Origin of the sequence: Pseudomonas sp. 28 E 9, assembly GCF_900004785.1 — a bacterium.
Classification (GTDB): Bacteria; Pseudomonadota; Gammaproteobacteria; order Pseudomonadales; family Pseudomonadaceae; genus Aquipseudomonas; species Aquipseudomonas orientalis_A.
On record NZ_CVTK01000050.1, the window covers coordinates 345,385 to 401,806 of the forward strand.

Genomic DNA, 56,422 nt, shown 5'->3' on the forward strand with positions numbered 1-56,422 from the left:
ATTCAAGCCTGCGTTCGGCCAGCGTGGTTTAACGGGGCGCCTAGGATCAAAAGCAGATCAAGATCAAGAGCGGCTCGCTTCGCATCGTGGTTACAGTTGGGCGCTACAGAGTTGTGTGGATATCTATGCCCCGATAGCGGTGGGTCAGCAGCACATAAGTGACTGACACACCGCCATCGGGGGCAAGCCCCCTCCCACAGTAGATTTTGGTGTGGCTTATTTTTTCAGCAGGGCCGAACACGCCGCTTTGTAGGCCTCATGCTGATACTTGTTCAGCGTCGCGGGCAGGTCAAAGTTGTGCTTCTTGTTCTGCGCATTGATGGTTTGCGGTGACAAAAGCGTCACCTCCACCCCGTCCAGTAACTGAAACACTCCTTCAATCTTGAACGTCGTCGGGCCGCCGGCGAACTCACCTTTTTTGCTGCGCTTTTTGATCGCAATGCGGGTGATGGCGTTTGCCTGCACGAACGCCTTCACCTGCGCGGCGAAGGCTTTGACGTTGGCGGCCTCATCATCGTCTTCAAGGGCGATTTTCTTGGTGGCCAGGGCGACGTGGGTCAGCGCCTGGTTGTCCAGTGAAGCGAGGGCGATGATGGCTTCGCTGCCTTTGATTTCGATGCCGCAGATAGTCATATGAGTACTCAGGGATGTCAGGCGGAAAGTGACATTATGATGTTTATTTAATTCGCTGGCATGGGGTCGTCTGGAACCAGGCTGACGAGTTTGTACTGGCGACCGATTTTTATTTTTCCAGGTTCCGGCTCAAGCGTCAGGTCGTAGGTGATGTGCGTTACCAGTAGAAACTTCACGCCGCTTTTATCGTTCATAAAGCCTTTCGTACGACGAACCGTATCGGGGTTGTAATCGAGCTCCATTCCTTTCAGGTAGCGCGTTGTCAAGATATAAGATAGAGGCAGCGAATGATCCAGGAGCGTTAGCTTTTTATCATGAAGAGAAATAGTGGTCTCTGAGGGCACTGTCAATGCGTGACCTTCGCTGAGCGCGTCCTGCTGGAAAGTGCTGCAGTACTGTAATTCCAAGTTAGTGGCGTGTCGCGAACTGGCGCTGCCAACATACAGCAATGTTCGGTGGGCATGGGTATTGTCAAGTTGAAGTTGCAGCTGTTCAAAATCAAGCGCTTTGAAGCGACTGTATTGCGTATAGAAACGCTTGGCTTCAAGAAAAGCAACTCCCTCTTTTTCGGTGCCGTTTGGAAAAGTGAATTTTACAAGTATGGCAATATCTCCATACTTGGTTTCAAAATTCTTTCCGGCAAATTTATAAAGGTCCCATGCGACGTTTTGAGGGGCGGGAGATGTGATCGTTACTTTTTTCAACTTCTTGGTAAAACTTTTCAGTATTTTGTAGGTGATGATGTCTTCGTCCCACCACCTGTCGAGGTCGGAGGTTACTGCTTTATTTATTAGGAAGTCTATTTTTTCCAGCCATTCTGACGGCGTAAGTTTCATGCAAAGTCCATTAAAAAAATAGTCAGGTAGTAGCGTTGAAAAGGTGTGCTTATTCCTGCCCAATCGACTCCAAAAACTCCGACCGCTCGTCACTCATCCGCGCCAGGCAGTCGTTGTGCGCAATGGCATAGGCCTTGGTCCCGGTGACCGCCGGGAAAGTGTCCACCGCACAATCGGCGTCGCGCAGTTTTTCCCATTTTTGCTGGGCGTCCTTCAGACGGGCGGTAATGTCCGCCAGTTTGGTCTTGTCGCTGCCATAGGTCGAACCCATGCGTTCCAGCAGCCCCTGATAGTTGTCCTTGAGCAATTGTTCGGCGGTGGTTTTGTTGTAGGTGGCGCATTCCAGGGTTTGCTGGTCGTTTTCGATGCCGTCGCACGGCGTGCTATCGGTGTCTTCGGCCGCGTGGACGCCGGTTGCGATGAGTGCCAAAGCCAGGAAAATCGATTTCATTGCGCCGTCTCATATCAGGTGATGCGGGAATTCTGGCTCAAGCGTAAGACAAAGAACAGCCGCCAGTCAGACCTCTCTTAACAGCCTTTGTCGTGGATTGACGCTTTCGGCAATTCCCCTGTCGTTTTTGCACCCGGCTCTGTCGGCCCCTGGGCATATGCTGGCCCCAAAGCGCCGGCAGACGATTCGGCGCATGAATCGCCAAAATAAGGGGACGCCTGATGAGCCCAGCCGAGTTGCACGCCGACAGCATCGTTATCGACGGGCTGATTATTGCCAAGTGGAACCGCGACCTGTTCGAGGATATGCGCAAAGGTGGCCTTACCGCCGCCAACTGCACGGTGTCGGTGTGGGAAGGGTTCCAGGCCACCATCAACAATATCGTGGCCAGCCAGACCCTGATCCGCGAGAACAGCGACCTGGTGATCCCGGTGAAAACCACCGCGGACATCCGTAAGGCCAAGGAACACGGCAAGACCGGCATCATCTTCGGTTTCCAGAACGCCCATGCCTTCGAAGACCAGCTCGGCTATGTCGAGATCTTCAAGCAGCTCGGCGTTGGCGTGGTACAGATGTGCTACAACACCCAGAACCTGGTGGGCACCGGCTGCTACGAGCGTGATGGCGGCCTGTCGGGTTTCGGGCGTGAGATTGTCGGCGAGATGAACCGCGTGGGCATCATGTGCGACCTGTCCCACGTCGGTTCCAAGACCAGCGAAGAGGTCATCCTCGAATCGAAAAAGCCGGTGTGCTACTCCCATTGCCTGCCGTCCGGGCTTAAAGAGCACCCGCGCAACAAGTCCGATGAAGAACTCAAGTTCATCGCCGACCACGGCGGTTTTGTCGGCGTGACCATGTTCGCGCCGTTCCTGGCCAAGGGCATCGACTCGACCATCGACGACTACGCCGAAGCCATCGAATACACCATGAATATCGTTGGCGAAGACGCCATCGGTATCGGCACCGACTTCACCCAGGGCCATGGCCAGGATTTCTTTGAAATGCTGACCCATGACAAGGGCTATGCCCGTCGCCTGACCAGCTTCGGCAAGATCATCAACCCGCTGGGCATCCGCACCGTGGGCGAGTTCCCCAACCTGACCGAGACCCTGCTCAAGCGCGGCCACCCCGAGCGCGTGGTACGCAAGATCATGGGCGAGAACTGGGTCAACGTCTTGAAGGACGTCTGGGGCGAATAAGCCAGACACCTATCGGCAACACCACCACGAATTTTTCTGGAGTTAAGTTTCCATGGCCAAGATTGCCCCGCAATTGCCTATCGAAGTCGACAGCGAAACCGGTGTCTGGACCTCCGACGCCCTGCCCATGCTGTACGTGCCGCGCCATTTCTTCGTCAACAACCACATGGGTATCGAAGAAGTACTGGGCGCCGACGCCTACGCCGAAATCCTCTACAAGGCCGGCTACAAATCCGCCTGGCACTGGTGTGAAAAAGAAGCCGAATGCCACGGCCTGGAAGGCGTCGCGGTGTTCGAGCATTACATGAAGCGCCTGTCGCAACGCGGCTGGGGCCTGTTCAAGATCCAGGACATCGACCTGGATAAAGGCACCGCCAGCGTCAAGCTTGAGCACTCGGCGTTCGTCTACGTGTACGGCAAGGTCGGGCGCAAAGTGGACTACATGTTCACCGGCTGGTTTGCCGGCGCCATGGACCAGATCCTGCAAGCGCGCGGCAGCAAAATCCGCACTGTGGCCGAACAAGTCTACGGAGGCTCCGAAGAGGGCCACGATGATGGCCTGTTCACCGTAAAACCGTTGTAAGCCGAGGACCGTGCCATGGCTTTCGAAGCAATGTTTGCGCCGATCCAGATCGGCAAACTGACCATCCGCAACCGCGTGCTCAGTACCGCCCACGCCGAGGTGTATGCCACCGACGGCGGCATGACCACCGACCGCTATGTGAAGTATTACGAAGAGAAAGCCAAGGGCGGTATCGGCCTGGCGATCTGCGGCGGCTCGTCGGTGGTGGCCATCGACAGCCCCCAGGAATGGTGGAGTTCGGTGAACCTGTCCACCGACCGCATCATCCCGCACTTCCAGAACCTGGCCGACGCCATGCACAAGCATGGCGCCAAGATCATGATCCAGATTACCCACATGGGCCGTCGTTCGCGTTGGGACGGCTTCAACTGGCCGACCCTGATGTCGCCGTCCGGCGTACGTGAGCCGGTGCACCGCGCCACCTGCAAGACCATCGAGCCGGAAGAGATCTGGCGCGTGATCGGCAACTACGCCCAGGCTGCGCGTCGGGCCAAGGCCGGTGGCCTGGACGGGGTGGAGCTGTCCGCTGTGCACCAGCACATGATCGACCAGTTCTGGAGCCCGCGGGTCAACAAGCGCACCGACGAATGGGGCGGCAGCTTCGAGGGCCGCATGAAGTTCGGCCTGGAAGTGCTCAAGGCCGTACGTGCCGAAGTGGGTGACGACTTCTGTGTGGGCATACGCCTGTGCGGTGACGAGTTCCACCCGGACGGCTTGTCCCACGAAGACATGAAGCAGATCGCCAAGTATTACGACGACACCGGCATGCTCGACTTCATCGGCGTGGTGGGCTCGGGGTGCGATACGCACAACACCCTGGCCAACGTGATCCCGAACATGAGTTACCCGCCGGAGCCGTTCCTGCACCTGGCAGCCGGTATCAAGGAAGTGGTCAAGGTCCCGGTGCTGCACGCGCAGAACATCAAGGACCCGAACCAGGCCACGCGCATCCTCGAAGGCGGCTATGTCGACATGGTCGGCATGACCCGTGCGCACATCGCCGACCCGCACCTGATCGCCAAGATCAAGATGGGCCAGATCGACCAGATCAAACAGTGCGTCGGCGCCAACTATTGCATCGACCGCCAGTACCAGGGCCTGGACGTGCTGTGCATCCAGAACGCCGCGACCTCCCGTGAATACATGGGCGTGCCGCATATCATCGAGAAGTCCGCCGGGCCCAAGCGCAAGGTGGTCGTGGTGGGCGCAGGTCCTGCCGGTATGGAGGCTGCACGTGTCGCCGCCGAACGTGGCCACGACGTAACCCTGCTGGAGAAGAAAGAGTTTATCGGCGGGCAGATCACCACGGCATCGAAAGCGCCGCAGCGTGACCAGATTGCCGGTATCACGCGCTGGTATCAGTTGGAGCTGGCACGCTTGAAAGTCGACCTGCGCCTGGGTGTGGCGGCGGATGCCGACACCATCCTCGACCTGCGCCCGGACGTGGTGGTGCTGGCCGTCGGTGGGCATCCCTTCATCGAGCAGAACGAACACTGGGGCGCTGCCGAAGGGTTGGTGGTGAGCAGTTGGGACGTGCTCGACGGCAAAGTCGCACCCGGCAAGAACGTACTGGTGTACGACACCATCTGCGAATTCACCGGCATGTCGGTGGCGGATTTCCTTGCGGACAAAGGCTGCCAGGTCGAGATCGTCACCGACGATATCAAGCCGGGCGTGGCCATCGGCGGTACGTCGTTCCCGACTTACTACCGCAGCATGTACCCCAAGGAAGTGATCATGACCGGCGACATGATGCTGGAAAAGGTCTACCGCGAAGGCGACAAACTGGTGGCGGTGCTGGAGAACGAATACACCGGGGCCCAGGAGGAGCGGGTGGTGGACCAGGTGGTGATCGAAAACGGCGTGCGCCCGGACGAGGAAATTTACTACGCCCTCAAGCCAGGCTCGCGCAACAAGGGCCAGATGGACGTCGAAGCCCTGTTCGCGATCAAGCCGCAGCCGTGCCTGAGCGAGACGGGTGAAGGGTACTTGCTGTTCCGCATCGGTGACTGTGTGGCCCAGCGTAATACCCACGCTGCGATCTACGACGCCCTGCGCCTGTGCAAAGACTTTTGATGAGGTGAACGCGGTCAAATGTGGGAGGGGGCTTGCCCCCGATAGCGGTGGTTCAGCGACAGCTGTATCAACTGACACTCCGCCATCGGGGGCAAGCCCCCTCCCACATTCAAGGCCAGTTTCACAGTAGGCCTGTGTGGTCTTTGGGAGCTTCACCATGTTGAACACCTTGCTGCCTATTCTCCTGTTTGCCGCCCTGGGCCTCGCGGTCCTCGGTGCCTTGCGCCGGGCAAACATGTGGCGCCGTGGCCGCGCCTCCAAGGTCGACCTGCTTGGCGGCCTCTTGGCGATGCCCAAGCGCTACATGGTCGACCTGCACCACGTGGTCGCCCGCGACAAATACATCGCCAATACCCACGTCGCTACGGCGCTGGGTTTTGTGCTGTCGGCGTTGCTGGCGATCCTGGTGCATGGGTTCGGCCTGCAAAACCGTATCCTCGGTTACGCCTTGCTGCTGGCCTCGACCTTGATGTTTGTCGGCGCCATCTTCATGTACCTGCGCCGCCGCAATCCGCCTGCCCGCCTGTCCAAAGGCCCGTGGATGCGCCTGCCGAAAAGCCTGATGGCATTTTCGGTGAGTTTCTTCCTGGTGACCCTGCCGGTGGCCGGCATTCTGCCCGCCGACTTCGGTGGCTGGCTGCTCGCTGCGCTGCTCGGCGTGGGCGTGCTGTGGGGCGTGTCCGAAATGTTCTTCGGCATGACCTGGGGCGGCCCGATGAAACATGCTTTCGCCGGCGCCCTGCACCTGGCCTGGCACCGCCGCGCCGAACGCTTTGGTGGCGGCCGTTCCACCGGTTTGAAACCGCTGGATCTGAGCGACAAGACCGCGCCACTGGGTGTGGAAAAACCCAGGGATTTTACCTGGAACCAATTGCTCGGCTTCGACGCCTGTGTGCAGTGCGGCAAGTGCGAAGCGGCGTGCCCGGCGTTCGCGGCCGGGCAGCCGTTGAATCCGAAAAAACTCATCCAGGACATGGTGGTCGGCCTGGCCGGTGGCACCGATGCCAAGTTCGCCGGCAGCCCGTACCCGGGCAAACCGATTGGTGAACACGCCGGCAACCCGCACCAGCCGATCGTCAACGGCCTGGTGGACGCCGAGACCCTGTGGTCGTGCACCACCTGCCGCGCCTGTGTGGAAGAGTGCCCGATGATGATCGAACACGTCGACGCCATCGTCGACATGCGTCGCCACCTCACCCTGGAAAAGGGCGCCACGCCGAACAAGGGCGCCGAAGTCCTGGAAAACCTGATCGCCACCGACAACCCCGGCGGCTTCGCCCCGGGCGGTCGCCTGAACTGGGCGGCGGACCTGAACCTGCCGCTGCTCAGCGACAAGAGCAGCTGCGACGTGCTGTTCTGGGTCGGTGACGGTGCCTTCGACATGCGTAACCAGCGCACCCTGCGCGCGTTCGTCAAGGTGCTCAAGGCGGCCGGTGTGGACTTCGCGGTACTCGGTCTTGAAGAGCGCGACAGCGGCGACGTGGCGCGGCGCCTGGGCGATGAAGCGACGTTCCAACTGCTCGCCTCGCGCAATATCCAGACCCTGGCCAGGTACAGTTTCAAACGCATCGTCACCTGCGACCCGCACAGTTTCCACGTGCTGAAAAACGAGTACGGCGCCTTCAACGGCAACTACCTCGTGCAGCACCACAGCACCTTCATGGCCGAGTTGATCGGCGACGGCGCGCTGAACCTGGGCCAGCACAAAGGCACCAGCGTGACCTACCACGACCCGTGCTACCTGGGTCGCTATAACGGCGAATACGAGGCGCCGCGCCAAGTGCTGCGCGCGCTGGGTATCGAGGTCAAGGAGATGCAACGTTCGGGCTTCCGTTCGCGCTGCTGCGGCGGCGGCGGCGGAGCACCGATCACGGACATTCCCGGCAAGCAGCGTATCCCGGATATGCGCATGGACGACATCCGCGAAACCGGCGCCGAGCTGGTGGCCGTGGGTTGCCCGCAGTGCACCGCAATGCTCGAAGGCGTGGTCGAACCGCGCCCGCTGATCAAGGACATCGCCGAACTGGTGGCCGACGCGCTGCTTGAAGACGCCGTGCCTGCCAAGGCGCCCCCCAAACGTGAACCTGCGGAGGTGCACTGATGAGCGACATTATCCGCCGCGACCCACGGGCCGAATGGATCGCCCGCAATCGCCTGCACCCGCTGCATGCGGCGATGCAGCCGGTGCAACAGAGCTGGATGGGGCCTAACGGCGTCATTCGCAAGAATGTGCACGGTGTGGGGTTTATCGGCCCCAACGGCATCAAGCGCATCGACCGCAGCGGCGCGCAACAGGGCGGTGCGGCCAAGCGTACGGCGGCGGTGCAAGTGCAACTGCCGCTGCATCAGGTTGCGGCGCCGGCGTTCTACATCAACGTGGTGCCCGATATGGTCGGCGGCCGATTGAGCAGCCACGACCGCGATGTGCTCGGCCTGGCCCGACAACTGGCCGGCAGTGACGGCGCGGTACTGGCGGTGGTGTTTGGTGAACACAAGGAAAATGCATTTGCCACCGCCGGCGTAGACCGCCTGCTGGTACTGGATGGTCATGAATTCGACGGTTATTCACCGGAGCAACGCGTCCAGGGCCTGCGGGCTGTGGATAACCAGTTCAACCCGCGTCACTGGTTGCTGCCCGACAGCCGCAGCGGTGGCGGTGAACTGGGCCGCCGTTTCGCCGCCAGCCTCAAGGAACGCCCGGCTACGCGGGTGTGGCAGATCAAAGGCGAGTCGTGTATCGGTCGCGCCGGCGCGGGCCAGGAAGATTTGGCGCGGCCGCTGCCGCGCCTGATTCTCGCCGCCGTCGAATGCGCCGATCCGGTCAGCGAGACGCGCCATGAAGTGTTGCCCGTGGAGTTATCCACAACCCTGGCACGCAGCCTGCCGCGTATCGAAGACCTTGGCGCGGTGGCAGTGGACCCGGCGGCGATTCCGATGGCCGAAGCCGAATTCATTTTCTCCGGCGGTAACGGCGTGAAGGATTGGGCGCTGTTCCATCAGACCGCCGCCGCCCTGGGCGCCACCGAAGGCGCTTCACGGGTTGCGGTGGACGATGGCTTCATGGCGCGCGATCGCCAGGTCGGCGCCAGCGGCACCTGGGTCACGGCGCGGGTTTACGTGGCCGTGGGTATTTCCGGGGCGATCCAGCACCTGCAAGGCATCGGTGCCTGCGACAAGGTGGTGGCGATCAACCTCGACCCCGGCTGCGACATGATCAAGCGTGCCGACCTGTCGGTGATCGGCGAAAGCGCCGCGATTCTGCACGCCTTGATCGCTGCGGTCGAGGCCTACCGCAACGGCGCCAAGCGCAATGCAGCCTAGGGACATGACCATGACAACCAATGTAATCAGCCTGGTATCCATCGGCGCCCATCCCACTTCCGGGCGCCCGCGCCGTGCCGAACAGGATGCGCGTGCCGTCGAGCTTGGCCTGCAAATGGCTGGGGATAAGTTGCAGGTGCTGCACGCCGGCGACATCAGCGAGCCGACCTTGCGCAGCTACCTGGGCATGGGGTTGGCCCAGATGCATGTGCTGGAACAGCCGGCCGGTGCCGATGCGTTGCCGGTGTTGAGCGACTATCTGCGCGACGCCGGCGCCCAGGTGGTGCTCACCGGCAGCCAGGCGGAAACCGGTGAGGGCTCGGGCATGCTGCCGTTCCTGTTGGCCGAGCAACTGGGTTGGCCGCTGATTGTGGGGCTGGCTCAAGTCGAGTCCATCGACGCCGGCGTGGCCCATGTGCTGCAGGCGTTGCCACGCGGCCAGCGACGGCGCCTGAAGGTGCGCCTGCCGTTTCTGGCGACGGTGGATAACGCCGCCCCCAAGCCGCGCCAGAGTGCCTACGGCCCCGCGCAGCGTGGCGAGCTTGCCGCCCACGACGTCGAGATTGAACAGGATGAGTTATTCACAGACGCGCTGCTGCAACCGGCCAAGCCCCGGCCCAAGCGCCTGAAGGTGATCAAGGCCAAGAGCGGCGCTGATCGCATGAAGGCCGCGACGGCCAAGGCCAGCGGAGGCGGTGGGCAAGTGCTCAAGGGCGTGAGTGCTGAAGAGGGCGCGCAGGCCATACTCAAATTGCTCATAGAAGAAGGCGTCGTACGCTGATCCGCTGTAGGAGCGAGCTTGCTCGCGAAAAACGTTAACGATAACGCAGCGTGTCCGGTTTTAACGCGGCGCTCTCTGGTTCTTCGCGAGCAAGCTCGCTCTACAAATGTTTACTCACAATCGCTGTTGATGCGCCTGTGGATAACCTGTTCGCGGTTGTCTACACCCCCAGTGCATCATGCCCTGCAGCCCTCTGTATGAAAAATAACCAGCCTAACTGGCGGTTTTTCCTGAGGTTTTTCCCGTATCGACGCACAGACTTGCCCCCAAAGTCTGTTGGCGCTTCTGTGGATAAGATGTTCGCTGTCGGCTGGGGGCCTTATAGATAAAGGCTTTGCTCGATGCGATCAAAATATGATCAATTGTCGTGTTTACCCTGCTAAACACCCCTGAATCCCCCGAGATATGCAGCTTTGGGGTGGTTTTCCACAGTGTGGGCAAAGTTGCCCCCAAAGTCTGTTGGTGCTTCTGTGGATAAGGTGTTCGCGTACCGCTGCAGGGCACGTAGCCCGTGGCTTTCAATGGATTGATCAAAAAACGATCAGGCGTGTGTTAAATCCATGAATATGAATAAGTCACGGATTTTCCTGGTTTAATTTTGAAGGCAGCCGGCAGTTGCCCACAATTGCTGTGGGTGGCTTTGTGGATAAGTTGTTGGGTAACCGCTGAAGCGCCCAGCCGCAGCGGGCTAGACTATTGTTGCTCAAATTTTGAACAGCTCAGACTCTTAATGTGGGAGGGGCTTGTCCCCGATAGCGGTGCATCAGCCCATGAAGTTGCCGGCTGAACCACTGCAATCGGGGGCAAGCCCCTCCCACATTTGATCCACGGTGTGTCAGTTACTCGTGCGCGGCCACGCCCTTGAGGTAAGGCGCAGGCGCTGCCCCCAGGTTGTTGAGCATGCGCTCGCTGTACCAATCCACAAAATTCACCACACCGAATTCATAGGTCTTGGAGTACGGCCCCGGCTGGTAAGCGGTGGAGTTGATGCCGCGCTGGTTCTCTTCGGCCAAGCGCCGATCCTGGTCGTTGGTGGCGTCCCACACCTGGCGCATGCGCTCCACGTCATAGTCCACGCCTTCCACGGCGTCCTTGTGCACGATCCACTTGGTGGTGACCATGGTTTCCTGGGCGCTGATCGGCCACACGGTGAACACGATGATGTGGTCGCCCATGCAGTGGTTCCACGAGTGGGGCAGGTGCAGGATTCGCATCGAGCCCAGATCGGGGTTCTTGATCCGGCCCATCAACTTGGCGCAGCCCTGCTTGCCGTCCAGGGTCATCGACACGGTGCCCTTGAGCAGCGGCATGCGCACGATGCGGTTACGCAGGCCGAAGCTGGCGTGGGCGTAAGGAATCTTCTCGGCATCCCAGGCGGCGGCGGAAGCGGCGACGTGGTCCTTGAACGCCTGGTCGGCGCGCGGGTCGGTGACGTCGTCCCATTCCAGCAGGGTTTTCAGCAGTTCCGGGTGCGACGCGTTGCAGTGGTAGCACTCGCGGTTGTTTTCCAGCACCAGCTTCCAGTTGGCTTTCTCGAACAAGGTGGTCTGGATCGCCACCTTGGTGTTCTCCATGTCGTAGGGTTCCATGTAGTGGTTCAGGGTCGACAGGAAGTCATCGATGGCCGGCGGGTTCTCGGCCATGCTGATGAAGATGTAGCCGCCGGCGGTCTTCACGTTCACCGGTTTGAGGCCGTACTGCTTCATGTCGAAGTCGGCGCCCATCTCGGTGCCGGCAAACAACAGGCGACCGTCCAGCTCGTAGGTCCACTGGTGGTAGTGGCACACGAGCTTGGCAACCTTGCCCTTGTCGCTGGTGCACAAGCGCGAACCACGGTGACGGCACACGTTGTGAAACGCATGCACCACGCCTTCGGCGCCACGGATCACGATGATCGGGTTCTTGCCCACTTGCAGGGTCAGGTAGTTGCCCTTGGTGGGGATTTCGCAGGTCATGCCGGCGATCAACCACTCTTTCTGGAAGATTTCCTGCATGTCGATATCGAACAGCCGCTCATCAGAGTAAAACGGCTGCGGCAGCGAATAGGTGCGTTCGCGCTCTTGCAGCATGTGCGCGGTGGCCTTGCGTGCGGGTTCCAGCGGATCGCCCAAGCTTAAGGTTGCGGTGACGTCCATCGTGTATGTCCTCATGGCCATTCTGTGTGGCCGGCGAATAGTGGCTGATCAGGTTTGCAGCAAGGCGTAAAGAACGCATCTTTGTTGGGAGCGAGTGTGGGCCCGGCGTGGGGTCGAACCTTATCCATGGGCGACATGGCCCAATCTGATCCCGACGCGCAAGCCCCTGTCGTTGGGGGCTGGTCGCGGTAAGTATGTGAACGTCGCAGATAGGTAAATGGGCGATTCGCGCGTTACGCAGAATCGCCACCATAAGGCCGAGCCTCGGCGGTGGAGAACAACATGTCCAATAATTTCCTGAACCCGGTAACCACCCAGACCTGGGCCAATGGTCGGCACATTGTCCGTTGCGTCAAAGTCATCCAGGAAACCTGGGACGTGCGCACCTTCTGTTTCATGGCCGACCAGCCGATCCTGTTCTTTTTCAAGCCGGGGCAATTCGTCACCCTGGAGCTGGAGATCGAAGGCCAGCCGATCATGCGCTCGTACACCATTTCCAGTTCGCCGTCGGTGCCCTACAGCTTCTCGGTGACCATCAAGCGCGTGCCGGGCGGCCGCGTTTCCAACTGGTTGCACGATACGCTGCATGAAGGCCAGGAGCTGGCGGTGCACGGGCCGGTCGGGCTGTTCAATGCGATCGACTTCCCGAGCCCCAAAGTGCTGTACCTGAGCGGCGGCGTCGGCATCACGCCGGTGATGTCCATGGCACGCTGGTTCTACGACACCAACGCCAATGTCGACATGACGTTCGTGCACAGCGCCCGTTCACCCAAGGACATCATCTACCACCGCGAGCTGGAACACATGGCGTCGCGGATCGACAACTTCAGCCTGCACCTGATCTGCGAAAAGCATGGTCTTGGAGAGCCCTGGGCCGGCTACCGTGGCTACTTGAACCCCAAGATGCTGGAACTGATGGTGCCGGACTTCCTGGAGCGCGAAGTGTTCTGCTGCGGCCCCACGCCGTACATGAGCGCGGTGAAGCGCCTGCTGGAAGCCGCCGGTTTCGACATGACGCGCTATCACGAAGAGTCCTTTGGCGCGACGCCAGCGGAAGCGCGGGCCGACGCGGTGGAGCAGGCCGAACAAGCGGCGGATGCGCCGGAAGTCGACCTGGCGGACCTGCACCAGGTGGAATTCATCGCATCCGGCAAAAGCATTCGCGTGGCGCCGGGCGAAACGGTGCATGCGGCGGCGGCCAAGCTTGGGCTGTTGATCCCGAAAGCGTGCGGCATGGGCATCTGCGGCACGTGCAAGGTGATGAAGCTGGGCGGGGAGGTGGAGATGGAGCACAACGGCGGGATTACTGAAGAGGATGAAGCCGAGGGTTATATCCTGTCGTGCTGCAGTGTGCCGAAGGGCGATGTGCGTATCGAGTTCTAGTCAGTACAGAACGGGCCTTCGATCATGGTGAACATGGTTATGCTCGCTGATGAACTTGTCTCTGGCCTCGGCCAGAGGCAGTTGAGCGACGAGCCGCTGTTCCTGCTGATGGGAGACTGCCCCGGCCAACGGGTAACCGTCGGCATCGACAATGGTCGAGCCGCCTACCCAATTGATGCCTCGCTCCGCGCCGTAGCGGTCGCAGGCGGCAATGAACATGCGATTGACTGCCGCGCTGGCTTGGACTCGGACAATTTCCCCCGGCCGCTCGCCGGCCGGGCGTGGACCCTCCGGCCAGTTCACTGGAGCGCATAGCAGGTCGGCACCAGCCAAGGCTGCAAGGCGGACCCACTCAGGCAACTCCAGGTCGTAGCAAATCATCGTTGCGATCCGTCCGACCCGGGTTTCAACGACGGGAGGAGGTTCGGTGCCCGGCGTGAAGATCAGCTTTTCCCGGTTCCATAAGTGGGCTTTTCGATACACCGTCAGCCGGCCCTCGGGTTGGATCAGCGCAACGCTATTGGCTACTCGTCCAGCACTCAGGCGTTCACAGAAGCCGGCGACGATAATGATATCCAGTTCATTGGCCAGGGCACACCATAGGCTCAGCGTCGGACCGTCATCTGCTTCGGAGGCCGCATACGCCTCCTCGCGGGTCATGAAGGCGTAGCCACTTTGCATCAGTTCCGGCAGAACGATGACTTGCGCTGCGAGGCCGCTTGCGCCACGGATCGCCCCCTCGCTGAGCGTCCGGTTGTAAGCAAGATCGCCAATACGGGGTGCCAGTTGATGGCACGCGACCGTTATCAATGTCATGACTACTCTCCCTCTAACAGGCGTTCACTGGCCTTGATGGCACGGACCTCGCGGGTGTGATCGATGCTGCGGGCCATGATGCAATAGGTGGTAGCCGAGACGGTCAGGCCCACTACGAATGCAATGTCGGCTCCGCCCAGCCACACGGCTGCCGGCCCTTGGTAAAAGCCCAGGGACATGAACGGGATCATCGCCGCGATGCCTACGAAATACGCAGTGAGCCCTGCACTTGACCAGCGGCCGTAGATGCCGGCCGGGTTGAACAGTTCGCTGATTGCGTAGCGCCCTTTTCGCACAGCATAGAAGTCTGCGAGGTTGACCGCCGTCCAAGGCACCAGGAAATACAGCATCAAGAGTACGAAGTTATTGAAGCTGTGCAGGTAACTCTCCGGGATGCTCAGGGCGATCACAAAAATCACTGCGGCCACCAGGCTGATACCGATGATTCGACTCTTGAGGCGTGGCTTGATTGATCTGAAGCCATCGATGGCACTGATTCCGGTGAGCATGGCGCCATAGCAGTTGACCGCCATGATGCCCACCAGTGCTGGTACCGCGATCAATACGGTAAAGGTACCAAAGCCGGGTATGACTTGGTTGCCCACGGCCTGAACGCTGGCGATAGCATCAGGGGAGGGCAGGGCCGATGCAAGGAAAGCCCCCAGTGACATCAGCCATAGCGCCGAGCCGGCGGCTCCCAGATAGGTCCAGGTAACGACGCTGCGCGCGGGTGTGGTATGCGGCAGGTAGCGCGAGTAATCCGAAACGTACACGGAGTAGCTGATCTGGTACCCCGCAGCGGCTGACAGTTGAATCAAGAAGGCCGACCAGGAAAAGTGTGCGTCGACCACTGCCGAGTCGGCTTGCAGGCTCATTAATGCAGCCACCGTCAACACGGCAAAAACACTGATCATCACGTACGTCAGCCAGCGTTGTATGGTGTGCAGGAGGTCGTGGCCGACCACGGCAATGATCACCGCCAGAATGATCATCAAGGCGTACCACGGCGCGCGGTCGCCAGGCAGCACCGTGTTGATGGCATCTGTTGCGAGAATCACGTTGAAGACGTTGAAACCGATGTACACGAAGACGACCGCGATGAACGGTACTATCGCCCCCCGCAGGCCGAACTGCGCCCGCGATTGGACCATCTGCGGCAAGCCCATGCGAGGGCCTTGATTGGCGTGGAAGGCCATGGCAAAGGTGCCCAGGCCTACACCGATGACAATCGCTAGAAGCGCATACACCAGGCTCAGGCCCAAGGCTGCACCGGTAAACCCGGTAACCATGGTCGTCAGTACGAAGTTGCCGGTGAACCAGAAAGGTGCCTGGTGCCAGACTTTGCCGTGGCGTTCATGACGCGGTATGTAGTCAATGGAGCGGGTTTCAATCTTCAGTGCGGGGCTGGAGGCTGCCGTTCGGTCGCAGGATGTGCTCATAGGTTTCGCGGTCTGTTTTTATTGAGTGATCGGCGAAGAGTCTGTCAACCAAAAGTACAATTGAATCGGTATTTGTAAATAATCACTTCAGGAATTTCTGAACTGATTGCGCAAAAGCTTGCACTGGTGAGGTTTGTTTTATGGGGTGCCTTTTTATTTCGAAGTGATATAGAGACAATTCCTACGGTCTTCTACGCTATGAATTGAATTCGTCGTTGTCGCCCTTCGCAGTGAAGCAGTAGGTGGACGTCCTCTTCCCTCCAAGGATGCCCAACATGTCTGCTATTCCTTCCCGCACTAAAGGCGCGTTGCGCTTGCTGGCTAACGATGTCACCGCACTTGTTCCAGACTTCCCTTTTCATTACGCCCAGTTCCTTGATCAGGCTGCCAGCAACGGTACGCCGTTGGGGCAGGTTTCCATTAGTGCCCTCGGTAGCAAGGTATTGATCGTTGGGGCGGGCGTCGCCGGCCTTGTCGCGGCTTATGAAGCCATGCGCATGGGCTTGCACCCTGTGGTAGTGGAGGCTGGCGACCGTATTGGCGGGCGACTCTATTCCTATGTGGCGGGCGATCCAGAAGACGCAGCCAACAGCGTCATCTGCGAGATGGGCGCCATGCGTTTTCCCGTTTCCGGCAAGGCGTTGATGCACTATTTCGACAAGGTCGACATGAGTGCCAATTCGACGGACTTTCCTAACCCCGGTTCGCCCGCAACCCCCAGCACAGTGGTCGATTATCAGCAGCGCCAGCTCTATTACGAAGGTGATAACTTGCCCGAGGAATATGCCGAAATTGAGCGTAAGTTGTTCGACGTTTTCCTGGAGCAGGACCCAATCAAGTTCAGTGAGATGGAAGCTGCAATGTCCGAGGGCAGCATTGATCAGGCGAAAATCAAGACACTGTGGAACGCGATTATTGACGCAGGGTGGGACAATCTCAGTTTTTTTGCCGCCATGGTCGAGCAGGCTGGCTGGAGCCGCGAAGACATTGATCTGTTTGGCCAGATCGGTTTTGGTACGGGTGGGTGGAATACCGACTATCCGAACTGCTTTCTTGAGGTGCTGCGAGTGCTGTACACCGGCCTGGATACCAACCATAAATTGATGTACGACGGTTCCAGCGAGCTGCCTCGCCGGCTGTGGGGGCGTAGCCCTGATGTGATGGGCGACAGCATGGCCCACTGGTCTGCAGGTACCACCGTCGAGAGCCTGAGCACCCAGGTCATTCCCCAGATTTTCAAGCAGGAGGTGCGACAGATCATGCGGCGCTCGGACGGCCAGTTCGACGTGTGGATTTTTGATCACAACCTGGGAAGCAGCCACCAATACACTTTCCCTGCCGTGGTCTATACACCCCACAAACGGATTCTGGACAAGTTCCGCTATATGGATGGTGCCGAACGCTTCAACCTCATGAATGGCCTGCTGTCTGCTAAAGAATGGGAAGCGGTGATGTACACCCATTACATGCAGTCGGCCAAAATCTTTGCCCAGACCAAGAGGCCCTTCTGGAACGATGTGGGTGTGGACCAACAATACCGGATGAGTGTGACGTTATCGGACCGTATTACCCGAGGCACCTACCTGCTGGACTACGCTGCGAGTCACGGTGCCTACAGGGGCAGCGGAATGTTTTTGTCTTACACCTGGAATGACGACAGTCTCAAGTTCCTGGGTGATCGCATCGCGCCGTTGCCGTCCCATGTGGCGGTATGTTCGACCTTGCTGGATTCAGTGTATGCCCATCATCAGTTGGACCTTGCCGCAGAGTTCGGCATGACCGATCCATTTGTCGAAATCAACTGGGAAGAGCAGCCGTTTTTTCTATGTGCTTTCAAGATGAACCTGCCGGGGCAGTACGAATACCAGCGCCTGTTGTTTTCACAGTTCATGAACGGTGTGCATAGCGAGAACCCCGATGGGTTCATTCTTGCAGGGGATGATGTGTCCTTTACCGGTGGATGGGCGGAAGGCGCGGTGACCACTGCGCTGAACGCGGTTAACAAGCTGGCGGTGAAGTTCGGTGGAGGCACCTTTATCAATAACCGTGGCCCCATTGACGATTGGACGGCGCTCCAGCCGAAGGCATTGTAGGTAAGCGATGGTCAGTACCGCGTCGGAGGTCATGAGTCTCCGGCGCGGGCCCTAGGCGTTAGCAGGATTACTGGGCGTAGATGTGTACGACGAAGTGCTGGCCTGAGGCTGTCAGTTCATAGACTTTGTCGTAGATCCTCAGCGTCCTCGATGGCTCGCGGATGGTGTCGCCGACCTTTGCGTATTTCCTGAACTCATCCCAGTCGATAACGGTGGTGCCGATGGTGTTGTCGCCTTGCACCAGGGTGTTGACGTTGCTTTGATATTCCATGATTGAGCTCTCCATTGGATTTGCAGCCGATTATTCGGCAGGCAATAAACCCGGAAGGTGGCAGTTATCGCTGCGTTTTCCTTGCGGGTTCCAAGAGGCTAGACAATGAAATCCGAGTGCGCTGCTGTCAGAAATATCAAAAAACAGACTCGGCAATCGGCCAGCACGCACCGTTCTGATTTCTACTTCAAGCGTTCATCACTTCCCTGATGTCGGCTGCCAATTCTCTTACACGCTCTTCTTCGGTATCCCACGCACACATGAAGCGCGCGCCGCCTTTGCCGATGAAGGTGTAGAAGCGCCAGCCCTTGGCCGTCAAGGCTGCGATAGCCGGTTCCGAGAGTTGCAGGAACACGCCGTTGGCCTGCACCGGGAACATCAATTCCACGCCGGGGATGTCCGCCACCAGGCTGCTGAGCAATTGCGCGCAGTGGTTGGCGTGGCGAGCATGCTTGAGCCAGGCGTCGTTTTCGAGCAGGCCCACCCATGGCGCGGACAGGAAGCGCATTTTCGACGCGAGCTGGCCGGCCTGTTTGCAGCGGTAGTCGAAGTCTTCGGCCAGCTTATGGTTGAAGAACAGGATCGCTTCGCCCACGGCCATGCCGTTCTTGGTGCCGCCGAAGCACAGCACGTCCACGCCGGCCTTCCAGGTCAGGTCGGCCGGCGAGCAGCCCAGGAACGCACAGGCGTTGGAGAAGCGCGCGCCGTCCATGTGCAGGTTCAGGCCCAGCTCTTTGCAGGTGGCGCTGATGGCGCGGATTTCTTGCGGGGTGTAGACGCTGCCGACTTCGGTGGCCTGGGTGAGGGTGACCACGCGCGGTTTCGGGTAGTGAATGTCCTGGCGCTTGAGGGCGATTTCGCGGATCGACTCCGGCGTCAGCTTGCCGTTTTCGGTGCGTGCAGTGAGCAGCTTGGAGCCGTTGGAGAAAAACTCCGGCGCGCCGCACTCATCGGTCTCGACGTGGGCGGTTTCCGAGCAAATCACGCTATGGTAGCTCTGGCACAGCGAAGACAGCGCCAGGGAGTTGGCGGCGGTGCCGTTGAAGGCGAAGAACACTTCGCAGTCGGTTTCGAACAGATTGCGGAAACCGTCGGCGGCGCGGTGGGTCCACTCATCATCGCCATAGGCACGTTGATGGCCCTGGTTGGCTTGTTCCATGGCGGCCCAGGCTTCCGGGCAGATGCCGGAATAGTTGTCGCTGGCGAATTGTTGGCTCTTGTCGGTCATGGCCCATTCCTGTGGTCGATGTTGGTGCGCACTTTAACCAAGATTGGGAGGGCGGCGCACGCACTGTAAATGCAAAGTCGGTGGGGAATTATGCACGGTACTGACACCTTGCCTGTCGGACATGTCCGAGATGGCGGTTTGGACCTGCTCAAGTGGCTGGCGCTGCTGAGCATGGTGCTGGATCACCTGCGCTATGTGGGCCTGAGCCTCGATGGCCTGTATGTGCCCGGGCGCCTGGCGTTCCCATGGTTTTGCCTGGCGATTGCGGCGAATCTGCACCGGGCTCGGAACGCCCCGGTGACCGGCCACTGGCGCTACTTGGGTTGGTTGTTGCTGTTCAGCGTGATCAGCGAAGTGCCGTATCGGATGTTCATCGAAGATGCCGATACCTTGAACGTATTGCCGACCCTGGCGCTGGGCCTGCTGGTTGCCCGAGGATGGCAGCAGAAGGCGGTGGTTGATCGAGGATTGGCGCTGATCGCCGTCACGGTGGCGGCCGTGTTTTCAACCCAGTTGATGTTCGGTTTCTTTGGTGTATTGCTGCCGCTGGCGATGCTGCTGGTGTTTCGCCGGCCCTGGTATTTCAGCGTGGTGCCGGGTTTGGTCTGCGTCGCCGCCAATCAATGGCAGATTCTGCTCAATAGCGGCTCGTTTGTGGCGCTGTCGGGGTTGGCTGCATGTCTGATTGCGCCGCTGGCAGGATTGGTCTTATTGCGACACGCCAGAAACGTCTCACCACCGGCCATGCGCCGTTGGGCCTATGCCCTCTATCCAATGCACTTCCTCCTGCTGTTACTCCTTCGCAAACTCATCGCCTAACCCATGTAGGAGCGAGCTTGCTCGCGAAAAACGTCAACGATAACGCGCGCTGCCTGATTGAGCGTGGTGCCCTCAGGTTTTTCGCGAGCAAGCTCGCTCCTACAGTTTGTCGGCCCTCAGTCAGCATTTGCTCAGGCCATGTCGTAAACGCACCTTTGCGTGGCGTGCGCAGGCATTTGGTCCACACGCGCCAGCCCTACCATCGCATCAAAGGGCCCTGCGAGGGCCTCAACAATACGAAAGGCTGGGAGAGACGCGATGTTCAGCAAACAAGACCAGATCCAAGGATATGACGACGCACTGCTGGCGGCGATGAATGCCGAGGAGCAGCGTCAGGAAGACCATATCGAGCTGATCGCGTCGGAGAACTACACCAGCAAGCGTGTGATGGAAGCGCAAGGCAGCGGCCTCACCAACAAATACGCCGAAGGTTACCCAGGCAAGCGTTACTACGGTGGCTGCGAGCATGTGGACAAGGTCGAGGCCCTGGCCATCGACCGCGCCAAGCAGCTGTTCGGTGCCGATTACGCCAACGTGCAGCCGCACTCCGGTTCGTCCGCCAACAGCGCGGTGTACCTGGCGCTGATCAATGCCGGCGACACGATCCTGGGCATGAGCCTGGCCCACGGCGGCCACCTGACTCACGGCGCCAAAGTGTCGTCCTCGGGCAAGCTGTACAACGCGGTGCAATACGGCATCAACACCGACACCGGCCTGATCGACTACGACGAAGTCGAGCGCCTGGCCGTGGAGCACCAGCCGAAAATGGTCGTGGCCGGTTTCTCCGCCTACTCCAAGACCCTGGATTTCCCACGTTTCCGTCAGATTGCCGACAAGGTGGGCGCGCTGTTGTTCGTCGACATGGCCCACGTCGCCGGCCTGGTTGCCGCCGGTCTGTACCCGAACCCGCTGCCCTACGCCGACGTGGTCACCACCACCACCCACAAGACCCTGCGCGGTCCGCGTGGCGGCCTGATCCTGGCCAGGGCCAACGAAGCCATCGAGAAAAAGCTCAACGCTGCCGTATTCCCCGGCGCCCAGGGCGGCCCGCTGATGCATGTGATCGCCGGCAAGGCGGTGTGCTTCAAGGAAGCGCTGGAGCCCGGCTTCAAGGCGTATCAGCAGCAGGTGATCGACAACGCCCAGGCGATGGCCGAGGTGTTCATCAAGCGCGGCTACGACGTGGTCTCCGGTGGCACCGATAACCATTTGTTCCTGGTCAGCCTGATCCGTCAGGGCCTCACCGGCAAAGAGGCAGACGCCGCCCTCGGTCGCGCCCACATTACCGTCAACAAGAACGCCGTGCCCAATGACCCGCAGTCGCCCTTCGTGACATCGGGCCTGCGTATCGGCACCCCGGCGGTGACTACCCGTGGTTTCAAGGTGCCGCAATGCATCGAGCTGGCCGGCTGGATCTGCGACATCCTCGACAACCTCGGCGATGCCGATGTCGAGGCCAACGTGGCCAAGCACGTGTCTGCCCTGTGCGCTGATTTCCCGGTTTATCGCTGAGCGCGGTTTTGGAGTAATGACTATGCAACGCTACTCGGGCTTCGGCCTCTTCAAGCACTCCCTCAGCCACCACGAAAACTGGCAGAAGATGTGGCGCACGCCAACCCCGAAAAAGGTCTACGACGTGGTCATCGTCGGCGGCGGCGGGCATGGTCTGGCGACCGCCTACTACCTGGCTAAAGAGCACGGCATCACCAATGTGGCCGTGGTCGAGAAAGGCTGGCTGGGCGGCGGTAACACCGCGCGCAACACCACCATCGTGCGCTCCAACTACCTGTGGGATGAGTCGGCGCACCTGTACGAACACGCGATGAAACTCTGGGAAGGTTTGTCCCAGGACCTGAACTACAACGTGATGTTCTCCCAGCGCGGCGTGTACAACCTGTGTCACACCCTGCAGGACATCCGTGATTCCGAGCGCCGCGTCAGCGCCAACCGCCTCAACGGCGTGGACGGCGAACTGCTCAATGCCAAGCAGGTGGCCGACGAGATCCCGTACCTGGACTGCTCGAAGAACACCCGCTACCCGGTGCTCGGCGCCACTGTGCAACGTCGCGGCGGCGTGGCCCGTCACGATGCCGTGGCCTGGGGCTTTGCCCGCGCCGCCGACGCACTCGGCGTGGACTTGATCCAGCAGACCGAAGTGATCGGCTTTCGCAAGGAAAACGGCGTGTGCATCGGCGTGGAAACCAACAAGGGCTTTATCGGCGCCAAGCGCGTCGGTGTGGTGACCGCCGGTAACTCCGGGCACATGGCTTCGCTGGCCGGTTTCCGCCTGCCGATCGAATCCCATCCACTGCAAGCCCTGGTATCGGAGCCGATCAAGCCGATTATCGACAGCGTGATCATGTCCAACGCCGTGCACGGTTACATCAGCCAGTCCGACAAGGGCGACCTGGTGATCGGCGCCGGTATCGACGGCTACAACGGCTACGGCCAGCGCGGCTCGTATCCGGTGATCGAACACACCATCCAGGCCATCGTCGAGATGTTCCCGGTGCTCTCACGGGTGCGCATGAACCGCCAGTGGGGCGGCATCGTCGACACCACGCCGGACGCGTGCCCGATCATCTCCAAGACCCCGGTCCCGAACATGTTCTTCAACTGCGGGTGGGGCACCGGTGGCTTCAAGGCCACGCCGGGCTCAGGCAACGTGTTTGCCGCGAGCCTGGCCAAGGGTGAAATGCACCCGCTGGCCGCACCTTTCTCCATCGACCGTTTCCACAACGGTGCGCTGATCGACGAACACGGCGCTGCGGCCGTCGCCCACTAACAGGAGAACCACCTCATGTTGCATATCTTCTGTCCTCACTGTGGCGAACTGCGCTCCGAAGAGGAATTCCACGCGTCCGGCCAAGCGCACATCCCGCGCCCGCTGGACCCGAATGCCTGCACCGACGCTGAGTGGGGCGACTACATGTTCTTTCGCGACAACCCCCGTGGCCTGCACCACGAACTGTGGATTCACGCCGCCGGTTGCCGCCAGTATTTCAACGCCACCCGCGACACTGTGACCTACGAAATTCTTGAAACCTACAAGATCGGTGAGAAGCCTCAGTTCACCGCCAAGGCCTCTGGAGAGAAGGTATGAGCCAGATCAATCGCCTGTCCAACGGTGGCCGGATCGACCGCAATAAAGTCCTGACCTTCACGTTCAACGGCCAGAGCTACAAAGGCTTTGAAGGTGACACCCTGGCCGCTGCCCTGCTGGCCAACGGCGTCGATATCATCGGGCGCAGCTTCAAATACTCGCGCCCGCGCGGCATCTTTGCCGCCGGCGCCGAAGAGCCGAACGCGGTGCTGCAGATCGGCGCCACCGAAGCCACCCAGATTCCCAACGTGCGCGCCACGCAACAGGCGCTGTACCAGGGCTTGGTCGCCACCAGCACCAACGGCTGGCCGAGCGTCAACAACGACATGATGGGCATTCTCGGCAAGGTCGGCGGCAAGCTGATGCCGCCGGGCTTTTACTACAAAACCTTCATGTACCCGCAATCGTTCTGGATGACCTACGAGAAGTACATCCGCAAGGCAGCCGGTCTTGGCCGCTCGCCGACCGAGAACGACCCGGACACCTACGACAACTTCAACCGTCATTGCGACGTACTGGTGGTCGGCGCAGGCCCTGCCGGTCTCGCCGCAGCACTGGCGGCCGCGCGCAGCGGTGCGCGGGTGATCATCGCCGATGAGCAGGAAGAGTTCGGGGGGTCGCTGCTCGATTCCCGCGAAAGCCTCGACGGCAAGCCGGCCACCGAATGGGTTGCCAGCGTCATCGCTGAACTCAAGGCCCTGCCGGACGTGGTGCTGCTGCCCCGCGCCACCGTCAACGGCTACCACGACCATAATTTCCTGACCATTCACGAGCGCCTCACCGACCACCTTGGCGACCGCGCGCCGATTGGCGTGGTGCGCCAGCGTATCCACCGTGTGCGTGCCAAGCGTGTGGTGCTGGCGACCGGTGCGTGCGAGCGCCCGCTGGTGTACGGCAACAACGACGTGCCGGGCAACATGCTGGCCGGTGCGGTCTCTACCTACGTGCGTCGCTACGGCGTGGCACCGGGCAAGAAACTGGTGCTGTCGACCAACAACGACCACGCCTACCGCGTTGCGCTGGACTGGCTCGACGCCGGCCTGCAAGTGGTTGCGGTGGCCGATGTGCGCCACAACCCACGCGGTGCCCTGGTTGAAGAGGCTCGCGCCAAGGGCATTCGTATCCTCACCGGCAGCGCCGTGGTCGAAGCCCGTGGCACCAAGCGTGTGAGCGCTGCCCGAGTGGCTGCGATCGATGTTAAAGCCCATAAAGTCACCAGCCCCGGCGAGTGGCTGGACTGCGACCTGGTGGCCAGCTCCGGCGGGTACAGCCCGGTGGTGCACCTGGCTTCGCACCTGGGCGGCAAGCCGACCTGGCGTGAAGATATCCTCGGTTTTGTGCCGGGCGAAGCGCCGCAAAAACGCGTGTGCGTCGGCGGTATCAATGGCGTCTACGGCCTCGGTGATTCCCTGGCCGACGGTTTTGAAGGCGGCGTGCGCGCGGCCAGCGAAGCCGGTTTCGCCCCGGTTGAAGGCGTGCTGCCCAAAGCCCTGAGCCGCCTTGAAGAACCGACCCTGGCGCTATTCCAGGTGCCCCACGAAAAAGCCACTGCACGGGCGCCGAAGCAATTCGTCGACCTGCAGAACGACGTCACCGCCGCCGCCATCGAACTGGCGACCCGCGAAGGTTTCGAGTCGGTCGAGCACGTCAAGCGCTACACCGCATTGGGCTTCGGCACCGACCAGGGCAAGCTGGGTAACGTCAACGGTTTGGCCATCGCCGCCCGTTCGCTGAACGTGACCATCCCGCAGATGGGCACCACCATGTTCCGTCCCAACTACACGCCGGTGACTTTCGGTGCGATAGCGGGCCGTCACTGTGGGCACATTTTCGAACCGGTACGCTACACCGCGCTGCAAGCCTGGCACGTGAAAAACGGCGCCGAATTCGAGGACGTCGGCCAGTGGAAACGCCCGTGGTATTTCCCACGCAACGGTGAAGACCTGCACGCCGCCGTGAAGCGCGAATGCCTGGCCGTGCGCGACAGCGTCGGCCTGCTGGATGCGTCCACCCTCGGCAAAATCGATATCCAGGGCCCGGACGCGCGTGAGTTCCTCAACCGCATCTACACCAACGCCTGGACCAAGCTGGACGTGGGCAAGGCGCGCTACGGCCTGATGTGCAAGGAAGACGGCATGGTCTTCGATGACGGCGTGACTGCCTGTCTGGCCGACAACCACTTCCTGATGACCACCACCACCGGCGGCGCCGCCCGCGTACTGCAGTGGCTGGAAATCTACCAGCAGACCGAATGGCCGGACCTCAAGGTGTATTTCACCTCGGTCACCGACCATTGGGCGACCATGACCCTGTCCGGCCCCAACAGCCGCAAGCTGCTGGCGGAAGTGACTGATATCGACCTGGACAAGGACGGTTTCCCGTTCATGACCTGGAAGGAAGGCCTGGTCGGCGGCGTTCCGGCGCGGGTGTTCCGTATCTCGTTTACCGGCGAGCTGTCGTATGAAGTCAACGTGCAGGCCGACTACGCCATGGGCGTGCTGGAAAAGATCGTCGAGGCCGGCAAAAAGTACAACCTGACCCCGTACGGCACCGAAACCATGCACGTCCTGCGTGCCGAGAAGGGCTTCATCATCGTCGGCCAGGATACGGACGGCTCGATGACCCCGGACGACCTCAACATGGGCTGGTGCGTGGGCCGTACCAAACCGTTCTCGTGGATCGGCTGGCGTGGGATGAACCGTGAAGATTGCGTGCGCGAAGAGCGCAAGCAATTGGTGGGCTTGAAGCCGATCGATCCGAATGTGTGGCTGCCGGAAGGCGCGCAGTTGGTGTTCGATCCGAAGCAGACGATTCCGATGAAAATGGTCGGCCACGTGACTTCAAGCTATGCGCACAACTCCCTGGGTTATTCGTTCGCCATGGGCGTGGTGAAAGGTGGTTTGAAGCGCATCGGCGAGCGAGTGTTCTCGCCGCAAGCGGATGGCAGCGTGATTGAGGCGGAGATTGTGTCTTCGGTGTTCTTTGACCCCAAGGGTGATCGGCAGAACATTTGAGTCGCCTGCATCGGGGGCAAGCCCCCTCCCACATGTTGAAATGCATTCCTCTGTGGGAGGGGGCTTGCCCCCGATGAGGCCATCAGCCTCACAACAGAATTCAGAACAGGTGCTTTATGACAGCAGCCAATGTTTACCAACAACGTCCCACCACCGGCGCCAAGGCCGAGTCGTCGCTGCACCATGCCGACCTCGCCAGCCTGGTCGGCAAGGGCCGCAAGAACGCCGGCGTAACCGTGCGTGAAAAGAAACTCCTCGGCCACCTCACCATTCGTGGCGATGGCCACGATGCAGCGTTCGCCGCCGGCGTGCACAAGGCCCTGGGCATCGAACTGCCCGGCGCCCTGCAAGTCATCATCAAAGGTGAAACCAGCCTGCAATGGCTCGGCCCGGATGAGTGGTTGCTGATCGTGCCGAGCGGTGAAGAATTCGCCGCCGAGCAAAACCTGCGTGCCGCGCTGGGCGATTTGCATATCCAGATCGTCAACGTCAGCGGCGGCCAGCAGATTCTTGAGCTGAGCGGCCCGAACGTGCGCGACGTGCTGATGAAGTCCACCAGCTACGACGTGCATCCCAACAACTTCCCGGTGGGCAAGGCAGTGGGCACGGTGTTCGCCAAGTCGCAACTGGTGATCCGCCACACGGCTGAAGACACTTGGGAACTGCTGATCCGTCGCAGTTTCTCGGATTACTGGTGGCTGTGGCTGCAGGATGCCTCGGCCGAGTTCGGTCTGAGCGTTCAAGCCTGACATGGCGCTCGCGCTGTCTCACCCCTTAACTGTAGGAGCGAGCTTGCTCGCGAAAAACTCAAAGACGCCGCGTTCATTCAGCATGCACGCATCATCGTTGGCGTTCTTCGCGAGCAAGCTCGCTCCTACAGTAGATAGCGTTGTTTGAGGAGTTAACCGTAATGAGCCGCGCGCCTGATACATGGATTTTGACCGCCGACTGCCCCAGCGTGCTCGGCACGGTGGACGCGGTCACCCGCTACCTGTTCGAGCAGGGCTGCTATGTCACCGAGCACCATTCGTTCGATGACCGCCTCTCGGGCCGTTTTTTTATTCGGGTGGAATTCCGTCAGCCTGATGGCTTTGACGAGCAGGGTTTTCGCGATGGCCTGGCCACGCGCGGTGAAGCGTTTGGCATGATCTTCGAGTTGACGGCGCCGAACTACCGGCCAAAAGTGGTGATCATGGTCTCCAAGGCCGATCACTGCCTCAACGACTTGTTGTACCGCCAGCGCATTGGTCAGCTGTCGATGGACGTGGTCGCGGTGGTGTCCAACCACCCCGATCTGAAACCTTTGGCCGACTGGCATCAAATTCCCTACTACCATTTCCCCCTCGACCCCAACGACAAACCGTCCCAGGAGCGTCAAGTGTGGCAAGTGGTGGAAGATACCGGCGCCGAACTGGTGATCCTTGCGCGCTACATGCAAGTGCTGTCGCCGGAGCTGTGCCGCAAGCTGGACGGCAAGGCCATCAACATTCATCACTCGTTGCTGCCGGGGTTCAAGGGCGCCAAGCCGTATCACCAGGCGTACAACAAGGGCGTGAAGCTGGTCGGCGCCACGGCGCATTACATCAACAACGATCTGGATGAAGGGCCGATCATCGCCCAGGGTGTGGAAGTGGTGGACCACAGCCACTATCCCGAGGATCTGATTGCCAAGGGGCGGGATATCGAAGGGCTCACGTTGGCGCGGGCGGTGGGGTATCACATTGAGCGGCGGGTGTTTTTGAACGCCAATCGGACGGTGGTGCTCTGACTGGCGCCAATCGGGGGCAAGTCGAATCGTCGCACCGCCCCTCCCACATTTGAAATGCGTTCCCCTGTGGGAGGGGGCTTGCCCCCGATGAGGCCCTCACCCACAACACAAGAAACAGCATCTGTACCCAAGCACTTAACGCGCTGCCCACTCAACGGGCAACGCAGTTCCATAAAAACAACAGCGAGGTGAAAGCATGTCTGGTAATCGTGGTGTCGTGTATCTCGGCAACGGCAAGGTCGAAGTACAGAAAATCGACTATCCCAAAATGCAGGACCCGCGCGGCAGGAAGATCGAGCATGGCGTCATCCTGCGCGTGGTTTCCACCAACATCTGCGGCTCCGACCAACACATGGTGCGCGGCCGCACCACTGCCCAGACCGGCCTGGTGCTGGGGCATGAAATCACTGGCGAAGTGATCGAGAAGGGCAGCGACGTCGAAAACCTGAAGATCGGCGACCTGGTCTCTGTCCCCTTCAACGTAGCCTGCGGTCGCTGCCGCTCCTGCAAGGAAATGCACACCGGCGTGTGCTTGAGTGTCAATCCGGCGCGCCCGGGCGGTGCCTACGGCTATGTCGACATGGGCGACTGGACGGGCGGCCAGGCCGAATATGCGCTGGTGCCTTACGCCGACTTCAACCTGTTGAAACTACCGGACCGCGACAAGGCCATGGAGAAAATCCGTGACCTGACTTGCCTCTCCGACATCCTGCCCACCGGTTACCACGGCGCCGTCACTGCCGGCGTTGGCCCTGGCAGCACGGTCTACATCGCCGGTGCCGGCCCGGTCGGCCTGGCCGCTGCCGCGTCAGCACGTCTATTGGGCGCTGCCGTGGTGATTATCGGCGACGTCAACCCGATCCGCCTGGCCCACGCCAAGGCCCAGGGTTTCGAGATCGCCGACCTGTCCACCGACACGCCATTGCACGAACAGATTGCCGCGCTGCTCGGCGAGCCGGAAGTGGACTGCGCCGTCGATGCCGTCGGCTTTGAAGCACGCGGCCACGGCCACGACGGCGTCAAGGCCGAAGCCCCGGCCACCGTGCTCAACTCGCTGATGGGCGTGGTGCGCGTGGCCGGCAAGATCGGTATCCCCGGCCTCTACGTCACTGAAGATCCAGGTGCCGTCGACGCCGCTGCAAAAATGGGCAGCTTGAGCATTCGCTTTGGTTTGGGCTGGGCCAAATCCCACAGCTTCCACACCGGGCAGACGCCGGTGATGAAGTACAACCGCCAACTGATGCAGGCGATCATGTGGGACCGTATCAACATTGCCGAGATCGTCGGCGTGCAGGTCATCAGCCTGGATGACGCGCCACGCGGTTATGGCGAGTTCGATGCGGGTGTGCCGAAGAAGTTTGTGATCGATCCGCATAAGCTGTTCAGTGCGGCGTAAAGCGTTGAACGAATGAAAAGGGCGACCCGCGGGTCGCCCTTCTCTTTTGCAAATAATGCTCAAACCCGTGGCCGCGCATCCTGCTAAGTGAAAAAATCCATTATTTGTAAGTGAACGAACATTTGGAAATGTCCGTACTTTTGCAGAAGCCGCCATCCCATTGTGTGCCCGATGCCGCAGCCCAGTCGTTGACGGGTTTCAGCGTGACCCTTACACCGGCATCACCCTCTCCCTCATAGCTGCAAATGACCGCTTTGGTTTCGGCTTTGTACTTGGCGTCAGTGAATTTGGAGTCATCCAAGTAGTTGGGTTTTGCTTGCGGGTTCTCACCTTCCCAGGTGAGACCGTTGGGGCCAGGCGCCTTGTAAGAGTACCCACCGCCCTCCATTGCTGTTTGCTTGATGGTCGAGATGGGTGGGCAAGTTGCCGTGTCCGCGTAGGCATTCCCCATCAGTGCAAGCAGTGTGAAAGCGCCCGCCGTCAATGCGATTTCATCATTCAAATCCTTCTGGTTTCAGTTGCGAGTGGAGCCTGGATCTTCGAATGCCCTGTCAATAGCGTCTACTGTCAGAAATGACAGTTAGTTAGTGTGATTTTTTATAAAGAAAATAAGCTTTATTTCGAATGGCATTTAAGAGTGCAGGTGAACGCCTCTGGCACTGAAAAACAAATGTGGGAGGGGGCTTGCTCCCGATTGCGGTGGCTCAGTCAGTAAAGTTGTGACTGAACTACAGCTATCGGGAGCAAGCCCCCTCCCACATGGGTTTTGTAGTGGTTGGGGGATCAGCGTGTGGCCAGTGCGCCCTGGTAGACGGTCGGGCCTGTGGGTTGTTTGCTGATGGAACCACCCTTGGTCTCCGAACTGACCATCAACTCCACCGGCTTGCTGATGGTTTCCTGCTGGCGCGGGTTCAGGCCGATGATGCCCTTGCCGTCCTCCGGCAACAGGCCCAGGGACACAGGCGTGCCATCTTTGGGAATTGCCCACAGCTCCAGGCTCTGGTCCGGTGCAGGTGCCGTGGCGGCAATCGGCTGCACTTCCAGGTAATCCTTGTGGGCCATGATTTGTGCGGCCGGCTGCTGGGTGGTGGTCACCAGGGTCGCCGCGGACTTGACGCTGTCCTGGGTGTAGAGCGCGCCACCAATACCGGCAACAACCACCGCGCAGGCGCCAATGAACAGGCGAGGGCGGCTCCAGAATGCAGGCTTGTGCTCAATCGCTTCGGGGTGGATCGCAGTCATAAGTCTCTTCCTGACAAATTTTGTAGTCAGTTCATGGACCCGCTTATCCCCAATGGGTTCCGGAACATCCGTCGGTATACCCAGTCCAAAGCGTGCTTTGCACCTATCTCCTGAGGTTGTCTTGATGAAGATTTCACGCGGTTTTGCCCTTTCCTGCCTGTTGAGCGTGGCCGCCGGCCCGGTCTTCGCCGCAGGTTTCAGCCTTGGCGATGCAGCCAACGCCATTTCCGGCATGCAGGGTGGCAACAACAAAGCTGCCGCCGCCGCGCCGACATCGGAAACGGCCGAGCTGCTGACGGCCCTGACCTCGCAACTCAATATCACCCCCGAGCAAGCGGTCGGCGGCACCGGCGCCATGCTGGGCCTTGCCAAGAACAAACTGAGCGGCAACGACTTTTCGCAGCTGGGCAACAGCGTGCCAGGCCTCGATCAACTGTCGGGTAACAATGCATTGGGCAGCCTCGGCGCCTTGAGCGGGATGCTCGGCCAGAACGGCGGCAGCAAGACCAGTGGCCTGGACGGCCTGCTGGGTAACGTGAAAAACACCAATGACTTGAACACCGCATTCAGCGCCCTGGGCATGGACAGCGGCATGATCGGCCAGTTTGCCCCGGTGATCCTGCAATACCTGGGCGGTCAAGGTGCCAACAGCTCATTGCTGAGCAAGCTGGCCCAGGCCTGGGGCACCGGCAGCTAAGGCTGCTCGGCGCGCAATTGTTCGATGCGCGCATCCTTCTCCTTCCAGAGCTGGTTGACCCAGTTCTGGACGGTCTGGCGAAATGCCGGATCGTTCTCGTAATCCCCCTGCCACAACGCCGGGTCCAGGTCACGGGTGCGGATATCCACAATCACCTTCGGCACCGCGCCGCTGATCAAATCCCAGAACCCTGGAATCCTGGGTTGTGGGTAGACCACGGTCACGTCGAGGATGGCGTCCAGTTGCTCACCCATTGCCGCCAGCACAAACGCGACGCCGCCGGCCTTGGGCTTGAGCAGCCGGCTGAACGGTGAATCCTGCTGTGCGCGTTTGGCCTCGCTGAACCGCGTGCCCTCCAGGTAATTGACCACGGTCACCGGCTGGCGCTTGAACAGCTCGCAGGCCTCCCTGGTGATTTTCAGGTCCTGCCCTGCCAGCTCCGGGTGTTTGGCCAGGAACGCCTTGGTGTAGCGCTTCATGAACGGGTAATCCAGTGCCCACCAGGCCAGGCCGAGGAAGGGCACCCAGATCAGCTCTTTTTTCAGGAAGAATTTGAAGAACGGCGTACGCCGGTTCAGCGCCTGGATCAATGCCGGAATATCCACCCAGGACTGGTGGTTGCTGATGACCAGGTAAGAGGTATCACCCCGCAGGTTCTCACCGCCGCGAATATCCCATTGGGTTGGAATGCACACGGCGAAAATCAGCTTGTCGATCTCGGCCCAGGTCTCGGCGATCCACATGACTGCCCAGGACGCATAGTCACGCGAGCGGCCCGGCGCCACCAGTTTGAGCAGGGCGAACACCATCAAGGGGCCGATCAGGATCAGCGTGTTGAGCAACAGCAGCAGTGTGACCAGACAGCCGGTGAGCAGGCGGCGCATAAATAACTCTTGGAATCTTGTGGGCTTGCCATCATAAGCAAGGTGAGTCTAGAGGCCAAATCGCAAATGGCCGGACGAATGTTTCACAATGTGCCGGTTATGCTCGGTCATCCAACTAAGTGCTGTGTGTGCGGTCTAGAATTCGCCACTTCTTTCGAGGAAATCATGCCGTGAAATTGCTCCTTGCCGCGTTTGCCCTAGCTATTCCCGTTCTGGCTGCTGCGCCTGCCATGGCCGCCGAACCGACCCTCTACGGTCGCTACGAATACATCCAGTTGCCGGAAATCGGCCAGACCTTCAAGGCCAAGATGGACACCGGCGCGCTGACCGCCTCGCTGTCGGCCCGTGACATCGAGACCTTCACCCGTGATGGCGACGATTGGGTGCGCTTCCGCCTCGGCGGCAGCGATGCGGGTAACAAGGTCTACGAACACAAGGTGTCACGCATCAGCAAGATCAAGAGCCGCGCCGACGAAGATGAAGACAAGGACGAAGCCAGCGTGGCCAAGCGCCCGGTGATCGACCTGGAAATGTGCCTGGGCGACGTCAAGCGTACCGTGGAGGTCAACCTTACCGACCGCAGCAGCTTCAACTATCCGCTGCTGATCGGCGCCAAGGCCCTGCGTGAATTCGGTGCGGCGGTGAACCCGGCGCGTCGCTACACCGCCGACAAACCGGACTGCTGACGGACCCACATGGGTGATATCAGGCAGGCGGTTGGGTCTGCTGCATCGAAGGCCGCTGGCTGACCTCGGCGTACCAGGCGGCCAGCTTGGGGTTATCCGCGCGCCAGTGCAGGTCCGGGTGGCGGAAGTCGAGGTAGCCCAGGGCGCAGGCCACGCTGATGGCGGCGATGTCGAAGTGGCTGGCCAGTTCGGCGATGGCGTCCTGTTCCAGCTCGGCCAGTGCACGCCGCATCTTGTTGCGCTGCTCGTCCAGCCACGGCTCCCAGTGCTTCTCCACCGGGCGCATGGCGGTTTCGTAGCGCACCAGCACGGCGGCGTCCATGATCCCGTCGGCCATCGAGGCCAGGGTCAGGCGGCGCCAGCGGGCCGAGCCGTCGCGGGGGATCAGCGGGTTGCCGACGTGCTGGTGGTCGAAGTAATCGAGGATCACCCGGCTGTCATGCAACACCGAACCGTCGGCCAGGCGCAGGGCCGGGATCTTGCCGACCGGGTTATCCTGTAGCAGCTGCGCATCCGGGCTGATCGGGGTTGGCATGCAGGCGTGCAGCGCGACGCGGTCCTGCTGGCCGGTTTCAACCAGCAGCACGCGTACCTTGCGCACGAACGGTGAAGCGGGGTTGTGGAACAAGGTCATGCTGGGCGCGGACATGGATATTCCCTGTGTAGGAGCGAGCTTGCTCGCGAAAGACGTCAACGATAACGCAGCGCATCAGGTTTGACGCGGCGCTCTCAAGTTTTTCGCGAGCAAGCTCGCTCCTACCGTAGCTTGTAAACCGCAATTGCCGCCGGAATGCCCAACCCCACCCAACTCAAAGAATCCCACCACCCATCCCCCAGCAACGCCGCAAACAACCCGGCGGCGCTGAGCAGGCCAATCCCCAGCGGGATGCCGAACACCTTCCAGAAATTCGACTGCCGCGGCTTCATGCCTTGCCCGCCTTGCGTCGCACGATCCATAAGTAAATGCCGCTGACCAGCACCACGATGGTCAGCACATCCAGCAGCGCCCAGAGGATTTTCATCGGCATGCCGCCGTAGTCTCCGAAGTGCAGCGGCTGGGACATGCCCATGGCGTCCATGTACCACGGCCGTTGGGCGATGGCGGTGACGGCCAGGGTGCCGGCGTCGATCAATACCGGTGTGAGCAGATGGGAGGTGAGGTGGGTACTGCCTTTCATGAACACCGCGTAGTGATGCTCGCTGGAGAAGCGCGTACCGGGGAAGGCGATAAAGTCCGGTTGCATGCCGGGCGCAGCCTTGGCGGCGATGCTCAGCAAATCGCTGGCCGGCGCGCGTTGGGTCAGCGGCGGGGCGTCTTTATAGGGTTCGATCAGGGCGCTGAGACTGTCCTGGCGCCAGGCGGCGATGATCAGGTCGGCACAGGCGCTGATCACACCGGTCACACCCACCACCAGCGCCCAGGTCAGGGTGACCACGCCGATCAGGTTGTGCAGGTCGAGCCAGCGCAGGCGGGTGGATTTGTCCTGGCGCACGGTGGCGAACTTCAAGCGGCGCATGAACGGCAGGTACAGCACCGTCCCCGAGACAAGCGCCAGCACGAACAGCACGCCCATGAATGCGAGCAACAGTTTGCCGGGCAGCCCGGCGAACATGTCCACATGCAGGCGCAACAGGAACAGGGTGAGCCCGCCATTGGCTGACGGCATCTCCACGGTTTCGCCGGTGCGTGCATCGAGCATGAAGGTATGCGACGCATTCGGCTCGGTACCGGCCGTGGCGGCCATGATCGCGATGACACCGTTCTTGTCATCCTCGTCCCAGGCCAGGTACTGCATGGCCTCGCCGGGGCGATGCGCCTGCGCTTTGGCCACCAGCTGCTCCAGGTTGAGCTGCGGCGTATCGGCGGGCATCTGCTTGAGCTCGGGTTCGTTGCCCAGCAGGTGATCGATCTCGTGATGGAACACCAGCGGCAGACCGGTAAGGGCGAGCAGCAGCAAGAATACGGTGCAGATCAGGCTGGTCCAGGTGTGGATGAAGGACCAGCGGCGGATGGTTTTGCTTTTCATCACGGCTCCAAAGGCAAAAGGGCCGCGGTTCAGGCGGCCCTCTATCAGCGGTTGTTCACCGTCTTAGAATTTGTAGTTCACGCTGGCAACCACATTACGTTGATCTCCGTAGTAGCAGTAGAAGCCGTCGCAGGTAGACAAGTAGTCCTTGTTGAAGATGTTTTTCGCGTCAACGGCTACGGTCACACCTTTCATGGTGCTGTTCAAACGGCCAAGGTCGTAGTGCACTGAGGCGTCGTATACGGTGTAGGAGCCTACATGGCCCAGTTCGGTGTTGGCGGCATTGCCATAAGTGTCGCCGACGTAGCGCACGCCTGCGCCGACACCGAAGCCATCCAGCATTCCGCTGCGCCAGGTGTAATCTGCCCACCCGGTAGCCTGGTTGCGAGGCAGTTGGTTCAGCCGATTACCCTTTTCAGCGGCTGCACCCTCGGTAATTTCACTGTCGTTGTACGTATAGGAGCCCACCAGCTTGAGGCTTTCGGTGACGTCAGCGCTGGCTTCCAACTCCAGACCTCGGACCCGTACCTCACCCACCTGACGAGTGATACTGCCTTCTGTGACGGAGGTGTTTTGTTGTGTCAGGTCGAACACCGCTGCGGTGAACAGGGCTTGGGTGCCGGGCGGCTGATACTTGAGCCCGGCTTCGTACTGCTTGCCTTCGGTGGGTTTGAACGCCCCGGTGCTGCCCACTTGGGTGCCCGACCCTGCCTGGAATGATTCGGCGTACGACAGGTACGGCGTAATGCCGTTTTCGAAGACGTAGCTCAGTGCTGCGTTGCCGCTGAAGTGCTTGTCACGCTGAGTATTGGTAGCGTCGTTCAGATTATGGAACGTTGTGCCAGTGTGTACCCAGTCCTCGCGCCCACCCAGGGTCAGCCGCCAGTTGTCCAGCGCCATTTGGTCCTGGACGTAGAGGCCGGTCTGTTGCGTTTTCTGGGTGTAGTCGTACATGGTGAAGTACTGGACCTTGGAAAAGTCCTGCCCATATACCGGGCGGTTGAAGTTGATGGTGGGTACACCGCCCGAGCCCCACAGCCAGCGTGCGTCACTGTCCGAGCGCTGGTGGTCGAGCCCCAGCAATAGCGTATGACTGATCGAGCCGGTCTTGAAGTCGGCCTGGAAATTGTTATCTACAGCAAATTGTCCGACATTCTCATCGACCTTGCCGGCGGAGCGACTCACATTACCGTCAGCGTCGACCGCGACTTCAGGTCCATTCGGGAAGAACGCGCCACCGGCGGTTATGCCTTGGAACGACAAGTCATTCTTGGTGTAGCGCAGGTTCTGGTGAAACTGCCACGTATCGTTCAAGCGTGTTTCGAAGGCATAGCCAAGTGCGTAGTAGGTGCGATCATAAAATTCCCATTCAGGATCACCCAGGTTCTTGTGGTGGGAGATTTTTCCGGCAGGCGAGCTTAGTTTGGTGCCCTGCAGTGGCAGGAACTGTCCAGTGATTCCGGTATCGTCGCGCGTGAACTGGGTGAGCAACGTCAGCTTGGTATCGTCGTTGATGTTCCAAGTGAGGCTGGGGGCAACGTTGTAGCGCTTGTCGGGGATATGGTCCACCGCAGTATTGCTGTCGCGCACGACGCCGCTGACGCGGTAGAGGAATTGGCCTTCGTCGTCGATTTTGCCCGTGCTATCGAAGTTGATCTGCTTGTGGTTATTGCTGCCGGCCTGCACCTCAATTTCGTTCGAGGCTTCGGCTTGGGGACGTCGGCTGACCATATCCAGCAACCCCCCCGGCGGTGTTTGCCCGTAGACAGACGATGCCGGGCCGCGCAGGACGGCAATTCGCTCAAGGTTCCAAGTGTCGATTTTTGGCGTGGCATAGTTGCCTTTCGGCAGGGGTAGGCCATCGAGGAATTGAGTGGGGACGAATCCTCTTACCAGCAACCAATCGCTGCGGGAATCCGAGCCATAGCCGCTGCTTTGCACGCCTGCGGTGTAGCGCAATGCGTCGTTAAGGTTGAGAACGGAGCGGTCATCCATTTGCTGGCGAGTAATAACCGTGACCGAGCGGGGCAATTCTGCGATGGCTGTGTCGGTTTTGGTTCCCGCCGCAGTGCGAGTGGCGACATAGCCCTCCACCGGCCCCCAGGCACTCTCGTAATTACCTTGGCCAATAATGCTGGTCTGCGGCAATGCCACCACGCCGTCCGCAATCGCCACCAGGGTAAAGGTCCCGGCGCTGCTCTGCTCCAGTTGCAGCCCGGTTCCGCGCAAGGCTTCGCGCAATGCGCCCTGGGCATCGAATTGGCCCTTGACCGGTGCCGAGGTCTTGCCGGCGGCGAGCGTCGGGTTGAGGGTGAGCGCGAGACCGGCCTGGCTGGCAATCTGGTTCAGGGTGGCGGCCAGTGGGGCGGCCGGCAGGTTGTAGGCGCGCACGCTGGCGGACTGTTCGGCGGCAACCAGCGTGGGGCTGATCAGCGGGGCACCGAGGGCAATGGCCACGGCTAACAGGCTGGGGCGCAACAGAGTGTCTAGCGTGCGGGACATGGGTGGCTCCTGAATGGAAATATTTCTCAATTGCCTAGGTGCCGGACGAGAATCGGAAAGTGATAGGGCGGGGTGAAAATATTTTTTGGGTAGGGCCCGATGGCGGTCTTCAGAAGCCGAAGAACCTAAGGCCTAGCCTTGACGGTCACCCACCACGGCGTGTGCTGCTCGATCCGCACCGGCAGGGTCGGCAACAGCGCATTGAGCGCCAGGGTGGTGTCGTGCAGCGGGAAGCTGCCGGTGATGCGCAGGTCGGCCACGCTGTCATCCACGCCCAGATAACCGCTGCGATAACGCCCGAGTTCAGCCACCACATCGCCCAGGCGGGCGTTGTCGACCACCAGCATGCCGCGGGTCCAGGCGTCGCTGCCCGGTGAGACGGCAAGCGCAGGACCAAGGCTATCGCTGCGCATCAGAACTTGCTGGCCGGCCTTGAAAATCCGTTCCTGAGGCAGTGCTTCAGGCTGGGCGGCCACCGCCGATTGCAGCACGCTCAGGCGCGTGGCGTGGTCTTCGCGTCTCACGATGAACCGCGTACCCAGCGCCCGCAGGTTGCCGTCGCGGGTCTGTACAGAGAATGGACGCGCATCGTCATGGCCGGTCTCGACCAGGATTTCGCCCTCCTGCAACACAATCACGCGGCGTTTATCGTCGAAGCGCACGTCGATGGCCGTGTGGGTATTGAGACTGATCCGGGTGCCGTCAGCCAGCTCAAGGGTGCGCTGCTCACCGGTGGCGGTGCGTTGATCGGCCAGCCAATAGTGGATGGGCACATAGCGCTCACCGGCAAACAATGCCAGCCCGCACACCAGCACAATGCTCGCCAGGCCACGGCCCAGTTTGCGCATGCGCTGGCGCGCACTGTCGTGGGAGTGCAACAGCGCGGCTCGCGCGGGGCCGGACGCTGCGCTGAAACGCTGGTCGAGCATCCCCAGCTGGCGCCAGGCGCGGGCGTGTTCTTCGTCGCTGGCCAGCCACTTGGCGAACTCTTCCTGTTCCACCACGCCGCCGTCGCCGGAATCAAGGGACAGCTGCCAGGCAATCGCGGCGTCCAGCACGCGCGCCGACACCGGCTTGCCACTGATCAGGCTCATGATGGCTCGCCATACAACGCGATGTAGCACTGGCGAATGCCCTGGGCCAGGTACTGGCGCACGCGCGGCACCGACACACCCAGGCGCTGGGCGATGTCTGCATGGCCCAGGCCGTCGAGGCGGTTATAGAGGAAGGCGGCGCGGGCTTTGCTCGACAGTTTGCCGAGCAGGCGGTCGATGGCCTTGAGGTCTTCGAGGATCAGTTGCTGTGCTTCGGGCGATGGGTGTTCGCTTTCCGGGATCAGCATCAATTCGGTGAGGTAGGCCTGTTCCAGGGCGGCGCGGCGGAAGTAGTCGAACAGCAGACCCTTGGCAATCGCTACCAGGAAGGCGCGTGGCTCGCGGGGTTCGCGCAGCCCGTCACGGCCGAGCAGGCGCATGAAGGTGTCCTGGCTCAGGTCTTCGGCGCGGCTCGGGCAGGCCACGTTGCGCCGCAGCCAGGCCAACAGCCAGCCACGATGGTCGCGATACAACGCGCCAACAAGCTCACTGTGTGGGGTCTGGGCCGACGACAAGGCATCACCGAATAAAGTTTAAACTAACGAGAATTATTCGCGATTGTGTCAGAGCAGTGATGTGGGCGCAATTGGCGTCTGTCGGGCAATGCCACTAAAACGATGGCGCCTGTTTACGCCGTCGCCATTGGCTCAAGCGCTCCTGCAGCGCCTGGGGCGTGTCGATGTGTTGACGGCGTGCACGGCTGAACAGGATCAGCATCAGCTCCGCCGTGGCCAGTGCATCGGCGCTGGCGTGATGGCGCTCGCCCACCTGCAAGTTGAAATGGTTGATCCACTCATCCAGACCGGCCTCACGGATGTTCGCCTCGGGGCACAGCAGCGGGGCGATATCGGCCACATCGAGAAAGGGATGCACCAGGCGATAACCCAGGCTCTCCTTGAGCGCCCGGCCCAGCATGTGTTGATCGAACGGCGCATGGAAGGCCAGCAGCGGGCTGTCGCCCACGAACGCCATGAAATCGAGCAGCGCATCCACCGGGTCGCTGCCGGCCGCGATGGCGCTGGGCCCCAGGCCATGGATCAACACGCTGGGGCTGAGTTTGCTGGCGGTGCGTTGCAGGGTGCGTTCGAACATCTGCGAGAAATCCACCGCGCCGTCCTCGATCACCACGGCGCCGATGGACAGCACCTGGTCACGGTTGAGGTGCAGGCCGCTGGTTTCCAGGTCGACCACCACCCAGCGCTGGCTGCGCAAGGGCTCATTGCCCAGTGCGGCGGGAGCGGGCAGTTGGCCCAGGCGTAGCTGCTGCGCCGCATCGAGCCGCGGTTTTTTCGCGCGCAACCAGTTGAACAGGCTCACAGCTGATACCGCAAGGTCAGGCTGCTTTGCAGGCGCTGGGCCTGACGCAGGGATTCGCGCAGGATGCGCCGGTCCAGGTGATTGAGGCTGTCGGGATCGACGCGGTTGGAATACGGCAGGTTTTCCCGGGTCTGCATCTGATGCTGCTGCATGCGGGTTTGTTGAATGAAGTGGTAAGCCTCTTCATATGCCGCGCCGTCCAGCCGCTCGATCACCTGCCGGGCGACCAACTGGCGCAGCCGCTCCAACGTATTGTTGGCGTGGATGCCATGGGCCAGGGCCAACACACGCGCAGCGTCCACGAACGGCGTGAGGCCCTGTACCTTGAGATCCAGGGTGGCCTTTTCCCCGCTTTTGCGCGTCAGCACAAACTCGCGAAAGCGCCCTACGGGTGGGCGTTGGCGCAAGGCATTCTCGGCCAGCATGCGCTGGAACAGCCGGTTGTCCGCCACCTGATCCAGAATGCCCTGGCGCAGTTGCTCGCAACCCTGCTCATCGCCCCACACCACGCGCAGGTCGAAATAGATGCTCGAACCCAGCAGGTTTTCCGGCGTGGCTTCGCGAATGAACGCGGCAAACCGGCGGGCCCATTCGGCCCGTGACAGGCACAACTGCGGGTTGCCGGCCATGATATTGCCCTTGCACAGGCTGAAGCCGCACAGCGCCAGGCTCTGGTTGATCTGCTGCGCCAGGGGCAGCAGGCGCTCGCGAATCTCGGCGGCTTCCACGGCGTCTCGGGCCTCGAACAGGATGCCGTTGTCCTGGTCGGTGTACAGCGTCTGTTCACGGCGGCCTTCGCTGCCAAAGCACAGCCAGCTGAAGGGCACGCCGGGGTCGCCTTTTTCCGCCAGGGTCAGCTCGATGACCCGGCACACGGTGTGATCGTTAAGCAAGGTAATGATGTGGGTGATCTGCGTAGACGACGCACCGTGGGCCAGCATGCGTTCGACCAACTGGCCGATCTCGCCGCGGATCGCCACCAGTTGTTCCACACGGGATGCGTTGCGGATGGTCCGCGCCAGATGCACCAGGTCGACGCGCTGCAGGGAAAACAGGTCGCGCTCCGAGACCACGCCGCACAGGCGCTGGTCCTGCACCAGGCATACGTGGGCGATATGCCGCTCGGTCATGGCGATCGCCGCGTCGAACGCGCTGTGGTCCGGGCTCAGGAAGAACGGCGCCTGGGTCATATGACCGGCGATGCTTTGACTGAAATCACCGGTGCCGTCGGCCACTACCTGGCGCAGGTCACGCAGGGTGAAGATGCCCAGCGGCGCCTTGTGTTCGTCGACAATCACAATGCTGCCGACCTGCTGCTCGTGCATCAGCCGTACCGCTTCGCGCAGCGCAGTGTCCGGGCTGCAGGTGACTGGGTGGCGCATGGCCAGCTCACCCAGGCGAGTGTTCAACGAGTATTGGGTGCCGAGGGTTTCCACGGCTTTTTGCTGCACCTGCTGGTTGACCTGGTCGAGCAGGCTGCTGACGCCGCGCAGGGCGAAGTCACGAAACGGGCTGGAAAGGGCAAACAGCTTGATGAACGCCATCTTGTTCAGTTGCAGGCAAAAGGTGTCTTCGCAGGCTTTGTGCTCGGTGCGGGTGGCGCGTTCACCGAGCAGGGCGGCGAGGGGGAAACACTCGCCGGTGGTGATTTCGAACGTGGGGTCTGTTGAGTCCGGCCGCTCGCCGACCACGCGGCCCTGCTTGACGATATAAAAATGCTCGACCGGCCCGCCCGACGGTTTGAGGATGCTGTCGCCGGGGCCGTAGAAACGCAGTTGGCACTGTTCCACCAGAAACGCCAGGTGCGCATTTTCCATCTGGTTGAACGGCGGGAAGCGCTGCAGGAATTGCAGGGTGCCGTGGATGTTCTGCAACACGGCGGTTTTACCCGCCTGCGTGAAAGCATCAGCTTTACTCATAACAGTGACCGCAGTTTTTTTGTCGTTATCGTGCTGCATGGTCGACTGCTGCACGGCGGGTGCCCATTGGACGTAAGTCTAGGTCGGGGACCCCTGCGCAAAACTAGGGAAAAGCCTTACATGACTATCGTCCAAAACCCGTAGAACGCCCACTAGGCAAACTTTCCGACGAAGTGCACATTGTTCGCCCTTCCGCAGATGTCTGACGAGTGCTGGGAGATTGATAAGAATTGCTGAGAAACGTATGTCCGACCACGATATTTTGAGTGATGCCGAGCGCGAGGCGCTGAGCGCCGTGATGCTGGAGCCTGATTTACCGCCACAACGCGTGTTGATCGTGGACGACGACAAGGATGCGCGTGAACTGTTGGCGGAAATCCTCGGGCTGGACGGTATTCGCTGCATGACGGCTGACAACGGGGAGAGCGCGTGGGCGTTGTTGAAGTCGCACAGTTCCATTGGGTTGCTGATCACCGATTTGCGCATGGCGCCGAGCGACGGTTTGGAGTTGATCCGCCAGGTGCGCGAGTCGCCCCGTGCGGCGTTGCCGATCATCATCATATCCGGGGACGCCGAAGCGCCGGATGTGATTGATGCGATGCATTTGAGCGTGGTGGACTTTTTGCTCAAGCCGATTGATAGCGAGAAGTTGGCGAAGTTGGTGAAGCGGGAGTTGGGGATGGATTCCTGATTTTTGTGGTGAGTGTGATGGCCTCATCGGGGGCAAGTCGAATCGTCGCACCGCCCCTCCCACACTTGAGCTTCGCCGCGGTCAAAATGTGGGAGGGGGCTTGCCCCCGATAGCGCCAGTCCAGCCACCACAGCCCCCAAATAAAAAGCCCCGATCTCACGATCAGGGCTTTTTTCATTTACAGGCCATTTTTAGCCTTGAACTCCCGACGCCGGCGGTGCAGCACCGGCTCGGTGTAACCGTTAGGCTGTTTGGTCCCTTCAATCACCAACTCCACCGCCGCCTGGAACGCGATGTTGCTGTCGAAATCCGGCGCCAGCGGGCGGTACAGCGCGTCCCCGGCATTCTGGCGGTCCACCACCGGCGCCATGCGCTTGAGGCTTTCCATCACCTGGGCTTCATTGACGATGCCATGGCGCAGCCAGTTGGCAATGTGCTGGCTGGAAATGCGCAGGGTGGCGCGGTCTTCCATCAGGCCCACATCGTTGATGTCCGGCACTTTCGAACAACCGACGCCCTGGTCGATCCAGCGCACCACATAGCCAAGAATGCCCTGGGCATTGTTGTCCAGTTCGTTGCGGATCTCTTCTTCGGACCACTCGGTATTTTGCGCCAGGGGAATCGTCAGGATGTCATCCACCGAGGCACGCTCGCGTTTGGCCAACTCGGCCTGGCGGGCGAACACATCGACCTTGTGGTAGTGCAATGCATGCAGCACAGCCGCCGTTGGCGACGGTACCCAGGCCGTGTTGGCGCCGGCCAGTGGGTGGGCGATTTTCTGTTCGAGCATCGCGGCCATCAGGTCGGGCATTGCCCACATGCCTTTACCGATCTGGGCGCGCCCTTGCAGGCCGGTGCTCAAGCCGATATCGACGTTCCAGTTTTCGTAGGCGCCGATCCACTTCTCGGATTTCATGGCGGCCTTGCGCACCATGGCGCCGGCTTCCATGGAGGTGTGGATTTCGTCGCCGGTGCGGTCGAGGAAGCCGGTGTTGATAAACACCACCCGTTCGCTGGCCGCCTTGATGCAGGCCTTGAGGTTGACCGTGGTGCGGCGCTCCTCGTCCATGATCCCGACTTTCAGCGTGTTGCGCGTAAGGTTCAGCACGTCTTCGATACGGCCGAACAGCTCGTTGGTGAACGCCGCTTCTTCGGGGCCATGCATCTTCGGTTTGACGATGTACACGGAGCCGGTGCGGCTGTTCTTGCGCGAGCTGTTGCCGTTGAGGCTGTGGATCGCCGCCAGGCTGGTGAGCAGTCCGTCGAGGATGCCTTCCGGCACTTCGTTGCCGTCTTTATCGAGGATCGCGTCGATGGTCATCAAGTGGCCAACGTTGCGCACGAACAACAGTGAGCGGCCGTGCAGAGTGACGTCGTTGCCATCCACGCCGGTGTAGACGCGATCAGGGTTCATGGTGCGGGTGAAGGTCTTGCCGCCCTTGGCCACTTCTTCGGCCAGGTCGCCCTTCATCAGGCCGAGCCAGTTGCGGTAGATCACCACTTTGTCGTCGGCATCCACGGCGGCGACGGAGTCTTCGCAGTCCATGATGGTGGTCAGCGCAGCTTCCACCAGCACGTCTTTGACGCCGGCGGCGTCGGTCTGGCCGACCGGGGTGCCGGCGTCGATCTGCAGCTCGAAGTGCAGGCCGTTGTGCTTGAACAGGATCGCAATCGGCTCGGCCGCAGGGCCCTGGAACCCGATCAACTGCGCGTCGTCACGCAGGCCGCTGTTACTGCCGCCCTTGAGGCTGACGATCAGCTTGCCGTCGACGATCTTGTAGCCGGTGGAGTCGACGTGACTGCCGGCGCTGAGCGGCGCGGCTTCGTCGAGGAAGGCGCGGGCGAAGGCGATGACCTTGTCGCCGCGCACTTTGTTGTAGCCCTTGCCCTTCTCCGCGCCGTCGGCTTCGCTGATGGCATCGGTGCCATACAGCGCGTCATACAGCGAACCCCAACGTGCATTGGAGGCATTGAGGGCGAAGCGGGCGTTCATCACCGGCACCACCAACTGGGGACCTGCCATGCGTGCGATTTCGTCGTCGACGTTTTGGGTCGAGGCCTGGAAGTCTGCGGCTTCTGGCAGCAGGTATCCGATGTCTTGCAGGAAGGCTTTGTAGGCCACCGGGTCGTGGGCCTGGCCGGCATGGGTCTGGTGCCAGGTATCGATGCGCGCCTGGAAATCGTCGCGTTTGGCGAGCAGGGCTTTGTTCTTCGGCGCCAGGTCGTGAATGACCTTGTCGGCACCGGCCCAGAACTGGTCGGCAGTGATGCCGGTACCGGGAATGGCTTCGTTGTTCACGAAGTCGAACAGGACTTTGGCGACCTGCAGGCCACCGACTTGAACGTGTTCAGTCATTGCTTGCCTCACTCTGCGGAGCTTATGCGCTTTTTCAGATTTTCATTATGTAGTGCACGGTTGGGCATACTACATGATGACTTGCGGTTGTGAAAATTAGACTAAATACGTCGTTTAGCGACCCACTTTGGTCGGACGGTCACAGCGGAGAATCGGATGTTCTCAAAAAACTATTGGATTGTTCCAGATAAATATAAAAATGGTACACGATTTGTTTTCGAACAACCGCGCGTCCACCTTGTAGGAGCGAGCTTGCTCGCGAAAAACCTGAGAGTACCGCTGATGTCAGTTTTTTCGCGTTATCGTTGATGACCTTCGCGAGCAAGCTCGCTCCTACAGGAATCGCACCCGAGGTATTTCGCCATGGATCATCTTGTACTCACAATTATTGCCGCCGACAAACCCGGCCTGGTTGAACGCATCGCGCACACCATCGCCGCCCAGGGTGGCAACTGGCTGGAAAGCCGCATGGCCCATATGGCCGGGCAGTTTGCCGGGATTCTGCGCGTCAGCGTTCCTGCAGAAAACCGTCAGGAACTGGTGGGGGCGCTGGAGGATTTATCCACCCACGGCATTCGCGTGCTGGTGGGCGAGGGCAGTTCCGGCCAGGCATCGGCCTCCAAATCGATTGTGATGACCCTGGTGGGCAATGATCGCGCCGGCATCGTGCGGGAGATCACTGCGCTGTTGAGCAAGCAGGGTGTCAACCTGGAGCGCTTGAGCACCGACGTGCGCCCGGCCCCGATGAGCGGCGATCCGCTGTTCAACGCCGAGGCCTTGTTGCAAGTGCCGTCAAGCTTGTCCCTGGAGGCGTTGCAGGCGTCCCTGGAAACCCTGGCAGACGATCTGATGGTGGAATTGCGCAACGATGAATGAGCACCCATGAGGTTATGCATGGAAATCTTGCATGGACCTGTGGATAACCTTTGGGTCAATGTCTGCAAGCCAGGCCGGCTAAGGCTTGCAGAGCTTTGAGCGTTTTTTGATCAGCGTTTGCGCACGCTCAGCCAGATATCCACGCTGTACACCACCAGGCCCGCCCAGATAAAGGCAAAGGCGGTCAGCGTGCTGGGCGCCAGGTGTTCGCCGAACAGCAGCACGGCTTCCAGCAGCACCAGGGTGGGCGCTACGTACTGCAAAAATCCCAGTGCGGTGTAAGGCAGATGCCGCGCGGCGGCGTTGAAACAGACCAGCGGGATCAGCGTCACCGGGCCTGCGGCCACCAGCCACCAGGCTTCGGAGGTGCTCCAGAATTCCAGCTGTGCGCTGTGGGCCGTCGGGTTGAACAGCAACCAGGCGATGGCAATCGGCACCAGCATCCAGGTCTCCACCACCAGCCCCGGCAGGGCTTTGACCGGCGCCTGTTTACGGATCAGCCCGTAGAAGCCAAAGGTCAGCGCCAGTACCAGCGATACCCACGGCAAACTGCCCACTTGCCACACCTGTTGCGCCACACCGACCGCCGCCAGAACCACGGCCACCCATTGCAGGCGGCGCAGGCGTTCGCCGAGCAGCAGCATCCCCAGCAGTACGTTGACCAGCGGGTTGATGTAGTAACCCAGGCTCGCTTCCAGCATGCGCCCGGTGTTGACCGACCATACATACGTCAGCCAGTTGGCCGCGATCAACGAACCGCTGAGGGCGAGGATCGCCAGGCGCCTGGGGTTGTCGCGCAGTTCGCGAAACCAACCCGGGTGTTTCCACACCATCAGCAGCAAGCCACCGAACAGTGCCGACCACAGCACGCGATGCACGATGATCTCGGCGGCGGGGACACTGGCAATGGCTTTGAAATAGAGCGGGAACAGGCCCCAGATGACATAGGCACTCAGGCCCAGGATGTAACCCTTGCGGGGGTTGGCGGCGTGCATGCGGAATCCTTGCTCAGGCAGCTTACAAAGCGCGATTGTAAGGATATTTGTCAGGCAATGGGGACCTGCTTTCTGTAGGGGCGAGCTTGCTCGCGAAGATCGTCAACGATAACGCGGGAGGCCTGTTGCCCAATGGCGCTCTCGGGTTTTTCGCGAGCAAGCTCGCTCCTACAGGAGAGCGTCGCGTTCCTCAGAACAGTTTCAAGGGTTCTTCGTTGAGGGCCGACAGCTGCTCACGCAACGCCAGCACCTGGTCACCCCAATAGCGCTCGCTGCCAAACCACGGGAAGCTGTGGGGAAAGGCCGGGTCGTCCCAGCGCCGCGCCAGCCAGGCGCTGTAGTGCATCAGGCGCAGGGCGCGCAAGGGTTCGATCAGGGCCAGTTCCCGGGGGTCGAAGTCGTGGAACTCCTGATAGCCATCCATCAATTCCGACAGTTGGCCCAGGCATTCCTGGCGATCCCCGGCGAGCATCATCCACAGGTCTTGTACCGCAGGGCCCATGCGGCAGTCATCCAGGTCGACGATGTGGAACATCTCGTCGCGGCACATCATGTTGCCCGGGTGGCAGTCGCCGTGCATGCGGATGTTCTTGTGCGGGGTGGCCTTGTAGACCTCTTCCACACGTTTAAGCAGGTCGCGCGCCACGGACTCGTAGGCCGGTAGCAGGCTCTTGGGAATGAAGTTGCCTTCGAGCAGGGTGGTCAGGGAATCGTGACCGAAGTTCTTCACGCCGAGGGCTTCGCGGTGTTCGAACGGGCGGGTGGACCCCACCGCGTGCAAGCGACCGAGCAATTGCCCGAGGCGGTACAGCTGGTCGAGGTTGCCCGGCTCCGGCGCGCGGCCGCCACGGCGTGGAAACAGGGTGAAGCGGAAACCCTGGTGCTCGAACAGGCTTGCGCCGTTGTGGATCAGCGGGGCGACCACCGGCACGTCGCACTCAGCCAGTTCGAAGGTGAAGCGGTGTTCTTCCAGGATCGCTTCGTTGGTCCAGCGCTGGGGCCGGTAGAACTTGGCGATCAGCGGTTCGGAATCTTCGATGCCCACCTGATACACGCGGTTTTCGTAGCTGTTGAGCGCCAAAATGCGCGCATCGCTGAGAAAACCGATGCTTTCGACGGCGTCGAGGACCAGGTCGGGGGTGAGTGTTTCAAACGGGTGGGCCATGCGAACTCCTGCGCGCAGCAGGGCGCCGCGTCCGGCCGGGTATGGTAACCCAGCGGGCTTGAGATAGGGGGCGACTGTGGGATCGCCATCGGGGGCAAGCCCCCTCCCACAGGGGAATGCATTCCAAATGTGGGAGGGGGCTTGCCCCCGATGAGGCCCGGTCAGGCGCCGACAACCCCACCATCATCGCGCCGAATCGCCAGCACCGACGAACGCGGCTTGCCGTTCGGCAGATGCTCCGGCCACGTCGAGCCGCCGGTTTCGCCAGGGTGCTGAATACCCACAAACAGTGTTTTCTGATCCGGCGAAAAGCTGATCCCGGTGACTTCACACGCCACCGGCCCGACCATGAAGCGACGAATCTCCCCGGTGCCCGGGTCGGCGCACAGCATCTGGTTGTTGCCCATGCCGGCGAAGTCGCCCGCGTTGCTGTAGTCGCCGTCGGTGAGAATCCACAGGCGCCCGGCCTTGTCGAAACCCAGGCCGTCCGGGCTGTTGAACATGTTTTGCGGGTTGATGTTGGACGAGCCGCCCTTCGGCGAGCCCGCGTGTACGCCGGGGTTGCCGGCGACGACGAACAGGTCCCAGGTGAAGTCCGTGGCACCGTGGTTATCGGCGTCGGCCTTCCAGCGCAGGATCTGGCCGTAGACGTTCTTCTCGCGCGGGTTGGGCCCGCCCACCGGCTGGCCGTCTTCGCCGCGCTTGGCGTTGTTGGTGAGGGTGCAGTAGACCTGGCCGTCCATGGGGCTGACCACGATCCATTCCGGGCGGTCCATGCGCGTGGCTTTCACCACGCTGGCGGCCAGGCGGGCATGGATCAGCACTTCGGCCTGGCTGGCAAAGCCGGTACCGGCATCGATACCGTTTTTGCCGTGGGTGAGTTCGACCCATTGGCCCTTGCCCCTGGGATGATCGGCATCGCCATTGCCCGCGTCGAAGATCGCCACGTACAAGGTGCCGTGATCGAGCAAATCCTTGTTGGCTTTCGGGTTGTCGTGGTTGATCGGATCGCGGCTGACGAACTTGTAGATGAATTCGCCGCGCTCGTCATCGCCCATGTACACCACCGCGCGTCCGTCGCGGGTCTCCGCCAGGGCCGCGTTTTCGTGCTTGAATCGGCCCAGGGCGGTGCGCTTGACCGGGGTGGATTGCGGGTCGAACGGGTCGATTTCCACCACCCAGCCGTGGCGATTGAGTTCGTTGGGGTTCTTGGCCATGTCGAAGCGCGGGTCGTGCGGGTGCCAGTTGATGTCCTTGCTGGCGGCGACCGCGCCGTAGCGTTTTTGCCCGGCGTCGAAGGCCTGCTGTGGGTTGCTGCTGCCGAAGCAGTCGGTGAAGTTCTCTTCGCAGGTGAGATAAGTGCCCCACGGGGTCTTGCCGTTGGCGCAGTTCTGGAAGGTACCCAGGGCGTGCTTGCCGGTGTTGTCGGCGCTGGTTTTCAGCCAGTCGTGGCCGGCGGCAGGGCCGCCCAGGCGGATTGGCGTGTTGCCGTGGATGCGCCGGTTGTAGCGTGAATCCTGGACGAACTGCCAGGTATCACCCTTGCGCTGAATTTCGATCACCGAAACGCCTTCGCTGGCCAGGGCCTTGCGCACGTCTTCGGCCGATTGCGGTGCGCCGCCGTGGGCGTAGAGGTAGCGGTAGTTGGTGTATTCGTTGTTGATCGCCATCAAGGCGCGGTTGTCATCACCGGGGAAGGGAAACAGGCTCATGCCGTCATTGTTGTCGCCGAACTGCTGTTCCTGGGCCTTGGCCGTGCCGTTGCCGGAGGGGTCGAAGGCCGGCGCCTGCATGCTCAAGGGCTGGCCCCAGCTGATCAGCACCGAGGCGCTGTAGCCGGGCGGCAGGGTGATGGTGTCGCTGGTGGCGGCGGCGATGCCGGTAAAGCCCAGCAACGGGCTGGCAGACGCGGCGTTCACGGCCAGGGCGCTGCGGCTGAGCAGGTTGCCACCCAGGAACATCGCCGCGCCGCACAGGGCGCCGGCGCCGATAAAGCGGCGACGGGTAAGGCCGACCATCTGTTCGAAGTCAGTGGCTTGGTTTTCTTCTAATAAGCTCATGTCAGGCTCCCTACGGTTTTTGCAGACACCTTAAGGAGCGGGCGTGACGAAATTGTTGCAGTTTGATGGCGGGTGCTCGCTACACCGGCGTGCCGAGCAATACCTGGCCGGGGGCGAATTGCACCTGGATCGGCCGGCCAGGCGCGGCGTCGAGTGCGCTCAGTGCGGCGGGCTGCGCCAGGGCACACAGTACCTGACCGCTGGGCAGGCCGATTCGGACTTCGCTGGGGCCGTCTTCAGCGTCGAGAATCGTCTCGATGACACCGCTCAGGCAATTGTGTCCAAGTGTTGCGGTTTGCCCGATGGCCAATAATTCCAGCCACCCGGCCTTGATCAGGGCCACCACTTCCACGCCGGGCTCCAGCTCCAGCCGTTGTGTGCTGTCGTGCGTGATGTGTGCATCCAGGTACAGGCCACCCGCCAGTTCCAGGCGCACGGTGTCATTACGCCCATGGCGCGCGATGGCGCTGACTTGGCCGTGCAGCTGATTGCGCGCACTGGTGCGCAGCATCAGGCGGCCCAGCAAATTGAAGTCGCGGGCCGCTTCGTCGGTGGCGAGCACCTCGGCTTGCAAGGCTTGCAGGCGTTGATAAAGGCGCAGCACGCGCTCACCTTCGCTTGTCAGCCTGGCGCCGCCACCGCCTTTGCCGCCGACGCTGCGCTCCACCAACGGCGTGTGCGCCAGGTTGTTCAGTTCATCGATGGCGTCCCATGTGGCTTTGTAGCTCAACCCGGCACTTTTGGCGGCACGGGTGATGGAACCCTGTTCGGCGATATGCGCCAGCAACGCGATGCGCTGAGGGCGGCGGATGATGTGCTGGCTGAGCGGCGAGGGCAGGGACATGGGGATACGCCTGGCTGGAATGAGCGGACGTTGCCGCCCGGCGGCCCGGGAGTCAAGTCATGTGCCGGGTTTGGGCGTGCGGGCCAGGCAATACACATCGACCTGACGCGCACCGGCCTTCATCAACAAGCGCGCCAGGCTGTGGGCGGTGGCACCGGTGGTCAGCACGTCGTCCACCAGCGCCAGGTGCCGGCCCAGCACCTGGGCGCCGGGTGCCAGGGCGAAGGCATTGAGCAGGTTGCGTTTGCGCGTTTTGGCATCGAGGTCTTGTTGCGCGATGGTTTCCTGGGGACGTAGCAACAGGTGTTCATCGCAGGGGATGTCCAGGTCGGCACTGAGCCAGAGCGCCAGCATCACGGCCTGGTTATAGCCCCGCTGGCGCAGACGCTTGGGGGGCATCGGCACCGGTAGCAGGCAATCGGGGCGGGTGAGTTCGGCATTTTCGAACCGATGTTGCAGCAGCCGCCCGAGCAAGCGCCCCAGCAGGTGCCCCAACGGCCAGCGCGCCTGATGCTTGAACCGGCTGATCAGGCTGTCCACCGGGAAGCTGTAGGTCCAGGGCGCAATCACTTGTTGATACGCAGGCGGATGTTTCTGGCATTGGCCGCACACCAAGCCGTCCATGGGCAAGGGCAGGGCGCAGACGTCACAGCGCTCCATCAGCCACGGCAGTTCGGTTTCGCAGGCGTTGCACACACAATCGTCGCTTTCAGCGCGCTCATCGCAGATCAAACAGGTTTGTACGCTTTTTAACCAGATGTAAACCTGGTGTTTGTGGCTTGGTTGACAGTGCATGAATCTTCCTTAAATATGCCGAGCATCCGTGTCGTACCTGTGGGTATTGCCCTTCCCGCAGCGTTAGCCAAAGCATAATCAAGGAATCGCCCATGAGCGCCAGCACCTCTGCCACCCTGCGTCACGATTGGTCTTTGGCCGAAGTCAAAGCCCTGTTCGTGCAGCCGTTCAATGACCTGTTGTTCCAGGCGCAGACCGTGCACCGCGCGCATTTCGACGCCAATCGGGTGCAGGTCTCCACGCTGCTGTCGATCAAAACCGGCGCCTGCCCGGAAGATTGCAAATATTGTCCGCAGTCGGGTCACTACAACACCGGCCTGGAAAAAGAAAAGCTGATGGAGGTGCAGAAAGTCCTCGAAGAGGCTGCCCGCGCCAAGGCCATCGGTTCGACACGTTTCTGCATGGGCGCCGCCTGGAAACATCCATCGGCCAAAGACATGCCCTACGTGCTGGAGATGGTCAAGGGCGTGAAGGCCATGGGCCTGGAAACCTGCATGACCCTCGGCCGTCTCGATCAGGACCAGACCGCCGCGTTGGCCCAGGCCGGCCTCGACTACTACAACCACAACCTCGATACCTCGCCGGAATTCTACGGTTCGATCATCACCACGCGTACCTACAGCGAACGCCTGCAGACCCTGGCCTATGTGCGTGAGTCGGGGATGAAGATCTGCTCCGGCGGTATTCTCGGCATGGGCGAGTCCCTTGATGACCGCGCCAACCTGCTGATCCAATTGGCCAACCTGCCGGAGCATCCGGAGTCGGTGCCGATCAACATGCTGGTCAAGGTGGCCGGTACGCCGTTGGAAAACGCCAAGGACATCGACCCTTTCGACTTTATCCGCATGCTGGCGGTGGCACGCATCCTGATGCCGCAATCCCATGTGCGCCTGTCGGCCGGCCGTGAGGCAATGAACGAGCAGATGCAGGCCCTGGCGTTCTTTGCCGGCGCCAACTCGATTTTCTACGGCGACAAGCTGCTGACCACCGCCAACCCGCAGGCGGACAAGGACATGCAACTGTTCTCGCGCCTCGGGATCCTGCCGGAGGCGCGTGAAGAGCATGCCGACGAAGTGCATCAGGCGGCCATTGAACAGGCGTTGGTGGAGCAGAAGAGCAGCGAACAGTTCTACAACGCCGCCGTTTAACCCAAATGCATTCCAAATGTGGGAGGGGGCTTGCCCCCGATGACGGTAGGTCAGCCAGCACCTGTGTTGACTGAGATACAGCCATCGGGGGCAAGCCCCCTCCCACCTTTCGAACCGCGCACACCCTGCTGAATCGAGGCCTGCATGTCTTTCGATCTCGCCGCGCGCCTCGCTGCCCGCCGTGCCGAACACCTTTACCGTCAACGCCCCTTGCTGGAGAGCCCCCAGGGCCCGGAAGTGGTGGTGGACGGCAAGCCGCTGCTTGCGTTTTGCAACAATGACTACCTTGGCCTGGCCAACCATCCGCAGGTGATAGAAGCCTGGCGCGCCGGTGCGTCGCGCTGGGGCGTGGGCGGTGGCGCGTCGCACCTGGTGGTGGGGCATGCCACGCCGCACCATGAGCTGGAAGAAGCCCTGGCCGACCTGACCGGGCGCCCGCGTGCGTTGCTGTTTACCACCGGCTACATGGCCAACCTCGGCGCGGTCACCGCCTTGGTGGGGCAGGGCGATACCGTGCTGGAAGATCGTCTCAACCACGCGTCGTTGCTGGATGCCGGTTTGTTGTCCGGCGCACGGTTTACCCGTTACCTGCATAACGACGCTGCCAGCCTGGCCAAGCGCCTGGAGAAAGCCACCGGTAACGCACTGGTGGTGACCGATGGCGTATTCAGCATGGATGGCAACCTCGCCGATCTGCCGGCACTGGCCCGCGAAGCCAGGACCAAGGGCGCCTGGTTGATGGTGGACGACGCCCACGGCTTCGGCCCGCTGGGGGCCAATGGTGCGGGGATCGTCGAGCATTTTGGCTTGAGCCAGGAAGACGTGCCGGTGTTGGTCGGCACCCTCGGTAAAGCCTTCGGCACCGCCGGTGCCTTTGTGGCGGGCAGTGAAGAACTGATCGAAAGCCTGATTCAATTCGCCCGGCCGTACATCTACACCACCAGCCAGCCGCCGGCGCTGGCCTGCGCCACCCTCAAAAGCCTGGAGTTGTTGCGCACCGAGCATTGGCGCCGCGAGCACCTCAACGGGTTGATCCGCCAGTTCCGCCAGGGTGCCGAGCAGATCGGCCTGGCGTTGATGGACAGTTTTACGCCGATCCAACCGATCCTGATGGGCGACAGCGCGCGAGCCTTGCGCCTGTCGCAGATGCTGCGCGAGCGCGGGCTGATGGTGATGGCGATCCGCCCCCCCACCGTGCCCGCCGGCAGCGCCCGTTTACGCGTGACATTGACGGCGGCCCACAGCGCAGCCCAGGTGCAGCTATTGTTAAACGCATTGGAAGCGTGTTTCCGGTTGTTAAACACCACGGAGCCCGAGCATGCGTGATCGACTGATATTGCTGCCCGGCTGGGGCCTGGGTGTGTCGCCGCTGGAACCGCTGGCCGCGGCGTTGCACGGCTTGAATGAACACTTGCACGTGCAGATCGAACCGTTGCCGGCCCTGGATTCCAGCGACCTGAGCGAATGGCTCGACGAACTGGATGCCACGCTGCCGGACAATACCTGGCTCGGCGGCTGGTCCCTGGGCGGCATGCTCGCCTCGGAGCTGGCGGCACGCCGTGCAGAGCGTTGCTGCGGGTTGCTCACCCTGGCGAGCAATCCGTGTTTTGTCGCCCATGACGGTTGGCCGCAGGCCATGCCTGCCGAAACATTCGACGCGTTCCTCGCCGGCTGCCACGCCGACTCCCAGGTCACCCTCAAGCGCTTCGGCCTGTTGTGCGCCAAGGGCGCGGCCGACCCGCGCGGGCTTTCGCGTCTGTTGGTCAGTGGGGCACCGAACACCTCGCCCAGCGTGTTGATGCCCGGCCTGGAATTGCTTGCCCAATTGGACACCCGCGCCGCCTTGCAGGCGTTTCGCGGGCCGCAACTGCACCTGTTTGCCGGTCAGGACGGGCTGGTGCCCGCCGAAGCCGCCAGTGACTTGCTGGCGCTGCTGCCCGATGTGGAAGTCGGCCTGATTGAACAGGCCGGTCACGCTTTTCTTCTGGAGGACCCCCACGGTGTAGCGGGGGCCATCCAGGCTTTTTTGCATGAGTGCGTCGATGACTGATCTATCCCATCCCCACCTGCCGGGCGCCTTGCCCGACAAGCGCCAGGTGGCCGCTTCGTTCTCCCGGGCCGCGGCCAGTTATGACAGCGTGGCCGAGTTGCAGCGGGCGGTAGGGCATGCCCTGCTCGCGCAATTACCGGCGGGGCTCGCGCCACAACGCTGGCTCGACCTGGGCTGCGGCACGGGCTATTTCAGCCGTGCACTGGGTGAGCGCCTGCCTGCCAGCCAGGGCATCGCGCTGGATATCGCCGAAGGCATGCTCAACCATGCGCGGCCTGCAGGCGGCGCGCAGCACTTCATCGCCGGCGATGCGGAACGCTTGCCGCTGAAGACTGGCAGCTTCGAGCTGATGTTCTCCAGCCTGGCGGTGCAGTGGTGTGCGAACTTCGACGCAGTGCTCAATGAAGCCTTTCGCGTGCTGCAACCGGGCGGCGTGCTGGCCTTTGCCAGCCTGTGCGTGGGCACGCTGGATGAGCTGCGCGAGAGCTGGCGCGCGGCGGATGGCTGGGTTCACGTCAACCGTTTTCGCACCTTCGAGGCTTATCAGCAGTTGTGCGCCGCCAGTGGTTTTCGGGTGACCCGCCTGGAACGGCGGCCCCATGTCCTGCATTACCCGGACGTGCGCAGCCTGACCCATGAGTTGAAAGCATTGGGCGCACACAACCTCAACCCGGGGCGCCCGGGAGGGTTGACGGGGCGCGCGCGGATTGCGGCGCTGGTGCAGGCCTACGAGCAGTTCCGTCAGGCCCAGGGCCTGCCGGCCACTTACCAGGTGGTGTACGCCGTACTGGAGAAACCGCTATGAACGCCGCTTATTTCATCACCGGCACCGACACCGATGTGGGCAAGACCACCATTGCCGCCGGCCTGCTGCATGCCGCGCGCCAGGCCGGTAAAACCACGGCGGCGGGAAAACCCGTGGCGTCGGGCTGCCAGGTCACGCCGAAGGGCTTGCGTAACGCCGATGCCCTGGCACTGCTTGCCGAATGTTCGTTGCCGTTGACCTATGCCGAGGTCAACCCGGTGGCGTTGGAACCGGCGATTGCGCCGCATCTGGCGGCACGTGAGGCGGGCGTTGCGCTGACGGTGCAATCCTTGCTCCAGCCGATGCGGCGGATTCTCGAGCACAATGCGGACTTCACGTTGATCGAAGGCGCAGGGGGGTGGCGCGTGCCGCTGGCTGATCAAGCCAACCTGTCGGACCTGGCCATCGCCCTCAAGTTACCGGTGATCCTGGTGGTGGGTGTGCGTCTGGGGTGTATCAGCCATGCGTTGCTGACCGCCGAAGCGATCGCGCGCGATGGATTGCCGCTGGCCGGCTGGGTGGCCAATATCATCGACCCGAAGACCTCTCGTCTGGAAGAGAACCTCGCCACCCTGGCCGAGCGTTTGCCGGCGCCCTGCCTTGGACGGGTGCCGAAACTCAAGCATGCCGGGGCAGCCGAGGTGGCCGCTTACCTGGAAATGGACCTGCTTGACTGATTTTGGCTATCGCTAAGGCAATGTGCCATTAGTGTTTTTAACGGGCCTTTCGCCAGGATGTCTGGTTCAATTGGCCTTCACGATTCTCTAAAGGCAGGCTTACGCCATGGAAATCTCTGGAAGCAGCGCGTTTTATTCGGGCCTGAGCACCATCCAGGCCGGGCAGAACCGTGTCGACCAGGCCGCTGGGAAGATCGCCAGCGCGTCGACGACCCAGCCATCGGCCGCGCAAAGCGACCGTCTGCAA

Annotated in this window: 51 protein-coding genes and 1 pseudogene (1 of these 52 cut by a window edge); 27 read left to right on the forward strand and 25 right to left on the reverse strand. The window is 61.2% G+C overall.

What is annotated here, in order from left to right:
• Positions 1–216 precede the first annotated feature (216 nt).
• From BFQ00_RS17825 to BFQ00_RS17835, 3 genes are read right to left on the reverse strand one after another with little or no spacing between them, the layout of a single operon-like run.
• Positions 217–633, reverse strand: a complete 417-nt coding sequence (locus BFQ00_RS17825; RefSeq protein WP_065934262.1) for a DUF3010 family protein — start codon at positions 631–633, stop codon at positions 217–219.
• 47 nt (positions 634–680) lie between these two features.
• The gene (locus BFQ00_RS17830; RefSeq protein ID WP_065934263.1) at positions 681–1,469 is read right to left on the reverse strand and encodes a hypothetical protein; all 789 of its coding nucleotides are present in this window, start codon (positions 1,467–1,469) and stop codon (positions 681–683) included.
• 49 nt (positions 1,470–1,518) lie between these two features.
• Positions 1,519–1,920 carry a lysozyme inhibitor LprI family protein gene (locus BFQ00_RS17835; protein WP_065885435.1) on the reverse strand — a complete coding sequence of 134 codons (402 nt, stop codon included), beginning with the start codon at positions 1,918–1,920 and terminating at the stop codon, positions 1,519–1,521.
• 221 nt (positions 1,921–2,141) lie between these two features.
• Here BFQ00_RS17835 and BFQ00_RS17840 point away from each other — a divergent pair, with 221 nt between their 5' ends.
• The 6 genes from BFQ00_RS17840 (at position 2,142) to BFQ00_RS17865 (ending at position 9,880) form a co-directional block, all read left to right on the forward strand.
• Positions 2,142–3,119, forward strand: a complete 978-nt coding sequence (locus BFQ00_RS17840) for a dipeptidase (RefSeq protein ID WP_065934264.1) — start codon at positions 2,142–2,144, stop codon at positions 3,117–3,119.
• Between the two features lie 52 nt (positions 3,120–3,171).
• Positions 3,172–3,702 (forward strand): DUF5943 domain-containing protein, encoded by a 531-nt coding sequence (locus tag BFQ00_RS17845; protein WP_008033249.1) that lies wholly within the window; start codon positions 3,172–3,174, stop codon positions 3,700–3,702.
• 15 nt (positions 3,703–3,717) lie between these two features.
• Positions 3,718–5,778 carry a dimethylglycine demethylation protein DgcA gene (gene dgcA, locus BFQ00_RS17850; protein ID WP_065934265.1) on the forward strand — a complete coding sequence of 687 codons (2,061 nt, stop codon included), beginning with the start codon at positions 3,718–3,720 and terminating at the stop codon, positions 5,776–5,778.
• Positions 5,779–5,935: 157 nt separating this feature from the next.
• On the forward strand, positions 5,936–7,879 hold the full coding sequence (gene dgcB / locus BFQ00_RS17855; protein ID WP_065934266.1) for a dimethylglycine demethylation protein DgcB: 1,944 nt from the start codon (positions 5,936–5,938) through the stop codon (positions 7,877–7,879).
• A complete protein-coding gene (locus BFQ00_RS17860; RefSeq protein WP_065934267.1) occupies positions 7,879–9,099 on the forward strand; it encodes an electron transfer flavoprotein subunit alpha in 1,221 nt (406 codons plus the stop codon). Before dgcB ends, BFQ00_RS17860 begins: the two co-directional genes overlap by 1 nt.
• A gap of 10 nt (positions 9,100–9,109) precedes the next feature.
• Positions 9,110–9,880 (forward strand): electron transfer flavoprotein subunit beta, encoded by a 771-nt coding sequence (locus BFQ00_RS17865; RefSeq protein WP_065934332.1) that lies wholly within the window; start codon positions 9,110–9,112, stop codon positions 9,878–9,880.
• Between the two features lie 839 nt (positions 9,881–10,719).
• On the opposite strand, the gene gbcA is transcribed toward BFQ00_RS17865, so the two are convergent.
• The gene (gene gbcA, locus BFQ00_RS17870) at positions 10,720–12,015 is read right to left on the reverse strand and encodes a glycine-betaine demethylase subunit GbcA (protein ID WP_065885441.1); all 1,296 of its coding nucleotides are present in this window, start codon (positions 12,013–12,015) and stop codon (positions 10,720–10,722) included.
• Between the two features lie 282 nt (positions 12,016–12,297).
• On the opposite strand from gbcA, the gene gbcB reads away from it, so the two are divergent.
• Positions 12,298–13,398 (forward strand): glycine-betaine demethylase subunit GbcB, encoded by a 1,101-nt coding sequence (gene gbcB, locus BFQ00_RS17875; RefSeq protein ID WP_065934268.1) that lies wholly within the window; start codon positions 12,298–12,300, stop codon positions 13,396–13,398.
• Here the strand turns inward: gbcB and BFQ00_RS17880 are convergent, their stop codons facing one another.
• Both BFQ00_RS17880 and BFQ00_RS17885 read right to left on the reverse strand, forming a co-directional pair.
• On the reverse strand, positions 13,399–14,214 hold the full coding sequence (locus tag BFQ00_RS17880) for a nitrilase-related carbon-nitrogen hydrolase (protein WP_065885443.1): 816 nt from the start codon (positions 14,212–14,214) through the stop codon (positions 13,399–13,401). It abuts the gene before it with no gap.
• A 2-nt stretch (positions 14,215–14,216) separates the two neighbouring features.
• Complete coding sequence (locus tag BFQ00_RS17885) at positions 14,217–15,653, reverse strand: purine-cytosine permease family protein (protein WP_065885444.1); 1,437 nt, start codon at positions 15,651–15,653, stop codon at positions 14,217–14,219.
• 275 nt (positions 15,654–15,928) lie between these two features.
• On the opposite strand from BFQ00_RS17885, the gene BFQ00_RS17890 reads away from it, so the two are divergent.
• A complete protein-coding gene (locus tag BFQ00_RS17890) occupies positions 15,929–17,746 on the forward strand; it encodes a flavin monoamine oxidase family protein (RefSeq protein WP_065934269.1) in 1,818 nt (605 codons plus the stop codon).
• A gap of 67 nt (positions 17,747–17,813) precedes the next feature.
• On the opposite strand, the gene BFQ00_RS17895 is transcribed toward BFQ00_RS17890, so the two are convergent.
• Both BFQ00_RS17895 and BFQ00_RS17900 read right to left on the reverse strand, forming a co-directional pair.
• Positions 17,814–18,017 carry a hypothetical protein gene (locus BFQ00_RS17895; protein ID WP_065934270.1) on the reverse strand — a complete coding sequence of 68 codons (204 nt, stop codon included), beginning with the start codon at positions 18,015–18,017 and terminating at the stop codon, positions 17,814–17,816.
• 187 nt (positions 18,018–18,204) lie between these two features.
• Positions 18,205–19,245: a threonine aldolase family protein gene (locus BFQ00_RS17900; RefSeq protein WP_065885447.1), complete on the reverse strand. Its 1,041-nt coding sequence runs from the start codon at positions 19,243–19,245 to the stop codon at positions 18,205–18,207.
• A gap of 90 nt (positions 19,246–19,335) precedes the next feature.
• Here BFQ00_RS17900 and BFQ00_RS17905 point away from each other — a divergent pair, with 90 nt between their 5' ends.
• From BFQ00_RS17905 to fdhA, 9 genes and pseudogenes are all read left to right on the forward strand, one after another.
• Positions 19,336–20,064, forward strand: a complete 729-nt coding sequence (locus tag BFQ00_RS17905) for a TraX family protein (RefSeq protein ID WP_065934271.1) — start codon at positions 19,336–19,338, stop codon at positions 20,062–20,064.
• Between the two features lie 17 nt (positions 20,065–20,081).
• A pseudogene (locus BFQ00_RS30100) lies at positions 20,082–20,171 on the forward strand (outer membrane lipoprotein carrier protein LolA); the annotation flags it as partial.
• A gap of 151 nt (positions 20,172–20,322) precedes the next feature.
• On the forward strand, positions 20,323–21,576 hold the full coding sequence (glyA, locus tag BFQ00_RS17910; RefSeq protein ID WP_065934272.1) for a serine hydroxymethyltransferase: 1,254 nt from the start codon (positions 20,323–20,325) through the stop codon (positions 21,574–21,576).
• A 22-nt stretch (positions 21,577–21,598) separates the two neighbouring features.
• The gene (locus tag BFQ00_RS17915) at positions 21,599–22,849 is read left to right on the forward strand and encodes a sarcosine oxidase subunit beta (RefSeq protein ID WP_010207084.1); all 1,251 of its coding nucleotides are present in this window, start codon (positions 21,599–21,601) and stop codon (positions 22,847–22,849) included.
• Between the two features lie 15 nt (positions 22,850–22,864).
• Positions 22,865–23,167: a sarcosine oxidase subunit delta gene (locus BFQ00_RS17920; protein ID WP_065885450.1), complete on the forward strand. Its 303-nt coding sequence runs from the start codon at positions 22,865–22,867 to the stop codon at positions 23,165–23,167.
• Complete coding sequence (locus tag BFQ00_RS17925; RefSeq protein ID WP_065934273.1) at positions 23,164–26,181, forward strand: sarcosine oxidase subunit alpha; 3,018 nt, start codon at positions 23,164–23,166, stop codon at positions 26,179–26,181. Before BFQ00_RS17920 ends, BFQ00_RS17925 begins: the two co-directional genes overlap by 4 nt.
• Positions 26,182–26,297: 116 nt before the next feature.
• Positions 26,298–26,930: a sarcosine oxidase subunit gamma gene (locus BFQ00_RS17930; RefSeq protein WP_065934274.1), complete on the forward strand. Its 633-nt coding sequence runs from the start codon at positions 26,298–26,300 to the stop codon at positions 26,928–26,930.
• Between the two features lie 161 nt (positions 26,931–27,091).
• Entirely contained in the window at positions 27,092–27,949 is an 858-nt protein-coding gene (purU, locus tag BFQ00_RS17935) for a formyltetrahydrofolate deformylase (RefSeq protein WP_016977808.1), read from the forward strand.
• A gap of 196 nt (positions 27,950–28,145) precedes the next feature.
• Entirely contained in the window at positions 28,146–29,345 is a 1,200-nt protein-coding gene (gene fdhA, locus BFQ00_RS17940) for a formaldehyde dehydrogenase, glutathione-independent (RefSeq protein WP_065885453.1), read from the forward strand.
• 100 nt (positions 29,346–29,445) lie between these two features.
• Here the strand turns inward: fdhA and BFQ00_RS17945 are convergent, their stop codons facing one another.
• Positions 29,446–29,847, reverse strand: coding sequence for a DUF3757 domain-containing protein (locus tag BFQ00_RS17945; RefSeq protein WP_065934275.1), 402 nt, complete (start codon positions 29,845–29,847; stop codon positions 29,446–29,448).
• 281 nt (positions 29,848–30,128) lie between these two features.
• Positions 30,129–30,587 carry an anti-sigma factor domain-containing protein gene (locus BFQ00_RS17950; RefSeq protein WP_065894111.1) on the reverse strand — a complete coding sequence of 153 codons (459 nt, stop codon included), beginning with the start codon at positions 30,585–30,587 and terminating at the stop codon, positions 30,129–30,131.
• Between the two features lie 124 nt (positions 30,588–30,711).
• Here BFQ00_RS17950 and BFQ00_RS17955 point away from each other — a divergent pair, with 124 nt between their 5' ends.
• Entirely contained in the window at positions 30,712–31,284 is a 573-nt protein-coding gene (locus BFQ00_RS17955) for a DUF2780 domain-containing protein (RefSeq protein ID WP_065934276.1), read from the forward strand.
• Here BFQ00_RS17955 and BFQ00_RS17960 read toward each other — a convergent pair.
• Positions 31,281–32,168 carry an acyltransferase gene (locus BFQ00_RS17960; protein WP_065934277.1) on the reverse strand — a complete coding sequence of 296 codons (888 nt, stop codon included), beginning with the start codon at positions 32,166–32,168 and terminating at the stop codon, positions 31,281–31,283. The two genes, BFQ00_RS17955 and BFQ00_RS17960, sit on opposite strands and share 4 nt — an antisense overlap.
• A gap of 230 nt (positions 32,169–32,398) precedes the next feature.
• Here BFQ00_RS17960 and BFQ00_RS17965 point away from each other — a divergent pair, with 230 nt between their 5' ends.
• Positions 32,399–32,854, forward strand: coding sequence for a retropepsin-like aspartic peptidase RloA2 (locus tag BFQ00_RS17965; protein ID WP_065934278.1), 456 nt, complete (start codon positions 32,399–32,401; stop codon positions 32,852–32,854).
• 19 nt (positions 32,855–32,873) lie between these two features.
• On the opposite strand, the gene BFQ00_RS17970 is transcribed toward BFQ00_RS17965, so the two are convergent.
• From BFQ00_RS17970 to BFQ00_RS18000, 8 genes are all read right to left on the reverse strand, one after another.
• Positions 32,874–33,503: a glutathione S-transferase gene (locus tag BFQ00_RS17970; RefSeq protein ID WP_065885458.1), complete on the reverse strand. Its 630-nt coding sequence runs from the start codon at positions 33,501–33,503 to the stop codon at positions 32,874–32,876.
• A gap of 107 nt (positions 33,504–33,610) precedes the next feature.
• Complete coding sequence (locus tag BFQ00_RS29685) at positions 33,611–33,781, reverse strand: hypothetical protein (RefSeq protein ID WP_165386097.1); 171 nt, start codon at positions 33,779–33,781, stop codon at positions 33,611–33,613.
• Entirely contained in the window at positions 33,778–34,881 is a 1,104-nt protein-coding gene (locus BFQ00_RS17975; RefSeq protein ID WP_065934279.1) for a PepSY-associated TM helix domain-containing protein, read from the reverse strand. The genes BFQ00_RS29685 and BFQ00_RS17975 overlap by 4 nt, the downstream gene beginning before the upstream one ends.
• Positions 34,882–34,944: 63 nt before the next feature.
• Positions 34,945–37,383: a TonB-dependent siderophore receptor gene (locus BFQ00_RS17980; RefSeq protein ID WP_065934280.1), complete on the reverse strand. Its 2,439-nt coding sequence runs from the start codon at positions 37,381–37,383 to the stop codon at positions 34,945–34,947.
• 125 nt (positions 37,384–37,508) lie between these two features.
• On the reverse strand, positions 37,509–38,477 hold the full coding sequence (locus BFQ00_RS17985; protein ID WP_065934281.1) for a FecR domain-containing protein: 969 nt from the start codon (positions 38,475–38,477) through the stop codon (positions 37,509–37,511).
• Complete coding sequence (locus BFQ00_RS17990) at positions 38,474–38,992, reverse strand: RNA polymerase sigma factor (protein WP_057723624.1); 519 nt, start codon at positions 38,990–38,992, stop codon at positions 38,474–38,476. Before BFQ00_RS17990 ends, BFQ00_RS17985 begins: the two co-directional genes overlap by 4 nt.
• A 94-nt stretch (positions 38,993–39,086) precedes the next feature.
• Positions 39,087–39,794 carry a 3'-5' exonuclease gene (locus BFQ00_RS17995; RefSeq protein ID WP_065885462.1) on the reverse strand — a complete coding sequence of 236 codons (708 nt, stop codon included), beginning with the start codon at positions 39,792–39,794 and terminating at the stop codon, positions 39,087–39,089.
• Complete coding sequence (locus tag BFQ00_RS18000) at positions 39,791–41,713, reverse strand: putative nucleotidyltransferase substrate binding domain-containing protein (RefSeq protein WP_170827567.1); 1,923 nt, start codon at positions 41,711–41,713, stop codon at positions 39,791–39,793. Before BFQ00_RS18000 ends, BFQ00_RS17995 begins: the two co-directional genes overlap by 4 nt.
• A 244-nt stretch (positions 41,714–41,957) precedes the next feature.
• Between BFQ00_RS18000 and BFQ00_RS18005 the strand changes: the two genes are divergently transcribed.
• The gene (locus BFQ00_RS18005; protein WP_065894120.1) at positions 41,958–42,404 is read left to right on the forward strand and encodes a response regulator; all 447 of its coding nucleotides are present in this window, start codon (positions 41,958–41,960) and stop codon (positions 42,402–42,404) included.
• A 178-nt stretch (positions 42,405–42,582) separates the two neighbouring features.
• Here the strand turns inward: BFQ00_RS18005 and BFQ00_RS18010 are convergent, their stop codons facing one another.
• Positions 42,583–44,760 (reverse strand): malate synthase G, encoded by a 2,178-nt coding sequence (locus tag BFQ00_RS18010; RefSeq protein WP_065934283.1) that lies wholly within the window; start codon positions 44,758–44,760, stop codon positions 42,583–42,585.
• Between the two features lie 363 nt (positions 44,761–45,123).
• Here BFQ00_RS18010 and BFQ00_RS18015 point away from each other — a divergent pair, with 363 nt between their 5' ends.
• The gene (locus BFQ00_RS18015; protein WP_065934284.1) at positions 45,124–45,636 is read left to right on the forward strand and encodes a glycine cleavage system protein R; all 513 of its coding nucleotides are present in this window, start codon (positions 45,124–45,126) and stop codon (positions 45,634–45,636) included.
• A gap of 110 nt (positions 45,637–45,746) precedes the next feature.
• Here the strand turns inward: BFQ00_RS18015 and rarD are convergent, their stop codons facing one another.
• The 5 genes from rarD to BFQ00_RS18040 form a co-directional block, all read right to left on the reverse strand.
• Entirely contained in the window at positions 45,747–46,631 is an 885-nt protein-coding gene (gene rarD / locus BFQ00_RS18020; RefSeq protein WP_065934285.1) for an EamA family transporter RarD, read from the reverse strand.
• Positions 46,632–46,821: 190 nt separating this feature from the next.
• The gene (locus tag BFQ00_RS18025; RefSeq protein ID WP_003176519.1) at positions 46,822–47,796 is read right to left on the reverse strand and encodes a serine/threonine protein kinase; all 975 of its coding nucleotides are present in this window, start codon (positions 47,794–47,796) and stop codon (positions 46,822–46,824) included.
• Positions 47,797–47,957: 161 nt separating this feature from the next.
• The gene (locus tag BFQ00_RS18030; protein ID WP_065934286.1) at positions 47,958–49,856 is read right to left on the reverse strand and encodes a PhoX family protein; all 1,899 of its coding nucleotides are present in this window, start codon (positions 49,854–49,856) and stop codon (positions 47,958–47,960) included.
• A 79-nt stretch (positions 49,857–49,935) separates the two neighbouring features.
• On the reverse strand, positions 49,936–50,700 hold the full coding sequence (locus BFQ00_RS18035; protein WP_065934287.1) for a TOBE domain-containing protein: 765 nt from the start codon (positions 50,698–50,700) through the stop codon (positions 49,936–49,938).
• A 57-nt stretch (positions 50,701–50,757) separates the two neighbouring features.
• Positions 50,758–51,495 carry a ComF family protein gene (locus tag BFQ00_RS18040; protein ID WP_065934288.1) on the reverse strand — a complete coding sequence of 246 codons (738 nt, stop codon included), beginning with the start codon at positions 51,493–51,495 and terminating at the stop codon, positions 50,758–50,760.
• Between the two features lie 92 nt (positions 51,496–51,587).
• On the opposite strand from BFQ00_RS18040, the gene bioB reads away from it, so the two are divergent.
• The 6 genes from bioB to BFQ00_RS18070 form a co-directional block, all read left to right on the forward strand.
• Positions 51,588–52,643, forward strand: coding sequence for a biotin synthase BioB (gene bioB, locus BFQ00_RS18045; RefSeq protein ID WP_065885471.1), 1,056 nt, complete (start codon positions 51,588–51,590; stop codon positions 52,641–52,643).
• A 144-nt stretch (positions 52,644–52,787) separates the two neighbouring features.
• A complete protein-coding gene (gene bioF / locus BFQ00_RS18050; protein WP_065934289.1) occupies positions 52,788–53,969 on the forward strand; it encodes an 8-amino-7-oxononanoate synthase in 1,182 nt (393 codons plus the stop codon).
• The gene (locus tag BFQ00_RS18055; RefSeq protein ID WP_065934290.1) at positions 53,962–54,693 is read left to right on the forward strand and encodes an alpha/beta fold hydrolase; all 732 of its coding nucleotides are present in this window, start codon (positions 53,962–53,964) and stop codon (positions 54,691–54,693) included. Before bioF ends, BFQ00_RS18055 begins: the two co-directional genes overlap by 8 nt.
• Positions 54,686–55,498 carry a malonyl-ACP O-methyltransferase BioC gene (gene bioC, locus BFQ00_RS18060; RefSeq protein ID WP_065885474.1) on the forward strand — a complete coding sequence of 271 codons (813 nt, stop codon included), beginning with the start codon at positions 54,686–54,688 and terminating at the stop codon, positions 55,496–55,498. The genes BFQ00_RS18055 and bioC overlap by 8 nt, the downstream gene beginning before the upstream one ends.
• Entirely contained in the window at positions 55,495–56,175 is a 681-nt protein-coding gene (gene bioD / locus BFQ00_RS18065; RefSeq protein ID WP_065934291.1) for a dethiobiotin synthase, read from the forward strand. Before bioC ends, bioD begins: the two co-directional genes overlap by 4 nt.
• A 106-nt stretch (positions 56,176–56,281) precedes the next feature.
• Positions 56,282–56,422, forward strand: the 5' end (the start) of a protein-coding gene (locus tag BFQ00_RS18070) for a pyrroloquinoline quinone biosynthesis protein PqqE (RefSeq protein ID WP_065894133.1). It continues 141 nt past the right edge of the window; the window shows 141 of its 282 coding nt (coding positions 1–141); its start codon is at positions 56,282–56,284; the stop codon falls past the right edge of the window.

Excerpts from the sequence above, each read along its gene's own strand:
- BFQ00_RS17825 (WP_065934262.1), bottom strand. The coding sequence starts at position 633 with ATGACTATCTGCGGCATCGAAATCAAAGGCAGCGAAGCCATCATCGCC.
- BFQ00_RS17830 (WP_065934263.1), bottom strand. The coding sequence starts at position 1,469 with ATGAAACTTACGCCGTCAGAATGGCTGGAAAAAATAGACTTCCTAATA.
- BFQ00_RS17835 (WP_065885435.1), bottom strand. The coding sequence starts at position 1,920 with ATGAAATCGATTTTCCTGGCTTTGGCACTCATCGCAACCGGCGTCCAC.
- BFQ00_RS17840 (WP_065934264.1), top strand. The coding sequence starts at position 2,142 with ATGAGCCCAGCCGAGTTGCACGCCGACAGCATCGTTATCGACGGGCTG.
- BFQ00_RS17845 (WP_008033249.1), top strand. The coding sequence starts at position 3,172 with ATGGCCAAGATTGCCCCGCAATTGCCTATCGAAGTCGACAGCGAAACC.
- dgcA (WP_065934265.1), top strand. The coding sequence starts at position 3,718 with ATGGCTTTCGAAGCAATGTTTGCGCCGATCCAGATCGGCAAACTGACC.
- dgcB (WP_065934266.1), top strand. The coding sequence starts at position 5,936 with ATGTTGAACACCTTGCTGCCTATTCTCCTGTTTGCCGCCCTGGGCCTC.
- BFQ00_RS17860 (WP_065934267.1), top strand. The coding sequence starts at position 7,879 with ATGAGCGACATTATCCGCCGCGACCCACGGGCCGAATGGATCGCCCGC.
- BFQ00_RS17865 (WP_065934332.1), top strand. The coding sequence starts at position 9,110 with ATGACAACCAATGTAATCAGCCTGGTATCCATCGGCGCCCATCCCACT.
- gbcA (WP_065885441.1), bottom strand. The coding sequence starts at position 12,015 with ATGGACGTCACCGCAACCTTAAGCTTGGGCGATCCGCTGGAACCCGCA.
- gbcB (WP_065934268.1), top strand. The coding sequence starts at position 12,298 with ATGTCCAATAATTTCCTGAACCCGGTAACCACCCAGACCTGGGCCAAT.
- BFQ00_RS17880 (WP_065885443.1), bottom strand. The coding sequence starts at position 14,214 with ATGACATTGATAACGGTCGCGTGCCATCAACTGGCACCCCGTATTGGC.
- BFQ00_RS17885 (WP_065885444.1), bottom strand. The coding sequence starts at position 15,653 with ATGAGCACATCCTGCGACCGAACGGCAGCCTCCAGCCCCGCACTGAAG.
- BFQ00_RS17890 (WP_065934269.1), top strand. The coding sequence starts at position 15,929 with ATGTCTGCTATTCCTTCCCGCACTAAAGGCGCGTTGCGCTTGCTGGCT.
- BFQ00_RS17895 (WP_065934270.1), bottom strand. The coding sequence starts at position 18,017 with ATGGAATATCAAAGCAACGTCAACACCCTGGTGCAAGGCGACAACACC.
- BFQ00_RS17900 (WP_065885447.1), bottom strand. The coding sequence starts at position 19,245 with ATGACCGACAAGAGCCAACAATTCGCCAGCGACAACTATTCCGGCATC.
- BFQ00_RS17905 (WP_065934271.1), top strand. The coding sequence starts at position 19,336 with ATGCACGGTACTGACACCTTGCCTGTCGGACATGTCCGAGATGGCGGT.
- glyA (WP_065934272.1), top strand. The coding sequence starts at position 20,323 with ATGTTCAGCAAACAAGACCAGATCCAAGGATATGACGACGCACTGCTG.
- BFQ00_RS17915 (WP_010207084.1), top strand. The coding sequence starts at position 21,599 with ATGCAACGCTACTCGGGCTTCGGCCTCTTCAAGCACTCCCTCAGCCAC.
- BFQ00_RS17920 (WP_065885450.1), top strand. The coding sequence starts at position 22,865 with ATGTTGCATATCTTCTGTCCTCACTGTGGCGAACTGCGCTCCGAAGAG.
- BFQ00_RS17925 (WP_065934273.1), top strand. The coding sequence starts at position 23,164 with ATGAGCCAGATCAATCGCCTGTCCAACGGTGGCCGGATCGACCGCAAT.
- BFQ00_RS17930 (WP_065934274.1), top strand. The coding sequence starts at position 26,298 with ATGACAGCAGCCAATGTTTACCAACAACGTCCCACCACCGGCGCCAAG.
- purU (WP_016977808.1), top strand. The coding sequence starts at position 27,092 with ATGAGCCGCGCGCCTGATACATGGATTTTGACCGCCGACTGCCCCAGC.
- fdhA (WP_065885453.1), top strand. The coding sequence starts at position 28,146 with ATGTCTGGTAATCGTGGTGTCGTGTATCTCGGCAACGGCAAGGTCGAA.
- BFQ00_RS17950 (WP_065894111.1), bottom strand. The coding sequence starts at position 30,587 with ATGACTGCGATCCACCCCGAAGCGATTGAGCACAAGCCTGCATTCTGG.
- BFQ00_RS17955 (WP_065934276.1), top strand. The coding sequence starts at position 30,712 with ATGAAGATTTCACGCGGTTTTGCCCTTTCCTGCCTGTTGAGCGTGGCC.
- BFQ00_RS17960 (WP_065934277.1), bottom strand. The coding sequence starts at position 32,168 with ATGCGCCGCCTGCTCACCGGCTGTCTGGTCACACTGCTGCTGTTGCTC.
- BFQ00_RS17965 (WP_065934278.1), top strand. The coding sequence starts at position 32,399 with ATGGCCGCCGAACCGACCCTCTACGGTCGCTACGAATACATCCAGTTG.
- BFQ00_RS17970 (WP_065885458.1), bottom strand. The coding sequence starts at position 33,503 with ATGTCCGCGCCCAGCATGACCTTGTTCCACAACCCCGCTTCACCGTTC.
- BFQ00_RS29685 (WP_165386097.1), bottom strand. The coding sequence starts at position 33,781 with ATGAAGCCGCGGCAGTCGAATTTCTGGAAGGTGTTCGGCATCCCGCTG.
- BFQ00_RS17975 (WP_065934279.1), bottom strand. The coding sequence starts at position 34,881 with ATGAAAAGCAAAACCATCCGCCGCTGGTCCTTCATCCACACCTGGACC.
- BFQ00_RS17980 (WP_065934280.1), bottom strand. The coding sequence starts at position 37,383 with ATGTCCCGCACGCTAGACACTCTGTTGCGCCCCAGCCTGTTAGCCGTG.
- BFQ00_RS17985 (WP_065934281.1), bottom strand. The coding sequence starts at position 38,477 with ATGAGCCTGATCAGTGGCAAGCCGGTGTCGGCGCGCGTGCTGGACGCC.
- BFQ00_RS18000 (WP_170827567.1), bottom strand. The coding sequence starts at position 41,713 with ATGAGTAAAGCTGATGCTTTCACGCAGGCGGGTAAAACCGCCGTGTTG.
- BFQ00_RS18005 (WP_065894120.1), top strand. The coding sequence starts at position 41,958 with ATGTCCGACCACGATATTTTGAGTGATGCCGAGCGCGAGGCGCTGAGC.
- BFQ00_RS18010 (WP_065934283.1), bottom strand. The coding sequence starts at position 44,760 with ATGACTGAACACGTTCAAGTCGGTGGCCTGCAGGTCGCCAAAGTCCTG.
- BFQ00_RS18015 (WP_065934284.1), top strand. The coding sequence starts at position 45,124 with ATGGATCATCTTGTACTCACAATTATTGCCGCCGACAAACCCGGCCTG.
- rarD (WP_065934285.1), bottom strand. The coding sequence starts at position 46,631 with ATGCACGCCGCCAACCCCCGCAAGGGTTACATCCTGGGCCTGAGTGCC.
- BFQ00_RS18025 (WP_003176519.1), bottom strand. The coding sequence starts at position 47,796 with ATGGCCCACCCGTTTGAAACACTCACCCCCGACCTGGTCCTCGACGCC.
- BFQ00_RS18030 (WP_065934286.1), bottom strand. The coding sequence starts at position 49,856 with ATGAGCTTATTAGAAGAAAACCAAGCCACTGACTTCGAACAGATGGTC.
- BFQ00_RS18035 (WP_065934287.1), bottom strand. The coding sequence starts at position 50,700 with ATGTCCCTGCCCTCGCCGCTCAGCCAGCACATCATCCGCCGCCCTCAG.
- BFQ00_RS18040 (WP_065934288.1), bottom strand. The coding sequence starts at position 51,495 with ATGCACTGTCAACCAAGCCACAAACACCAGGTTTACATCTGGTTAAAA.
- bioB (WP_065885471.1), top strand. The coding sequence starts at position 51,588 with ATGAGCGCCAGCACCTCTGCCACCCTGCGTCACGATTGGTCTTTGGCC.
- bioF (WP_065934289.1), top strand. The coding sequence starts at position 52,788 with ATGTCTTTCGATCTCGCCGCGCGCCTCGCTGCCCGCCGTGCCGAACAC.
- BFQ00_RS18055 (WP_065934290.1), top strand. The coding sequence starts at position 53,962 with ATGCGTGATCGACTGATATTGCTGCCCGGCTGGGGCCTGGGTGTGTCG.
- bioC (WP_065885474.1), top strand. The coding sequence starts at position 54,686 with ATGACTGATCTATCCCATCCCCACCTGCCGGGCGCCTTGCCCGACAAG.
- bioD (WP_065934291.1), top strand. The coding sequence starts at position 55,495 with ATGAACGCCGCTTATTTCATCACCGGCACCGACACCGATGTGGGCAAG.